Annotated in this window: 63 protein-coding genes, 1 tRNA gene, 1 other RNA gene and 6 pseudogenes (1 of these 71 running past the window's edge); 27 read left to right on the top strand and 44 right to left on the bottom strand. The window is 37.3% G+C overall.

The genetic code is table 11. The features are described 5' to 3' along the window. The 27 genes from rplR to H7T98_RS02980 all read right to left on the bottom strand — a co-directional run. A protein-coding gene (gene rplR, locus H7T98_RS03110; protein WP_002885810.1) for a 50S ribosomal protein L18 crosses the window boundary here: on the bottom strand, positions 1–82 show its start. The gene continues 275 nt to the left of window position 1, outside the view; the window shows 82 of its 357 coding nt (coding positions 1–82); the start codon lies at positions 80–82; the stop codon falls past the left edge of the window. 89 nt (positions 83–171) lie between these two features. After that, positions 172–708, bottom strand: coding sequence for a 50S ribosomal protein L6 (gene rplF, locus H7T98_RS03105; RefSeq protein WP_002887056.1), 537 nt, complete (start codon positions 706–708; stop codon positions 172–174). A gap of 126 nt (positions 709–834) precedes the next feature. Continuing rightward, on the bottom strand, positions 835–1233 hold the full coding sequence (rpsH, locus tag H7T98_RS03100) for a 30S ribosomal protein S8 (protein ID WP_002885642.1): 399 nt from the start codon (positions 1231–1233) through the stop codon (positions 835–837). Between the two features lie 122 nt (positions 1234–1355). Then, a complete protein-coding gene (locus H7T98_RS03095) occupies positions 1356–1541 on the bottom strand; it encodes a type Z 30S ribosomal protein S14 (RefSeq protein WP_001085699.1) in 186 nt (61 codons plus the stop codon). A 17-nt stretch (positions 1542–1558) separates the two neighbouring features. After that, entirely contained in the window at positions 1559–2101 is a 543-nt protein-coding gene (gene rplE / locus H7T98_RS03090) for a 50S ribosomal protein L5 (RefSeq protein WP_002887058.1), read from the bottom strand. Positions 2102–2127: 26 nt separating this feature from the next. After that, the gene (rplX, locus tag H7T98_RS03085) at positions 2128–2433 is read right to left on the bottom strand and encodes a 50S ribosomal protein L24 (protein WP_002885874.1); all 306 of its coding nucleotides are present in this window, start codon (positions 2431–2433) and stop codon (positions 2128–2130) included. An 80-nt stretch (positions 2434–2513) separates the two neighbouring features. Then, positions 2514–2882 (bottom strand): 50S ribosomal protein L14, encoded by a 369-nt coding sequence (gene rplN / locus H7T98_RS03080; RefSeq protein ID WP_002885711.1) that lies wholly within the window; start codon positions 2880–2882, stop codon positions 2514–2516. Between the two features lie 24 nt (positions 2883–2906). Next, positions 2907–3167, bottom strand: a complete 261-nt coding sequence (gene rpsQ / locus H7T98_RS03075; RefSeq protein WP_002885836.1) for a 30S ribosomal protein S17 — start codon at positions 3165–3167, stop codon at positions 2907–2909. A gap of 27 nt (positions 3168–3194) precedes the next feature. Beyond that, on the bottom strand, positions 3195–3401 hold the full coding sequence (gene rpmC, locus H7T98_RS03070) for a 50S ribosomal protein L29 (protein WP_002885754.1): 207 nt from the start codon (positions 3399–3401) through the stop codon (positions 3195–3197). A gap of 9 nt (positions 3402–3410) precedes the next feature. Further along, positions 3411–3824 (bottom strand): 50S ribosomal protein L16, encoded by a 414-nt coding sequence (rplP, locus tag H7T98_RS03065; protein WP_000960950.1) that lies wholly within the window; start codon positions 3822–3824, stop codon positions 3411–3413. A gap of 3 nt (positions 3825–3827) precedes the next feature. After that, on the bottom strand, positions 3828–4481 hold the full coding sequence (gene rpsC / locus H7T98_RS03060; RefSeq protein ID WP_002885727.1) for a 30S ribosomal protein S3: 654 nt from the start codon (positions 4479–4481) through the stop codon (positions 3828–3830). A 12-nt stretch (positions 4482–4493) separates the two neighbouring features. After that, positions 4494–4838, bottom strand: a complete 345-nt coding sequence (gene rplV / locus H7T98_RS03055; RefSeq protein WP_002887063.1) for a 50S ribosomal protein L22 — start codon at positions 4836–4838, stop codon at positions 4494–4496. A 15-nt stretch (positions 4839–4853) separates the two neighbouring features. Continuing rightward, positions 4854–5132 (bottom strand): 30S ribosomal protein S19, encoded by a 279-nt coding sequence (gene rpsS, locus H7T98_RS03050; RefSeq protein ID WP_000533765.1) that lies wholly within the window; start codon positions 5130–5132, stop codon positions 4854–4856. A 93-nt stretch (positions 5133–5225) separates the two neighbouring features. Further along, the gene (gene rplB / locus H7T98_RS03045; RefSeq protein WP_002887065.1) at positions 5226–6059 is read right to left on the bottom strand and encodes a 50S ribosomal protein L2; all 834 of its coding nucleotides are present in this window, start codon (positions 6057–6059) and stop codon (positions 5226–5228) included. A gap of 17 nt (positions 6060–6076) precedes the next feature. Then, entirely contained in the window at positions 6077–6373 is a 297-nt protein-coding gene (locus H7T98_RS03040; RefSeq protein WP_002887066.1) for a 50S ribosomal protein L23, read from the bottom strand. Continuing rightward, entirely contained in the window at positions 6373–6996 is a 624-nt protein-coding gene (gene rplD, locus H7T98_RS03035) for a 50S ribosomal protein L4 (protein ID WP_002885795.1), read from the bottom strand. The genes H7T98_RS03040 and rplD overlap by 1 nt, the downstream gene beginning before the upstream one ends. 24 nt (positions 6997–7020) lie before the next feature. Then, positions 7021–7647, bottom strand: coding sequence for a 50S ribosomal protein L3 (gene rplC / locus H7T98_RS03030; RefSeq protein ID WP_002885755.1), 627 nt, complete (start codon positions 7645–7647; stop codon positions 7021–7023). A 114-nt stretch (positions 7648–7761) separates the two neighbouring features. Beyond that, complete coding sequence (gene rpsJ / locus H7T98_RS03025) at positions 7762–8070, bottom strand: 30S ribosomal protein S10 (RefSeq protein WP_002885653.1); 309 nt, start codon at positions 8068–8070, stop codon at positions 7762–7764. Positions 8071–8313: 243 nt separating this feature from the next. Next, the gene (gene ruvB / locus H7T98_RS03020) at positions 8314–9315 is read right to left on the bottom strand and encodes a Holliday junction branch migration DNA helicase RuvB (RefSeq protein ID WP_002892095.1); all 1002 of its coding nucleotides are present in this window, start codon (positions 9313–9315) and stop codon (positions 8314–8316) included. 80 nt (positions 9316–9395) lie between these two features. Then, the gene (locus tag H7T98_RS03015; RefSeq protein WP_060973086.1) at positions 9396–11219 is read right to left on the bottom strand and encodes an acyltransferase family protein; all 1824 of its coding nucleotides are present in this window, start codon (positions 11217–11219) and stop codon (positions 9396–9398) included. Further along, the gene (locus H7T98_RS03010) at positions 11216–11626 is read right to left on the bottom strand and encodes a membrane protein (RefSeq protein WP_014635145.1); all 411 of its coding nucleotides are present in this window, start codon (positions 11624–11626) and stop codon (positions 11216–11218) included. The genes H7T98_RS03015 and H7T98_RS03010 overlap by 4 nt, the downstream gene beginning before the upstream one ends. Next, entirely contained in the window at positions 11623–12057 is a 435-nt protein-coding gene (locus H7T98_RS03005) for a low molecular weight protein-tyrosine-phosphatase (RefSeq protein WP_049545228.1), read from the bottom strand. The genes H7T98_RS03010 and H7T98_RS03005 overlap by 4 nt, the downstream gene beginning before the upstream one ends. A gap of 275 nt (positions 12058–12332) precedes the next feature. Further along, the gene (locus H7T98_RS03000; RefSeq protein WP_049545229.1) at positions 12333–13625 is read right to left on the bottom strand and encodes an adenylosuccinate synthase; all 1293 of its coding nucleotides are present in this window, start codon (positions 13623–13625) and stop codon (positions 12333–12335) included. 235 nt (positions 13626–13860) lie between these two features. Continuing rightward, a complete protein-coding gene (locus H7T98_RS02995; protein WP_155198409.1) occupies positions 13861–14367 on the bottom strand; it encodes a DNA topology modulation protein in 507 nt (168 codons plus the stop codon). Between the two features lie 621 nt (positions 14368–14988). After that, complete coding sequence (locus H7T98_RS02990) at positions 14989–15999, bottom strand: YeiH family protein (RefSeq protein WP_003009857.1); 1011 nt, start codon at positions 15997–15999, stop codon at positions 14989–14991. A gap of 579 nt (positions 16000–16578) precedes the next feature. Then, positions 16579–17094 carry a DUF308 domain-containing protein gene (locus tag H7T98_RS02985; RefSeq protein WP_037601286.1) on the bottom strand — a complete coding sequence of 172 codons (516 nt, stop codon included), beginning with the start codon at positions 17092–17094 and terminating at the stop codon, positions 16579–16581. Between the two features lie 218 nt (positions 17095–17312). Continuing rightward, positions 17313–17825, bottom strand: coding sequence for a helix-turn-helix domain-containing protein (locus H7T98_RS02980; protein WP_003013606.1), 513 nt, complete (start codon positions 17823–17825; stop codon positions 17313–17315). Positions 17826–18264: 439 nt separating this feature from the next. Between H7T98_RS02980 and H7T98_RS02975 the strand changes: the two genes are divergently transcribed. Genes H7T98_RS02975 through H7T98_RS02965 form a run of 3 tightly spaced genes read left to right on the top strand, consistent with a single transcriptional unit; the run spans position 18265 to position 20583 of the window. Continuing rightward, entirely contained in the window at positions 18265–19242 is a 978-nt protein-coding gene (locus H7T98_RS02975) for a replication initiation protein (RefSeq protein WP_048788728.1), read from the top strand. An 11-nt stretch (positions 19243–19253) separates the two neighbouring features. Further along, a complete protein-coding gene (locus H7T98_RS02970) occupies positions 19254–19442 on the top strand; it encodes a DUF3173 domain-containing protein (protein ID WP_000369785.1) in 189 nt (62 codons plus the stop codon). 1 nt (position 19443) lies between these two features. Beyond that, on the top strand, positions 19444–20583 hold the full coding sequence (locus H7T98_RS02965) for a site-specific integrase (protein WP_201061248.1): 1140 nt from the start codon (positions 19444–19446) through the stop codon (positions 20581–20583). 86 nt (positions 20584–20669) lie between these two features. Here the strand turns inward: H7T98_RS02965 and H7T98_RS02960 are convergent. The 3 genes from H7T98_RS02960 to H7T98_RS02950 all read right to left on the bottom strand — a co-directional run bounded on the left by H7T98_RS02960 (position 20670) and on the right by H7T98_RS02950 (position 22293). Further along, positions 20670–20742: transfer RNA gene (locus tag H7T98_RS02960), tRNA-Lys, on the bottom strand. After that, a non-coding RNA gene (gene ssrS, locus H7T98_RS02955) (6S RNA) lies at positions 20743–20938 on the bottom strand. It abuts the tRNA gene before it with no gap. Positions 20939–21024: 86 nt separating this feature from the next. After that, complete coding sequence (locus H7T98_RS02950; RefSeq protein ID WP_201061246.1) at positions 21025–22293, bottom strand: replication-associated recombination protein A; 1269 nt, start codon at positions 22291–22293, stop codon at positions 21025–21027. Positions 22294–22463: 170 nt separating this feature from the next. On the opposite strand from H7T98_RS02950, the gene rpmB reads away from it, so the two are divergent. The 4 genes from rpmB to H7T98_RS02930 all read left to right on the top strand — a co-directional run bounded on the left by rpmB (position 22464) and on the right by H7T98_RS02930 (position 23877). Further along, the gene (gene rpmB / locus H7T98_RS02945) at positions 22464–22652 is read left to right on the top strand and encodes a 50S ribosomal protein L28 (RefSeq protein WP_002885786.1); all 189 of its coding nucleotides are present in this window, start codon (positions 22464–22466) and stop codon (positions 22650–22652) included. Between the two features lie 126 nt (positions 22653–22778). After that, positions 22779–23045: an IreB family regulatory phosphoprotein gene (locus H7T98_RS02940; protein ID WP_002885737.1), complete on the top strand. Its 267-nt coding sequence runs from the start codon at positions 22779–22781 to the stop codon at positions 23043–23045. Beyond that, positions 23045–23464, top strand: a complete 420-nt coding sequence (gene ruvX, locus H7T98_RS02935; RefSeq protein WP_002887078.1) for a Holliday junction resolvase RuvX — start codon at positions 23045–23047, stop codon at positions 23462–23464. The genes H7T98_RS02940 and ruvX overlap by 1 nt, the downstream gene beginning before the upstream one ends. Positions 23465–23571: 107 nt before the next feature. Continuing rightward, a complete protein-coding gene (locus H7T98_RS02930) occupies positions 23572–23877 on the top strand; it encodes a DUF1292 domain-containing protein (RefSeq protein ID WP_002887079.1) in 306 nt (101 codons plus the stop codon). Between the two features lie 81 nt (positions 23878–23958). Here the strand turns inward: H7T98_RS02930 and H7T98_RS02925 are convergent. Next, positions 23959–25208: pseudogene (locus H7T98_RS02925) on the bottom strand (ISL3 family transposase). 298 nt (positions 25209–25506) lie between these two features. On the opposite strand from H7T98_RS02925, the gene H7T98_RS02920 reads away from it, so the two are divergent. The 5 genes from H7T98_RS02920 (at position 25507) to nrdG (ending at position 30789) form a co-directional block, all read left to right on the top strand. Beyond that, positions 25507–27153, top strand: a complete 1647-nt coding sequence (locus H7T98_RS02920; RefSeq protein ID WP_002892107.1) for a hypothetical protein — start codon at positions 25507–25509, stop codon at positions 27151–27153. 98 nt (positions 27154–27251) lie between these two features. After that, on the top strand, positions 27252–29456 hold the full coding sequence (nrdD, locus tag H7T98_RS02915; RefSeq protein WP_201061242.1) for an anaerobic ribonucleoside-triphosphate reductase: 2205 nt from the start codon (positions 27252–27254) through the stop codon (positions 29454–29456). 89 nt (positions 29457–29545) lie between these two features. Then, positions 29546–29677: a hypothetical protein gene (locus H7T98_RS10175; protein WP_260319151.1), complete on the top strand. Its 132-nt coding sequence runs from the start codon at positions 29546–29548 to the stop codon at positions 29675–29677. A gap of 1 nt (position 29678) precedes the next feature. After that, a complete protein-coding gene (locus tag H7T98_RS02910) occupies positions 29679–30179 on the top strand; it encodes a GNAT family N-acetyltransferase (RefSeq protein WP_201061240.1) in 501 nt (166 codons plus the stop codon). Positions 30180–30183: 4 nt separating this feature from the next. Continuing rightward, positions 30184–30789, top strand: a complete 606-nt coding sequence (nrdG, locus tag H7T98_RS02905; RefSeq protein WP_201061238.1) for an anaerobic ribonucleoside-triphosphate reductase activating protein — start codon at positions 30184–30186, stop codon at positions 30787–30789. Between the two features lie 31 nt (positions 30790–30820). On the opposite strand, the gene yaaA is transcribed toward nrdG, so the two are convergent. The 7 genes from yaaA to H7T98_RS02870 form a co-directional block, all read right to left on the bottom strand. After that, on the bottom strand, positions 30821–31552 hold the full coding sequence (gene yaaA, locus H7T98_RS02900; RefSeq protein WP_201061236.1) for a peroxide stress protein YaaA: 732 nt from the start codon (positions 31550–31552) through the stop codon (positions 30821–30823). An 86-nt stretch (positions 31553–31638) separates the two neighbouring features. Beyond that, positions 31639–32580, bottom strand: coding sequence for a YitT family protein (locus H7T98_RS02895; RefSeq protein WP_002885781.1), 942 nt, complete (start codon positions 32578–32580; stop codon positions 31639–31641). Beyond that, positions 32573–34324, bottom strand: a complete 1752-nt coding sequence (gene aspS, locus H7T98_RS02890) for an aspartate--tRNA ligase (RefSeq protein WP_084915209.1) — start codon at positions 34322–34324, stop codon at positions 32573–32575. The genes H7T98_RS02895 and aspS overlap by 8 nt, the downstream gene beginning before the upstream one ends. A gap of 109 nt (positions 34325–34433) precedes the next feature. Then, a complete protein-coding gene (locus H7T98_RS02885; protein WP_084915207.1) occupies positions 34434–34856 on the bottom strand; it encodes a hypothetical protein in 423 nt (140 codons plus the stop codon). A gap of 7 nt (positions 34857–34863) precedes the next feature. Then, complete coding sequence (gene hisS / locus H7T98_RS02880; protein ID WP_084915206.1) at positions 34864–36144, bottom strand: histidine--tRNA ligase; 1281 nt, start codon at positions 36142–36144, stop codon at positions 34864–34866. A gap of 152 nt (positions 36145–36296) precedes the next feature. Next, positions 36297–37658, bottom strand: coding sequence for a PTS transporter subunit EIIC (locus H7T98_RS02875; protein ID WP_084915204.1), 1362 nt, complete (start codon positions 37656–37658; stop codon positions 36297–36299). Between the two features lie 65 nt (positions 37659–37723). Further along, positions 37724–38836 (bottom strand): vitamin B12 independent methionine synthase, encoded by a 1113-nt coding sequence (locus tag H7T98_RS02870; protein ID WP_022496170.1) that lies wholly within the window; start codon positions 38834–38836, stop codon positions 37724–37726. Between the two features lie 230 nt (positions 38837–39066). Between H7T98_RS02870 and rpmF the strand changes: the two genes are divergently transcribed. From rpmF to H7T98_RS02855, 3 genes and pseudogenes are all read left to right on the top strand, one after another. After that, the gene (gene rpmF / locus H7T98_RS02865) at positions 39067–39249 is read left to right on the top strand and encodes a 50S ribosomal protein L32 (protein ID WP_002885630.1); all 183 of its coding nucleotides are present in this window, start codon (positions 39067–39069) and stop codon (positions 39247–39249) included. A gap of 15 nt (positions 39250–39264) precedes the next feature. Next, the gene (gene rpmG / locus H7T98_RS02860) at positions 39265–39414 is read left to right on the top strand and encodes a 50S ribosomal protein L33 (RefSeq protein ID WP_002262412.1); all 150 of its coding nucleotides are present in this window, start codon (positions 39265–39267) and stop codon (positions 39412–39414) included. Between the two features lie 372 nt (positions 39415–39786). Continuing rightward, positions 39787–41036, top strand: a pseudogene (locus H7T98_RS02855) (ISL3 family transposase). Positions 41037–41236: 200 nt separating this feature from the next. On the opposite strand, the gene H7T98_RS02850 reads toward H7T98_RS02855, so the two are convergent. From H7T98_RS02850 to H7T98_RS02825, 6 genes are read right to left on the bottom strand one after another with little or no spacing between them, the layout of a single operon-like run. After that, complete coding sequence (locus H7T98_RS02850) at positions 41237–41716, bottom strand: type II toxin-antitoxin system PemK/MazF family toxin (protein ID WP_201061234.1); 480 nt, start codon at positions 41714–41716, stop codon at positions 41237–41239. Continuing rightward, positions 41713–42525, bottom strand: a complete 813-nt coding sequence (locus tag H7T98_RS02845; protein ID WP_201061233.1) for a DUF3800 domain-containing protein — start codon at positions 42523–42525, stop codon at positions 41713–41715. Before H7T98_RS02845 ends, H7T98_RS02850 begins: the two co-directional genes overlap by 4 nt. After that, a complete protein-coding gene (locus H7T98_RS02840; protein WP_201061231.1) occupies positions 42518–43618 on the bottom strand; it encodes a restriction endonuclease subunit S in 1101 nt (366 codons plus the stop codon). The genes H7T98_RS02845 and H7T98_RS02840 overlap by 8 nt, the downstream gene beginning before the upstream one ends. Before the next feature lie 17 nt (positions 43619–43635). Continuing rightward, entirely contained in the window at positions 43636–45708 is a 2073-nt protein-coding gene (locus tag H7T98_RS02835) for a class I SAM-dependent DNA methyltransferase (RefSeq protein ID WP_201061229.1), read from the bottom strand. Continuing rightward, entirely contained in the window at positions 45689–46267 is a 579-nt protein-coding gene (locus tag H7T98_RS02830; RefSeq protein ID WP_201061227.1) for a hypothetical protein, read from the bottom strand. Before H7T98_RS02830 ends, H7T98_RS02835 begins: the two co-directional genes overlap by 20 nt. Positions 46268–46277: 10 nt before the next feature. Further along, complete coding sequence (locus H7T98_RS02825; protein WP_201061226.1) at positions 46278–47135, bottom strand: hypothetical protein; 858 nt, start codon at positions 47133–47135, stop codon at positions 46278–46280. 348 nt (positions 47136–47483) lie between these two features. On the opposite strand from H7T98_RS02825, the gene H7T98_RS02820 reads away from it, so the two are divergent. The 12 genes and pseudogenes from H7T98_RS02820 (at position 47484) to H7T98_RS02770 (ending at position 57408) form a co-directional block, all read left to right on the top strand. After that, positions 47484–47915: a hypothetical protein gene (locus H7T98_RS02820; protein WP_201061224.1), complete on the top strand. Its 432-nt coding sequence runs from the start codon at positions 47484–47486 to the stop codon at positions 47913–47915. Between the two features lie 254 nt (positions 47916–48169). Then, a complete protein-coding gene (locus H7T98_RS02815; protein ID WP_041817409.1) occupies positions 48170–48484 on the top strand; it encodes a hypothetical protein in 315 nt (104 codons plus the stop codon). Then, positions 48484–49572, top strand: coding sequence for a cell division protein FtsK (locus tag H7T98_RS02810; protein ID WP_183138298.1), 1089 nt, complete (start codon positions 48484–48486; stop codon positions 49570–49572). Before H7T98_RS02815 ends, H7T98_RS02810 begins: the two co-directional genes overlap by 1 nt. 3 nt (positions 49573–49575) lie before the next feature. After that, the gene (locus H7T98_RS02805; protein WP_013991317.1) at positions 49576–50175 is read left to right on the top strand and encodes a hypothetical protein; all 600 of its coding nucleotides are present in this window, start codon (positions 49576–49578) and stop codon (positions 50173–50175) included. Between the two features lie 212 nt (positions 50176–50387). Continuing rightward, a complete protein-coding gene (locus tag H7T98_RS02800; protein WP_021152664.1) occupies positions 50388–51002 on the top strand; it encodes a replication protein in 615 nt (204 codons plus the stop codon). Continuing rightward, positions 50989–51240: a MerR family transcriptional regulator gene (locus tag H7T98_RS02795; protein WP_155213268.1), complete on the top strand. Its 252-nt coding sequence runs from the start codon at positions 50989–50991 to the stop codon at positions 51238–51240. Before H7T98_RS02800 ends, H7T98_RS02795 begins: the two co-directional genes overlap by 14 nt. Positions 51241–51326: 86 nt before the next feature. Next, positions 51327–52592, top strand: coding sequence for a tyrosine-type recombinase/integrase (locus tag H7T98_RS02790; RefSeq protein WP_013991320.1), 1266 nt, complete (start codon positions 51327–51329; stop codon positions 52590–52592). A 425-nt stretch (positions 52593–53017) separates the two neighbouring features. Next, positions 53018–54472, top strand: a pseudogene (locus H7T98_RS02785) (IS1182 family transposase). 830 nt (positions 54473–55302) lie between these two features. Then, a pseudogene (locus H7T98_RS10170) lies at positions 55303–55730 on the top strand (UDP-N-acetylglucosamine 2-epimerase); the annotation flags it as partial. Continuing rightward, a pseudogene (locus tag H7T98_RS02780) lies at positions 55704–56086 on the top strand (UDP-N-acetylglucosamine 2-epimerase); the annotation flags it as partial. The pseudogenes H7T98_RS10170 and H7T98_RS02780, both read left to right, overlap by 27 nt. A 29-nt stretch (positions 56087–56115) precedes the next feature. Next, positions 56116–56349, top strand: a pseudogene (locus H7T98_RS02775) (PfkB family carbohydrate kinase); the annotation flags it as partial. Positions 56350–56370: 21 nt separating this feature from the next. After that, on the top strand, positions 56371–57408 hold the full coding sequence (locus tag H7T98_RS02770; RefSeq protein WP_014635176.1) for a GGDEF domain-containing protein: 1038 nt from the start codon (positions 56371–56373) through the stop codon (positions 57406–57408). Positions 57409–57671 lie beyond the last annotated feature (263 nt).

Raw genomic sequence — 57671 nt, 5'->3', positions numbered from 1 at the left:
GATCAGCAGTTCCAGAGAGTTTTCCGCGAACGCGACGGTGGCGTTTTTGGCGGAGTTTGTTTTTATCTGGTTTCGAAATCACAATTTTCACCTCTTAATTATAATGCTAGCTCATGAGAGCTTTTGGTAAAGAGACAATCCACAAAGAATTGCCATAAGGATAAAATCCTATTATTTACCAGTTTTACCTTCTTTACGACGTACGTATTCACCAACGTAACGGATACCTTTACCTTTGTAAGGTTCTGGTGAACGAAGGCTACGGATGTAAGCTGCTGTTTGACCAACAACTTCTTTGTTAATACCACTTACAACGATTGAAGTTGCAGATGGTACTTCAAAAGTAATACCTTCTGGAGCTTCAACTTCGTCTTGGTGAGATTTACCAACTGAAAGAACAAGTTTTGTTCCTTGGAGTTGCGCACGATATCCGACACCGCGCATTTCAAGTTCTTTTTTGAAACCTTCAGAAACACCAACAACCATGTTGTTCAAGTTTGCACGAGAAGTACCGTGGATTGTTTTGTTTTCTTTTGAGTCGTTTGGACGGTGAAGTGTAACTTCATTGCCTTCAACTTTGATTTCAATGTTTTTGTTAAACTCACGAGTGAGTTCGCCTTTAGGTCCTTTAACAGTAACAACGTTATCGTTGTTTGTTACTTCAACACCAGCAGGCAAAGTAATAACTTTATTACCAATACGTGACATAGTATTTAATTCTCCTGTTAGATTATCAAGCCACAAAGTGACTAGTTTTCACGGGGATGAGTTTCATAGAATATAATCAACGAAACTCGCACAAATCATTTGAGATAAGTGCTTAGTATCAACTTCTTACCAAACGTAAGCGATAACTTCTCCACCAACGTTCTTTTGACGAGCTTCTTTATCAGTCAAAAGACCTTCTGAAGTAGAGATGATCGCGATTCCAAGTCCGTTAAGAACTTTAGGAACATCTTCACGTTTAGAGTAAACACGAAGACCTGGTTTAGAAATACGTTTCAAGTTAGTGATAACACGTTCACCGTTTTGTCCGTATTTCAAGAATACGCGGATGATACCTTGTTTGTCATCTTCGATAACTTCAACATTTTTTACGAAACCTTCACGTTTAAGGATTTCAGCGATACCTTTTTTAATGTTTGATGCAGGTACTTCAAGTACTTCGTGTTTAGCTTGGTTAGCGTTACGAATACGTGTCAAGAAATCTGCAATTGGGTCAGTCATAACCATTTTATATTTTCTCCTCTTACTAGTAGTTTGAATAATTCACTTGCTAGTTAATGATTGAGCTAGGCTCAGATTGTGTTAAATACATTCAAATTAGGTAAAACTAACTTAAATGTACCATGTTTTTACCAAGAAGCTTTGGTAACACCTGGAATTTGACCTTTGTAAGCCAATTCACGGAAGCAAACACGGCAAAGTTTAAATTTGCGATAAACTGAGTGTGGACGTCCACAACGTTCGCAACGAGTGTAAGCTTGCGTAGAGAACTTCGCAGGGCGTTTGTTCTTAGCAATCATTGATTTTTTAGCCAATTTATTTACCTCCTAGATTATTTTGCAAAAGGCATTCCAAGGCCTTTAAGCAATTCACGACCTTCTTCGTCAGTGTTAGCAGTAGTTACGATAACGATATCCATACCACGTACTTTATCAACATCGTCGAAGTTGATTTCTGGGAAGATAAGTTGTTCTTTAACACCAAGTGTGTAGTTACCACGTCCATCAAATGATTTAGTTGGAACACCATGGAAGTCACGAACACGTGGAAGTGATACTGATACCAATTTATCCAAGAATTCGTACATGCGTTCACCACGAAGGGTAACTTTAGCACCGATCGCTACACCTTCACGAAGACGGAAGCCAGCGATTGATTTCTTAGCTTTAGTAATCAATGGTTTTTGACCTGAAATAAGTGCCAACTCAGCAGCAGCTTTTTCAAGAGTTTTAGCGTTGTTTACAGCTTCACCAACACCCATGTTGATAACGATTTTATCAACTTTTGGCACAGCCATAACTGAAGAATAATTGAATTTTTCAGTCAAAGCTGGAATTACTTCGTTAGTGTATTTTTCTTTAAGACGGTTAGCCATTTAATACTTTCTCCTTTCCTTCGTGATTAGTCAAGCACTTCGCCTGATTTTTTGTTGTAACGAACTTTTTTGCCGTCAACAACTTTGTAACCTACACGTCCAGCTACACCGTTCTTGTCAAGAACTTGAACGTTTGAAGCGTGGATTGGTGCTTCTTTTTCCACGATAGCACCTTGAGGGTTTTCAGCTGATGGTTTTTGGTGTTTTTTGATGATTGCAACACCTTCAACAACAACTTTGTTTACTTTTGGAAGAGCTTTAAGAACTACTGCTTCAGTTCCTTTGTCTTTACCAGCAATAACGCGAACTTTATCGCCTTTTTTTACAAACATTTGAGTATTTCTCCTATTATTTCTTACGCCCTAATGGGCACCCTGAACATTTCAGGGGACTAAGTTTGTGTTAATTCAGATTAAAGTACTTCTGGCGCCAAAGATACGATACGCATGTATCCACCTTCACGCAATTCACGTGCAACAGGGCCAAAGATACGAGTTCCACGAGGAGTTTTGTCATCGCGGATGATTACTGCAGCGTTATCATCAAACTTGATGTATGAACCGTCTGGACGGCGAGCACCAGTTTTTGTACGAACGATAACAGCTTTAACAACATCACCTTTTTTAACAGCTCCACCTGGTGTAGCTTGTTTAACAGTTGCAACGATAACGTCGCCGATGTTAGCGAATTTACGTCCTGAACCACCAAGAACTTTGATAGTCAAGATTTCACGAGCACCGCTATTATCAGCAACTTTTAAGCGACTTTCTTGTTGAATCATTTCAATTGTCTCCTTTTAGTTTTATTAGATAATAACAGCTTCTTCCACAACTTCTACAAGACGGAAGCGTTTTGTAGCTGAAAGTGGGCGAGTTTCCATGATACGAACGATATCGCCTTCTTTAGCAACGTTGTTTTCATCATGTGCTTTGTATTTTTTAGAATAGTTGATACGTTTACCATAGACTGGGTGGTTACGTTTAGTTTCAACTACAACTGTGATTGTTTTATCCATCTTGTCAGATACTACGCGTCCAACAAGGGTTTTACGTTGATTACGTTCCATTATTAGAATTGCTCCTTTCCCAATCTATTATTTGATTTCAGATTGCACCGTTTTAACACGTGCAATTTGTTTTTTCACTTCGTTCAAACGGGCAGTTTGATCAAGTTGACCTGCTGCAGCTTGGAAACGAAGGTCGAAAAGTTCTTTCTTAAGTTCGTTTTCTTTTTTAGCAAGCTCTTCTTGAGACAAGCCACGAAGCTCAGCAACAAACTTTTTGATTTCTTCAAGTTTCATGTCTTCTCCTTATTCTGCTTCACGTTTCACGAATTTACATTTAACTGGCAATTTGTGGCTAGCAAGACGAAGCGCTTCACGTGCAACTTCTTCAGAAACACCTGCGATTTCGAACATTACTTTACCACGTTTAACTGGTGCTACCCAACCTTCAGGTGCCCCTTTACCAGAACCCATACGTACACCGATAGCTTTAGCAGTGTATGATTTGTGTGGGAAGATTTTAATCCAAACCTTACCACCACGTTTCATGTAACGAGTCATGGCAATACGAGCAGCCTCGATTTGACGGTTTGTAATCCAGTGGCTAGTTGTAGCTTGAAGACCGTATTCACCGAATGATACTTCTTTACCACCTTTAGCCTCACCGCGCATTTTTCCACGGAATTCACGACGGTGTTTAACACGTTTAGGTACTAACATTTGTTATTTGCCTCCTTTAGTGTTTTTACGAGCTGGAAGAACTTCTCCACGGTAGATCCAAACTTTAACACCAAGTTTACCGTAAGTTGTGTCAGCTTCTTCCCAAGCGTAATCAATATCAGCGCGAAGTGTGTGAAGTGGAACTGTACCTTCAGAGTATCCTTCTGCACGGGCGATATCTGCACCGTTCAAACGACCTGATACTTGAGTTTTGATTCCTTTAGCTCCAGCACGCATTGCACGTTGGATAGCTTGTTTTTGTGCACGACGGAAAGCAACACGTTGCTCAAGTTGGCGAGCAATTGTTTCACCAACAAGGTGAGCGTCCAAATCAGGTTTCTTGATTTCAACGATGTTGATGTGTACTTGTTTTCCAGTCAATTTGTTAAGTTGAGCGCGAAGAGCGTCAACGTTTGATCCACCTTTACCGATAACCATACCTGGTTTTGCAGTGTGAAGTGAAACAATAACTTTGTTTACAGCACGTTCGATTTCAATAGTTGAAACTGAAGCGTCTGCAAGTTCTTTTTGAATGAATTTGCGGATTGCCAAATCTTCGTGAAGGTAATCTGCGTATTCTTTTTCAGCATACCATTTCGCATCCCAGTCACGGATGATCCCGACACGCATACCAATTGGATGTACTTTTTGACCCACGAGTTTACCTCCTTATTTTTCTGACACAACTACTGTTACGTGAGTTGTGCGTTTGTTGATTGGTGAAGCTGAACCTTTCGCACGTGGACGGAAACGTTTCATTGTTGGTCCTTCGTTTGCGAATGTTTCAGATACTACCAAGTTAGCTTTTTCCAAACCAAAGTTGTTTTCTGCGTTAGCGATAGCAGAGTTAAGAGTTTTCTCAACAATGCGAGCTGCTTTGTTTGGAGTGAATTTCAAGATTGCGATTGCATCAGCAACGTTCTTACCACGGATAAGATCAAGAACAAGACGTGTTTTACGAGGTGAAACACGCACTGTACGAGCCATTGCTTTAGCTGAAGTAATTTCTGCCATTGTGTCCTCCTCCTATTAACGACGTGTTTTCTTATCGTCAGCTGCGTGACCTTTGTAAGTACGAGTTGGTGCAAATTCACCAAGTTTGTGACCTACCATGTCTTCTTGGATGTAAACAGGAACGTGTTTACGTCCATCATAAACTGCGATAGTGTATCCGATGAAACTTGGGAAAATCGTTGAACGACGTGACCAAGTTTTAATTACTTTTTTCTTTTCGTCATTTGCTTGAGCTTCAACTTTTTTCATCAAATGCTCATCGACGAAAGGTCCTTTTTTAAGACTACGTCCCATTTTGTAGTTTTCTCCTTTAAATTGAATGTACCACAGCGGCTTGCACTAAGAAATGCTACCGAGTTGGCGGATGTTATGTGCTAAGCGACTAAATTATTTTTCGTTACGACGACGAACGATAAGTTTGTCAGATTTAGCTTTCTTGTTACGAGTTTTAAGACCAAGCGCAGGTTTACCCCATGGAGTAGATGGCGCTTTACGTCCAACTGGTGCTTTACCTTCACCACCACCGTGTGGGTGATCGTTAGGGTTCATTACAGAACCACGAACTGTTGGGCGAATACCCTTCCAGCGATTACGGCCGGCTTTACCAAGGTTGATAAGTGATTGTTGTTCGTTACCTACAGTACCGATAGTTGCACGACATGTACCAAGAACCATACGAACTTCGCCTGATTGAAGACGAACAAGTACGTATTTACCTTCTTGACCCAAAACTTGAGCAGAAGCACCAGCGGCACGGATAAGTTCAGCACCTTTACCTGGTTGAAGCTCGATGTTGTGGATAACTGTACCAACTGGGATGTTTGCAAGTGGAAGAGCGTTACCAATCTTGATATCCGCATCTGGACCTGAAACGATACGTTGACCTACTTCAAGACCTTTAGGTGCGATGATGTAAGCTTTAACCCCGTCAGTATAGTGTACAAGAGCGATGTTTGCAGTACGGTTTGGATCATACTCAATTGTTTTAACAACTGCTTCAACGCCATCTTTGTTACGTTTGAAGTCAATCAAACGGTAGTGACGTTTGTGTCCGCCACCTTGGTGACGTACTGTGATACGACCGTTGTTGTTACGACCAGCTTTGTTCTTAAGAGAAACAAGCAATGATTTTTCAGGAGTGCTTGTAGTGATTTCTGCGAAATCCAAAGAAGTCATGTTACGACGGCCATTTGTCGTTGGTTTATAAACTTTAATACCCACGTTAATTTCTCCTTTGATTATTCAGCTTCAGCTGCAAACAACTCGATTGCTTTAGAATCAGCTGTAAGAGTGATGATAGCTTTTTTAGTTTTTGAAGTGAAACCAGTGTAACGTCCAACACGTTTTTGTTTTGGTTTAACAGTTACAGTGTTCACGCTAGCAACTTTAACACCTTCAAATGCAGCTTCAACTGCTTGTTTGATCAAGAGTTTGTGTGCACGTGTATCAACTTCGAAAGTGTATTTTCCTGCTTCAAGAGCAATCATAGATTTCTCAGTGATAACAGGTTTTTTGATTACGTCATACAAATTCATTATGCAAGAACCTCCTCGATTGATGAGATAGCTTCTTTAGTAACAAGAAGTTTATCTGCGTTTACGATGTCAAGTACGCTTGCAGTTGCAGGAGTTGCAACAGTTACGTTTGCAAGGTTACGTGCTGAAAGTTCAGCGAATTTGTTTCCTTCTTCAACGATAACAAGTACTTTAGAATCGATGCTAAGAGCTGAAAGAACGTTTGCGAATTCAGCAGTTTTTGGAGCTGCAAATGAAAGAGCTTCAACTGCTACAAATTTATCTTCTGCAACTTTAGCTGAGTAAACAGATTTCAATGCAAGGCGACGAACTTTTTGTGGAAGTTTGTATCCGTAAGAACGTGGAGTTGGTCCGAAGACAACACCACCACCACGCCATTGTGGTGAGCGGATAGAACCTTGACGAGCACGTCCAGTTCCTTTTTGACGCCATGGTTTACGTCCACCACCTGATACTGCTGAACGGTTTTTAACCGCGTGAGTACCTTGGCGAAGGCTAGCACGTTGGCTGATTACGACATCAAATACTACTGATTCGTTTGGTTCGATACCGAAGATAGCGTCGTTAAGTTCAACTGTGCTAACTTCTTTACCAGTTTGGTCAAATAGTTTTACGTTTGCCATTTTTAACTGATTTCTCCTTTCTTATTATTTAGCAGCTTTAACTGCTGATTTGATAGTGATAAGAGATTTCTTAGCACCTGGTACGTTACCTTTGATAAGGATAACGTTTTTCTCTGGGATAACTTGTACAACTTCAAGATTTTGAATTGTCACACGGTTGCCACCCATACGTCCTGCCAAGTGTTTGTTTTTGAAAACACGGTTAGGCGCAACAGGTCCCATTGAACCTGGACGACGGTGATAACGAGAACCGTGAGCCATAGGTCCGCGTGATTGACCGTGGCGTTTGATAACACCTTGGAAACCTTTACCTTTTGAAGTACCAGTTACGTCAACAACATCTCCAGCTTCGAATGTGTCAACAGTGATTTCTGATCCAACTTCCAAGCCTTCAATGTTTTTGAATTCACGAATGAAGCGCTTAGGAGCTGTGTTAGCTTTCGCTACGTGGCCTTTGGCAGGTTTGTTGCTCAATACTTCGCGTTTGTCGTCAAAACCAACTTGAACTGCTTCGTAACCGTCTGTTTCAACAGTTTTAACTTGAAGCACAACGTTTGGAGTAGCTTCGATGACAGTAACAGGGATAAATTCACCTGCTTCAGTGAAGATTTGAGTCATTCCCACTTTTTTCCCTAAGATTCCTTTTGTCATGAGAAAATATTTCCTTTACTTTATTGTTTTTTCAAAAAGTTTTTTATGAGCGTTTTTTATGCTCAAAAAAGTTTTTAACGAGCGTTTTTTATGCTCATTGAATCAAACTTTAAATTAAAGTTTGATTTCTACGTTCACACCACTTGGAAGATCAAGTTTCATCAAAGCGTCAACTGTTTTTTGAGTTGGGTTGATGATGTCGATAAGACGTTTATGTGTACGCATTTCAAATTGTTCGCGAGAATCTTTATATTTGTGAGTCGCACGAATAATTGTGTAGAGACTACGTTCAGTTGGAAGTGGAACTGGTCCAGCAACTGTCGCACCTGTGCGAGTTGCAGTTTCTACGATTTTTTCAGCCGCTGTATCAAGCGTACGGTGTTCGTAAGCTTTCAAACGGATACGAATTTTTTTGTTTGCCATTTTTTCTCCTCTTTCGTCTATTTAAGATAATAGGCTAGCTCCTCAAGAAAACCAACACGGATTGCGTGGCAGTGCAACCAGGCGTGTCGCAACCTCTTGTATCATAGCTAAGCGCTGTATTTACAGCACCATAATATAATAACAAAAGAACCCACTCATTGCAAGGGATTTTTTAAGTTTTTTTCTTTTTTCTTTATTTTCTTTTTGACTAAACAAAAAAATCCACCTTCGATGGATTTTTTATCAACTTTCTTTAGTGTAGTCGTACCCCATGTGTTCATAGGCTTTAACCGTTGCAACACGTCCTGTTCGTGTTCGCATAATAAATCCTTTTTGAATTAGATAGGGTTCATACATATCTTCTACCGTTTCTCGCTCTTCAGCAATATTAACTGACAAGGTCCCTAGACCAACCGGTCCACCACCATACATCTCAATCATGGTTCGGAGAATTTTTTGGTCGACATAATCTAGTCCTTCATGGTCCACATCCAACATAGTCAACGCCTTGTCTGCAATCTTATCATCAATGATGCCATCACCCATAATTTGTGCATAGTCTCTCACACGCTTAAGTAGGCGGTTAGCAATACGTGGCGTTCCACGACTACGACGTGCTAACTCTAGGGCAGCCTCAGGTGTTATAGTCATATCAAAGATTTCTGAAGTGCGTTCTATAATTTCCTTCAAATCTGGTAACTCATAATATTCCATATGACCATTAATCCCAAAACGAGCCCTCAATGGATTTGACAACATACCTGCTCGTGTGGTTGCACCCACTAAAGTGAACGGTGGTAACTCTAGGTGAACACTACGACTTGTTTCACCTGCACCAATCATGATATCGATGTAGTAATCTTCCATAGCACTATAAAGTACTTCTTCCACTGCCATAGGCATTCGATGAATCTCATCAATAAATAAGATATCACCCGGCTCCAAGTCATTTAGTATGGCAACCAGATCTCCAGCCTTCTCAATTGCTGGCCCAGACGTCTGCTTTAAATTGACGCCCATCTCATTAGCTATCACAAAAGCCATGGTCGTTTTCCCTAAACCTGGAGGACCAAACAAAAGAGTATGATCCAATGCTTCATCACGAAGTTTAGCTGCCTCTATAAAAATCTTTAATTGGTCCTTAACCTTATCTTGACCAATATATTCCTTAAAGTACTGAGGACGAAGGGTACGCTCAACATACTCTTCATCTCCTAGTAAATCATTATCTAATATTCTTGCCATAGGCTTATTTTAGCACAAAACAAAAAATGCAGTCAAAATTTGTCCATAAAAAAGAAGACAAGACTTGCCTTCTCTTTTGATTATTTCTTACCACCCTTAACTGGTGCCTTATCAGCTTTCTCTATAGCTTCTTTAATTGTCTTAGTATAGAGTTTAGCACCACGGTTAATAGAGTCGCTATCAGATCCAAAGTGAACCCCATCTGTACCATTCCAGATAGAAATATTTTCTTTAGCCACTTGATACCAGTCAGCAACCGTCACAAAGTCGTATTTCTTAGCCATCTCTAACTCATACTTACGTAACTGAATCAAAGATTGGGCCTCATTACCAGATTTACTACCATTATATGGTGTCACAAAGATAATATGGTGACCCTTAGGTAAATTCTTGATGATTTTATTAATAACGCCTTTATAGTCGTCAATCTCATTAACACCACCAGCAATGACAACATCCTTAGCAAGAGCATTACTATCCGCGTAATCTTTAAGCAAATCATTGATTGTTGATAGGTTACGACTGACAACTGCATCTATAGCGACATTATCAATACTTGATTCCAGCTGATCTTTTGATCTAAGAGCTACGGAGTCCCCTAAAACTGTCACTCCCTTATTCACACCAAATGAAGTAGCCTGACTGTTTTCCGCATTGGTACGCGTTAATTTCATCTTAGTCTGAGCTTGCGACAAACCATTAGCTTCTAAATCTTTCTCGAAGTTTCCTACAGCTGGCGCAAAGAGAGAAATAAGCACTGTAATTAAAGTAAGACCACTAAAAACATAAAGCACAATATGTCGGTACGGCGTCAAGTCTAAATCTATTCCAAAGAGACTGGCCTTTCTTCCTGCAATAAATGGCTCTATTATATAGTAGGAAAGTGTTGCGAAAACAATTGACAGAATCGTTGTCAGAATGACTGCAATAATATTATTGGTCAATTGACTAAAGATAATATATAGTGGCCAGTGAAAAAGATAGACACTATAGCTAATCTCTGCCAAATAACTAATAAGAGCAGGCTCTGATTTTCCAGGCAATTTCTCATGGAGGACACGGGCAGAGTAAATCATAACAGCCGTGAACAAACTAGCTAAAACAAAACCAAATAGATAGGTAATGCGTTCCTCAAAATGGAGAACTAGGCCCAACAATACGAGCAAGGCAAAACTTCCTACCATATAAAGGACCGTCTTTTTCAGAGTCCAAAGGCGTATATTTTTCTTGAACCTAGCGGTCGTTTCATACACACCTGAAAGTGTCGCAAAGAGCGAACCTAGGAAAAACGGATAGGCATGCGTAATTGACGAGAAATATAAGCGAGAAAAACTATCAACAAAGAAAGCACTAATAAACATTGATAGGAAACTCACCATAAAGCAGGCAAGAGATACCATAAAGACTAGGCTTCTAAATTTATTTTGATGTTTAACACGCTTAGCTAGGAACCAAAGCAAGGCACCCCAAAGAATATAATAGTGAACCTCAATAGCCAGACTCCATGTATGGAGGTAAATATGCTGGTTAAATTGGTTCTCATAATTTCCCCCGGTCAAAATCTCATAATAGTTAGTTACAAAACCGATAACAGAGGTGATTTGACGTCCAATACCTGCAATAAAATCATTTCGAACCAAGAGCGCCAAAGGGGTACAGATAAGAACCATCAACACAAGTGGTGGTACTATCCGGTAAAAGCGTCGTCGCATAAAACCAAGGTAATCAATGCGATGCGTCCTAGATACCTCATCAATCAAAAGTGCTGTAATCAAATACCCTGAGAAGGTAAAGAAGACATCAACACCGATGAAGCCCCCAGGAAGAATACTTGGGAAGAAATGATAGATCAGAACCAAAAGAAGTCCTGTCACACGAATATAAGAAAACCAGTTAATTCTCATCCTTTAAAAATCCCCTGTTTAAATTTTCCTTTGTAGGTAACCTTATTTTCAGTAGTCAATTTTCCTTGACCATCGGCTTGACCAGACTTGAACTCTCCTTGATAAATCCAACCCTCATGAGATTTGAAGGTTCCTTGACCATTAAAGGAACCATTCTTAAATTCTCCCGTATAGGTATCACCATTATCATAGGTCAAAGTTCCTTGACCATTCAAACGATGGTTCTGCATCTGACCTTTATAGGCAATCTTAGTCCCATCAATCTTGATAGAATGTTGCGTTTTTATAGTCACCAAAAACAAGGACAGGGCGCATAAAATAATAACCCCTACTGTAATACGCTCAAATTGATTTCGGTCAATATCAATATTTTTAAAATCAAAATCCTTTAGTTGTTTAAAATTCATTGTCTATCCTTAATCCACTGTAACCAGTCTCGACAACCTGCAGTTACTAATTTATATGTTTCTTCAAAGTCACCTGTATACCATGGGTCCGGAACTCCACCAGGTCTGAAAAGCTTGATTTTATCGTCATAACGCCCTGCAGATATCTGTAGAAGATCCTCAACATTTGACTCATCCATTCCCACAACTAAATCAAAGAACTCAAAATCGGCCTGACTAATCTGTTGTGAGCCCTTGGAAGAGTCAAAAGAAATAGCATATTTCCTTAAAATCTTTTGGGTTCCTTGATGAACTGAATTTCCATGCTCCCATGAAGATGTCGCGCGACTTTCGATATGCAAAGACTTTTCTTGGTCCAGCTCTTTCATCACAAATTCTGCCATTGGGCTACGACAAATATTCCCCAGACAAACAAATACAATCTTATTCATTATTCACCTCTTGCCCAAAACTATTAAGAGATATGCTCACTTATTTTCTTCGTCAAAATTATGAACACACTTTTAAATCATGAAAGTAGGTTCTCATTAACTTTCATTTAATCAATCCATATTATACCGAAAAACTAATCAAATAGAAAGGTTTCTTTCCTAATCATATCGAAAAATTAGCAACCTTTTTTAACAGTTGCAATATTCATATTAATCTATATGTTTAAGGCGTGAGAAAAGAGAACCTAGTTTCCTAGATTCTCCTTTTGTTAGCTTTAGATATTTGACCAAACACTTTCAAGGATGTTTGTTTGTTCACGTCCTGGTCCTACAGAGAAAGTAGAGATACGTACACCTACCAATTCACCAACACGACGAACATAATTACGAGCATTTTCAGGAAGCTCATCTAAACTACGGCAACCTGTGATGTCTTCTTCCCAACCTGGCAATTCTTCATAGATTGGTTTACAACGTTTCAGTTGCTCAAGACTAGCTGGGTAGTAATCAATACGCTCACCATCAAGGTCATAAGCTACACAAATTTTTACAGTGTCAAGACCTGAGAGAACATCGATACAGTTCAAGCTGAGGTTTGTGATACCTGATACACGACGACTATGGCGCATCACCACTGAGTCAAACCATCCTACACGACGTGGACGTCCAGTTGTTGTTCCATATTCATGACCAACTTCACGGATGCGTTCACCCACTTCATCAAATAACTCAGTTGGGAAAGGACCATCACCAACACGACTCGTATAGGCCTTACATACACCAACTACCTTATTAATTTTAGATGGACCAACACCAGAACCGATTGTAACACCACCCGCAACTGGGTTTGATGACGTTACAAATGGGTAAGTACCTTGGTCAATATCAAGCATAACCCCTTGAGCTCCTTCAAAGAGGACACGTTTACCTGCATCAAGAGCGTCATTCAAGATAACGGATGTATCTGTGACATATTGCTTAATTTGTTGTCCGTAAGCGTAGTATTCTTCAAAAATCTCATTGAATGATAATTCTTCAGCTTCATACATCTTACTGAAAAGACGGTTTTTCTCAGCTAAGTTCGTTTTCAAACGATCAGCAAAGATTTCTTTGTCCAAAAGGTCTGCAATACGGATACCTACACGCGCAGCCTTATCCATATAGGCAGGACCAATACCTTTGTTAGTTGTACCAATCTTATTGTCACCTTTGGCGGCTTCTTGCAGTTGATCAAGTTTAATATGGTACGGCAAAATAACGTGTGCGCGGTCAGAAATACGAAGGCTCTCTGTTGACACACCTTCTGCATGAAGATATTCCAACTCTTTGACAAGTGATTTAGGATTGACCACTACACCGTTCCCGATAACAGAGATTTTCTCTGGGAAGAAAATACCTGATGGAATCAAGTGCAATTTAAATTTCTTACCATCGATAACAATCGTGTGACCTGCATTGTCTCCACCTTGATAACGTGCGATCACTTCGGCGTCTTGACTTAGGAAATCTGTAATTTTTCCTTTACCTTCATCACCCCACTGGGTACCCACAACAACTACTGATGTCATATTATTTTGATAACGGACAGCTCCACCTTTACGAGGCTGTCCCCACCTTTCTTGAAAAACTTCACGGTGGGAATTTCACCCACAAGTTTTGCGTTACAGTTTATTATAGCAGAAAAAAGTCTATTTGTTCAACGTTGAAAGCGCTTCTTACAAAATATTCTGACAGTTATAGCTAAGATTGCAACTAGTTATTTACTATATCTTTTTAACCTTGCTTCTTATGTATAACTATCAGCTATTTAACCTGCTTCATATAATCATTTAACTGCCTTTGATTCTTTAAAATAATTGTCTTGTCAGAATAATTTTTAACAACTGCATTATATCGCTCTACATATTTTTTAGAACGTCCGTCTAATAAAATCCATTTCACAAATGCAAAATCAAATTTTTCATTACAGCCTTCTGCCATGCTAGGACGTGTCTTTCCCCTATATGTTAAATAACGCCTAAATGCCCGATAGAGGCAATTAACTCTGTTAAAGTTGAAATAGACAATACAGTCAGCTTCTCTCATACGTTCTTCATAAAGACAGGCCGAGTAATTCCCTTCAATAATCCAATCACTTTGTAGCATAAATGTTGATATATCGCCAGTCATTTCATCAACTGTTCGCTCTTGCCAATTTGATGTGAAATGAATTTTATCTAAATGAAGTACCTCACAATCGTAGTGTTGACCTAAAAAATTTGCCAAAGTCGACTTTCCAGAACCACTATAGCCAATGATTGCAATTTTCAACTCATGTCTCCTTTTTCAATTCTGTTTCTCGACTATTATCATAACACAAAGCATATATTTAGAAGAAATTATCATTGGGAACAACTCTCGTTTAGACAAATAAACACGTAAATTTCTGTTTAAAGTGAGTTCTTTCTTAGAAAAATAAAAAAGAGACTTATAAGCAAGTCTCTTTCCGATATTAAGATGCCCCCTACATGGATTTGGAAAGGATTTTCATATTGAGAGTAATTAAAAATATTGAAATATAAGTGATTTTAGGGAAGTACTTTTAGGTATTTCCAATGTCATGATTTAAAAATGGGGCAAAAGTGGGGCAAAAACGAATGACTCTCATTTGGTTTGAAAACCTATAATATCTAATGATTATGCTATACTAGAAATATAGTGTTGTTATCAATAAATATCAGTGCGAGACTAATCGGAGGATAAAATGGAAAAACAAATTAATGAAAAAATTATCGAAATGGATAGGGAATATCCCTTTTTATTTTGCTTTAAATCAGATTTTTGGATGGAATAGTAGATGATAAGACAAAATATCTTTGAAGATACAAAAAGACAAACGCCAAAAATGACGTTTGCCTACGTTCTGAGGTAGCCTTTAGGCTCCCTTTTTTCTTAGAAAATACCGATGAGTAATTGCATGCCAAGACTAGTCAGGATGATAGCGATCCAGCAAAGGGCTCCAAGAAGAATGGATTTTCCACTGGATTTGATCATAGCAACGAGGTTAGTTTTGAGACCAATAGCACTCATAGCCATGATGATGAGGAATTTGGAGAGCTGTTTGAGAGGTGAAAAGAAGCTATTGCTAACACCAAAAGAAGTAAGGACGGTGGTTAGCAGAGAAGCTAGGATGAAGTAGAGAATGAAAACGGGGAAGATTTTTTTAAGCTTTACTCCTTGGTTGTTGTCTTGTTGACGGCTTTGCCAATAGGAGAGGAAGAGAGTAATAGGGATAATAGCTAAGGTACGAGTCAGTTTGACAATGGTTGCAGATTCTAGAGTATTGGTATGATACAGACTATCCCAGGCGCTAGCTGTGGCTGTTACAGAGGAAGTATCGTTGACCGCAGTACCCGCAAAGAGAGCAAAACCTTCGTTGGAGAGATGGAGCCAAGAACCTAGAGTTGGAAAGATAAGAGCTGCCAAGACATTGAAGAAAAAGATAACAGAAATGGCTTGGGCTACTTCTTTTTCCTTGGCGTGAATAACAGGAGCAGTCGCTGCAATGGCAGAACCGCCACAGATAGAAGAGCCTACCCCAATCAAGGTAGCTAGCTTTGTATCCATGTTAAAAAATCGTTGGAAAAAGAAAGCAATAATTAAAGCGATAGAAATAGTCGAAAGGATGACAGGAAGGGAAGATTTTCCAACTGCGAAAACTTGAGAGATATTGAGTCCAAAACCAAGTAAGATAACAGCATACTGAAGCAATTTTTTGGAGCTATAAGTCAAACCAGCATCCAGTTGTTTATAGGGAGTGAGAAAGGGGTAGAGAATCATTCCGATAAAAATGGCGAAAACAGGTGCTCCCACAACAGGCAGAAAGCCTCCTAAAACCCAAGAGATGATAGAAATGATCAGACAGACTAACAGTCCTGCCCAATTTTTTGATAGAAATGACATAAAAACCTCCGAAAATAAATACTCCTTATTATAATCTTATCTGTCAGAAAAGTAAAATAAACAGTAGGAATAAGGTTGTAAATTAACGGAATTTTGCGGTCAGAGAGCTTTTGTAGTTTAATAGATATATGTTCTTTGATCAATAAGGATGCAAATGTGGCATATGTTATTGAAAAAAATGAATTTGATGAGCCTGGATATGTGAAGTAATTATGTGAGATAAGAAAATAAATAAGAGAGTTGAAAATGTACTGCACCCCAAAAGTTAGACAGAAAAAATCTAACTTTTGGGATCAGTACAAACAGTGCTTTTTTTGTTGAAATCGCAAAGAATCTAAGCTTTCTTTTTGCAGATAACATTCGCTCTTTTATTTTCGGTATGATTGAGTCGATGCCCCGTTCTCGACCGGTTATTATTGCAACTTATCGAATGCTAGAGCACTATGCCATCACTTTTTGGAAGAATACTTGGAGCAATTCTACGCAGAATGGAATGCGAAAAAGTGATAATTAAAGAGACAAAAAAGCTGAGAATATGATTTCCCAGCTTTTTTGAATGCGATAGAAATAGCAACTAGACTATTTACGAAAGGCCTCAATAATGTAGGTGAAGCCAGTAACTAAAAATGAAAAGGCAATGACATAAACGACAAAGACACCTGTAGCCACTGGATTGAACAGAATCACTAGACCTAGTAAAAATACAAGCAAGGCTACCCACGTGATATTGCTACCAATAATAGGGAAAATCAATCCTAGACGATTGCCTTTAAAGAAAGCAATAATGGCTTCTACAATTAACCAAATTCCTACAATGGTCGGAATGACGACCGGCAGGGTCACAAAGCCATAAGCAACGAGGTAAAGAGCTAAGAGAAGACTAACAAACCCTTGGAAAAGATAAACAGGTGAGCGAAGCTCTTTTGGTGCAGAGAAATAGCCTAAAATAGCTGCTATAGAAGAAACCAGTAAACCAAATGAAATCCACCAGCTGTAAGCAACAAGATTAGCTACTGGGTTTGTAAATAGGAAAAGTCCTAAAAGGACAAAAACAACTCCTGCAAGGAATAGCAGTAAACGATTAGAAAATTTCATTTCAATACCCCCTATATAGTATAGTCTGATAATTAAACTATTATACTTATTTTTATAGAAAATGTCAATAAAATAAATAAACAATTTGGAAGTTTCAGTCTGACTTACAAAAAGAAAAGGAGTTTCCACTCCTTTTCACAGATTAAAGACAAAGTCCTTATAAAAGTGTCTTCTAAAGATTTTAACTTCAATCTGAAGCGAGGTTATCCTCGCTTTTTCTATTTATCAAACAATTCCTTATTTTCAATTAAGAGTTCTAGTGGAGATTTATCCCTTGCTTCAATAAAACCAGGTTCATATTGGTTATGAAGTGTTCTTTTCTGAGAAGTTGGATCAATATACAACTCATCTCCATCTTCTGTGTATAGTTGGTTGCCTCTTGTTAAGTAAAGTAAATCCTCTAAGTACTGTCCATCAGTTTCTAGAAAATCTTCGATGTATTTGACAGCTTTTAAAATCTCACTTACTTTATCAGAGTATTCATTAGATTCAAGAACACTCTTTTCTAACTCAATCTCTTTACTAGTTCCAAATAGTTGGGTTGGAGTTGCATTAAAATATTCTGCTATCTTATCCAAATTTGCAAAGGTAGGATAGCTTTTTTGTTTTTCGTAATCAGAGATGGACTGTTTACCAATTCCTAAATCTTCAGCTAGTTGAGTTTGACTTACTCCTTTTTCTATGCGTAGGCGTGCCAAATTGGGTCCAAAATTTTGAATAATAAAGGTCATGGAAAACTCCTATTCTTTTATTTTTAACTTATTTTATCACCTATAAACTTACAAATCAAGTTTTTAGTTGACTATTTAAAATATTTTTTATAAAATATATTTATAACTTATAAATAAGTTATAAATAATACAAAAAAATAGCTCGTAAGTTTAGGATTGGTGAGTGGGGAAGAAGTTGAGGACAAGACGATGACTTATGACTATTCGAAGCCTTAGAGCTAGAAATTGTGTGGACAAGGACAAGGGCGAGCCTGACGGGAAGTCAGGCGAAGTCCCGAAGACTGCCGTCCAGACAATTTCTAGCCAAGCAAAAGCTGGCTATTCTAACAGCCAGCAAAAAGGGACACTTAGGGCAACGCCCAAAGAACGACGGAACGAGCAATCGTTGATTTGACGGTGTTTCTGAAACCTAAAAAATCTAAAAGAAGGGGGGACAATTTTGTTGGTTTCTATACAAGATTTAAGAAGTATTCAAGAACGATGTGATGTAGGAGAATTAGTACAGCGGTTAGATGTCAGTATTGATAGATTAACGGTTATCTGGGATACAGACATTGGTTCCCTAAGACAAATTTTTAAAAATCTGAAACAGGCAATAAGTACAAGAGTTGATTCATTTGAAATACATGATAACGTACGAGATGATGTCTTTACTTTAGCTAAAGTTTTTAATGAGTATGATTCGATCAATATTATATTTTTTCAATTATCCACTTATGGAGGTGAACAATTGATTCGAATTGATTTCAATCCTAATACTTTAAAAGAATTTGATGGAAGGAAAGTATGGAGGCAATTAATGTACTTTGCTAGATTGAATTCATTGACAGTACGTTTGTCACGTTTTGATTTGGCATTTGACATTTTCAACAATCCTGAAATCGTTAATTTGCAACATATTAAAGGTGGTGTTACCCATAAGGCCTTCTATGGTAGAGGGGGCGAATTAGAGACGAAATATTGGGGTTCTAGCGGTAGTAATGTACAAGTTAGGTTATATGATAAGAATAAAGAAATCATTGTTCACAAGCGCGAAGAGAAGCTAGATTTGGATGTAAATCCGTTTTGGTGGAGATTAGAGTTCCAACTCAGAACCAAAGCGATTGGTGAGGAGATGGTCCAAGATGTTATGAATCGACTTGATAATTTCGGATTTTATAAGCTAGAACATATTCGAGTGGAGCAAAGAGCATTTACAATTATCTTTCTCAACAATCCTGAACTGTTATCATTGGCTTTTCCAAATTTAAAATCAGACAGCATCAAAAAGAAAAAAACAAGAGTCCGCAAACTATTGAGAGAAGAAACGAATCAATTTGCGGAAGAACTAAAAGAAGTATTAATACAGAATCTCCCTAAATTAAATGCAGAATTACAACTACTTGTAGGCGAGTTTCTGAATTTAGAAAATAAATAAGGAGGATAACTATGGACAATAATTTAATTAGTAACAAAGAATTAATTGAAATGGGCTATCGCCCTCATACAGCAAATGATATCATTCATCAGGCAAGAGAATTACTTGTCTCACGAGGCTATACATTTTATAATCGCAAACGTTTGATGGTTGTTCCAAAAAGTGTTGTAAATGAGATTCTAGGAACTGAGGTGGCGTAATATGGCAAGTGTTCGTTATCGAAAGCGAGGAGATAGTAATTTATGGACCTATGAAATTCGTAGCGAAGGGAAAACAGTTGTTCATAATAGCGGTTTTAAAACAAAAAAACTTGCAGAGTCAGAAGCTGAACCGATTCTGCAAGAACTTCGTTTAGGAAAAAGAATTTCTAGAGATATTTCTCTTGTAGATCTGTATCAAGAATGGCTTGAACTAAAAATTCTACCGAGTAGTAGGTCGGAAGAGACAAAGAAAAAATATCTTCTCCGTAAAAACACAATTGAAAGATTATTTGGAAATAAAAAAGTCACTCAAATTCGTGCGAGTGAATACCAAAGAATTATGAATAAGTATGGACAAACAGTTGGTAGAAATTTTCTTGGTAGATTGAATACTGGGATTCATCAGAGCATCCAAATGGCAATTGCAGACAAAGTTCTAATAGATGATTTTACACAACATGTCGAGTTATTTTCATCCAAAGAACAACAGATGACAGAAGAGAAATATTTACATACAGAAAAGGACTATCTTGATTTACTTTTAGCAGTAAAGAGAAAATTTGATTACCAACGTTCAATTGTTCCTTATATCGTCTATTTTCTATTAAAAACAGGCATGAGGTTTGGAGAGTTAATAGCGTTAACTTGGAATGAAGTTGATTTTGACAGAGGACTGCTAAAAACATATAGGAGGTTTAATACCCTTTCTCATAAATTTGTCCCTCCAAAAAATAAAACGTCTATTCGGATGGTACCGATAGACGAAGAATGTATTAAGATATTACAAATCCTAAAAATTGAACAAGAGAAAGCTAATAAAGAGCTAGGAATCAAGAATAGGTATAAAATGATTTTTCAGCATTATGGCTATATTCACTTGGTACCAGACATTGCAAGTGTCAATAAAGCTTTGAGTGTTCTTTTAAATGAATTAGATATTTATCCAATTATCACGACAAAAGGAGCACGTCATACCTATGGAAGCTACCTCTGGCACAAAGGTTTTGACCTTGGAGTTATTGCAAAAATTCTAGGGCATAGAGATATTTCAATGTTAGTAGAAGTATATGGACACACTTTAGAGGAAAAAATTTTTGACGAATTTAATCAAATCAGAGATGTTTGGAAAGATTGCTCATAAAAAAATGTGGGGCAAATGATGGGGCAAATCAGTTATAGACAAGCAAAAAAGCCTTGTAAATTAAGGCTTTTTCCTGTTGATTTAGATGCCCCCTACAGGGCTCGAACCTGTGACCCATGGATTAAGAGTCCACTGCTCTACCAACTGAGCTAAGGAGGCTGGATGCTGTATTGGTACCGATGATCCACGGTTTGTATTGAACCCGCGACGTAAAAAAGCAGGTGGGCGACTCGCTACTAACTTCAGTTGCTTCTGGGTGAGCCAGCCTGCACACTGTTAATAGACCTCTGTCTCCCGATAATACAAAAATTAGTCGGTCAACACTTATATGTGGATTCGTATACCACAGCAATTTCTATGTTTTTATAATACCACTTTTGAAAATTATTGCAAGAGGAAAAATCAATTTTTTTGCAATCGTTTTCGTTGATTCCTCTCGCATTATCTAGATAACTTATCGATTCGGTCTTTATTAGCTCCAAGAGCTCTTTCATATTTCCCGGTTTCATTGGGGCGGAAATAATTCACACCTCTTAATTTATCCGGAAGGTATTGTTGCTTGACCCACTTTTCGGGATAAGCATGGGGATACTTGTAATCTTGTGCATTGCCTAGTTCCTTGCTTCCAGCATAGTGTCCATCTCTCAAATGACGAGGAATCGGTAAATTTCCTGATTTTCTAAGGTCTGCCAAGGCAGCATCCATAGCCATATAAGCAGAATTCGACTTAGGAGATAAAGCTAAGTCAACAACTACATTGGCTATCAAAATACGCGCCTCTGGGAAACCTACTTTCTGTGCAGCTTCCAAAGCTGTAACCGTGTGAACTTGCGCATCAGGATTAGCTAAACCAATATCCTCGTATGCAATCACAGTCAAGCGTCGCGCTAGACTAGGGAGATCTCCTGCTTCAACCAAACGCGCTGCATAATGAAGACTGGCATTAACATCAGAGCCTCGAATAGATTTTTGCAAAGCAGAGAGCACATCATAGTGTCCATCACCGTCTTTATCCATGGTGATGTAGCTACGTTGTAAACTATTTTCCACTGTATTTAAAGTAATATGGCGAAGCCCATCTTCTGAAGCTGGCGTCGACATGACAGCTAGATCTAACGAATTATAAGCCGAACGTAAATCACCATTAGTAGCCGTAGCAATAAAATCTAGAGCATCATCATCTAACTGGACATCAAAGTCAAAACCATGCTCCTTATCCTCTAAAACACCTAGGATAGCTTCCTTAATATCCTCGTTAGAGAGTGGTTCCAACTCAAATATTTGTACACGACTACGGATGGCTGGTGTTACAGAAAAAAACGGATTCTCCGTTGTAGCCCCAATCATGATAATATTACCATTCTCTAAGAGTGGTAATAAAAAGTCTTGTTTAGCTTTATCTAAACGATGAATCTCATCTAGGAGCAGAACTAAGCCACCTGAAAATTTAGCCTCTTCCGCAATTTCCTGCAGGCGTTTCTTGCTATCAACTGTAGCATTAAAGGTTCTAAAAGCAAATTTTGTTGTTCCTGCAATAGCACTAGCTATTGAGGTCTTCCCGATTCCTGGTGGACCGTAGAGAATCATTGACGATAGCATATTAGCTTCTACCATACGGCGAATAATTTTACCTTCACCAACCAGATGCTTCTGACCAATCACCTCTGAAATTGTACGTGGACGCATGCGTAGAGCAAGATTATCTGGCATCTTCTCTCCTTTTTTAAACTGATTTTTTCTTATTATAATAAGCATATACTATTTTGTTACAAAAAGAAATTATAAATAGTTCTTGTCAAACCTAAATTCTTATGATAGAATGTTTTGGTATGTGGTGCTAGCACATCCGTAATAAATTCTACCTAGGAGGAAAACACGAAATGGCTAAAGTATGTTACTTTACAGGACGTAAAACTGTTTCTGGAAACAACCGTTCACACGCTATGAACAAAACTAAACGTGCCGTTAAACCTAACCTTCAAAAAGTTACTATCCTTGTTGATGGTAAACCTAAAAAAGTTTGGGCTTCAGCTCGTGCGCTTAAATCTGGTAAAGTTGAACGCGTTTAATCTTATTGGATATTAAGAGAGATGACTTTAGTCGTCTCTTTTTTTATTTATCATCTTTCCCTTTTGGGTATACTTATGTTATAATAAAGAACTAACAGATAATTCTTATAGAAAGAAGGTGTCAGTATGGGATTTACAGATGAAACTGTTCGTTTCAACCTAGACGACGGTAGCAAAGATGAAATCAGTAATACTTTGACAAATGTCTACCGTTCGTTGGCTGAGAAAGGTTATAATCCTATCAACCAAATCGTCGGTTATGTTCTGAGCGGTGACCCTGCTTATGTTCCGCGTTATAATGACGCCCGTAACCAGATTCGTAAATACGAACGTGATGAAATCGTTGAAGAACTCGTTCGCTATTATCTTAAAGGAAATGGAATTGACCTCTAATGCGAGTAATGGGACTTGATGTTGGCTCAAAAACAGTAGGAGTTGCGATTAGTGACCCCCTCGGTTTTACAGCCCAAGGCGTTGAAATTATCAAAATTGACGAGGAGGCTGAAGAGTTTGGTTTCGACCGACTAGGCGAGCTCGTTAAAGAATATAAGGTAGAAAAATTTGTTGTTGGTCTTCCTAAAAACATGAATAACACTGAAGGACCACGTGTTGAGGCAAGCAAAGCCTATGGTGACAAAATCAAGGAAATCTTTGGAATTCCTGTAGATTACCAAGACGAGCGCTTGACAACTGTTCAAGCCGAGCGTATGTTAGTTGAACAAGCAGATGTCAGCCGTGGAAAACGTAAAAAAGTTATTGATAAATTAGCTGCCCAACTTATTCTACAAAACTACCTCGATCGAATGTTTTAAGAAAGTGTAATAGAGACCTAATAGTCAAGTGACAATCTAGTAAACTGACAAGCAAATATACTAGATTTTCCTCACTATTCAGCGCTCTCTTCAAAAAGGAGAACAATATGTCACACAATCACGACCACAACCATGATCATGAAGTCATCACTTTAGTAGACGAACAAGGAAATGAAACACTTTTTGAAATCTTGTTGACTATTGATGGACGCGAAGAATTTGGTAAAAACTATGTTCTTTTAGTACCAGCTGGTGCTGAAGAAGATGCTAATGGAGAAATCGAAATACAAGCATACTCATTCACTGAAAATGAAGACGGTACTGAAGGCGACCTTCAACCAATCCCTGAAGATTCAGATGCTGAATGGGATATGATCGAAGAAGTTTTCAATAGCTTTATCGACGAAAACTAAAAATATTCAATGCCATAGGCAAAGAAATGGCTTGTTAAAAAGGCTCTTTGTCAACTGTAGTGGGTGACGAAAAGCTAACATCTAGAGAGAACCTGATAGGTTTTCTCTTTTTGTATGTTCAGAGTGATGAAAACACGCTTCCTAAAGTTAATAAAGTTTCTAAAACCGAAGCCCAGACGTTTGATGTCTTTGATAAGCTTATTGGTCCCCTCCAATTTTGCATTTGAGTAATGTGTTTCTAGTGCGTTTTTGATGTATGGTTTGTGTCTAAGGAAGGTCCTAAAGACAGTTTTGAAGTAATGATTGACCTTGCTTATATTCTCCTCTATGAGCTCAAAAAACTCATCTACCCTCTTCTCTTGAAAGTGAAACAGCAACAGCTGATAGAGGTTATAATAATTAGCGAGTTCTTCTGAAAAGTCTAGTGTCTTCCTAACGACTTCATGTGGACTTAAGGTTTGACCAAAGGTCTTCGAGTGAAATGATTTACAAGATAACTTACGGCTGTCCTTTTGGAAGAGTCGCCAGTGATTTTTCAAGGTTCGGTAGGGGAGTGATTTCTTATCAAACTGGTTCATAATGGCAATTCTTGTCTTTAAAAAGGCACGTCCAAGGTGCTGGATGATGTGGAAACGATCAATAATGATTTCGGCATTTGGAAAAAGTCTTCGAGCTAGTAGCATATAGGCTCCTGACATGTCCATCGTGATAAACCGTACCTTTTGTCGTACTTTCAATGGATACTTCAAAAAGTAGTTTCGAATAGTGGTTTGACGGCGATTATCAAGGATGGTTATGAGTTTGTTGGTCTCATAGTTTTGAGCCACAAAAGCGAGTTCACCTTTCTTGAACCCAAACTCATCCCAGGACATAACAGCTGGGAGTTTGTCATAATGTTCCTTGAAAGTAAACTGGTCAAGTTTACGATAGACAGTGGACGTCGATACACGAAGTCTTCTGGCAATATCCGTTAGTGATACCTTCTCAGTTAGAAGTTGTGCAACCTTTTGTTGGACAAGGTTGGAGATTTGGTGGTTTTTCTCAACGATTGAGGTTTCAGCCACCGTTACTCTCTTACACACTTTACACTGGAAGCGACGTTTCTTCAGACGTAGTAGTGTTGGAGTTCCAGCTTGTTCGAGAAGAGGGATTTTAGAAGATTTTTGAAAGTCATATTTGATCATTATTCCTTGACAATGAGGGCATGGTGGTGCAGAATAATCAAGTTTTGCATGAATCTCGATATGAGTATCTTTTTCAAAAACAAGAGAAATAATGATGTTAGGGTCTTTAATTCCGATTAATTCTGTGGTATTCTTAATAAGTCTCATGAGTTCTTCCTAATGATGGTTTGGTCGCTTTTCATTATAGTTCTTATGGGACTTTTTGTGTACATTGAAAAAGCTCCATAATCTCTACAGTGGTTTTACCCACTACAGAAATTATAGAGCCGTTAAAAAGAGATTGGGATATTGTATCTCAGTCTCTTTTTTAGATATTTTTTATTAAATGTAAGAAATTAGAGGAAAATTGACTAAATGGTATTATCTGATATACTTTAAATAAGACAATTAGGAGGCAAGACCCTTCTATTTATAACTTTCCAAATGTCAACAAAGGAGTTTAATTGTGAGTCCATACAACGAAGACAATACTGTAGATTCAAGTGGCTACCAAGGTTATCATCGAAGCCACCATCGATCTCATACACAAGATAGTCAATCCGAAAAGATTGAAGTGACAATTCAAGGACATAACGAAGAATCAGATTCTTCTCAAATAGAGAAAAAAACTAAGATCTCACTTCCATGGAAGCATAAAGGTCATATCCTGATTTTCAGTTTGATCTTAAGTATTTTTAGTATATCAGTTCCCTGCTTTACAGACTTTGCCAATAATATACAGTCTCAAAACCTTTATATTGCAAAAATGTTTGCCAATGGTAGCTTACCTTACTCTGACTTTTTTGCGACAGGTGGATTCTTTTATTACCTCCTGGTTTCTCTGGCTTTCCGTTTAGGATCAACGCTTTGGCTAATTCCTATACAATTCCTCGCCTACTATCTTTCTGGTAGTTACCTTTACAAGACTGTCATGCACATGACAAGTAAGAAGGAAATTGCCACTCTAATTAGTATTATTTTCTATGTCACTAATGGAACACTTGGTTTTGGTGGGCTTTACCCTATCCAATTTGCTATGCCTTTTGTCCTAGGTGCAATCTTCTTCTTAACTCGTTACTTTGCGGGTCATAGTCGTGACGAAGCCTTTATTCTTTACGGCTTTGCTGGTACTGCGGGAGCTCTTTTTGAAGCTCGAACTCTTATTTTCTGGATATTGTCACTTGTGACAATCTTCGTTTACAACCTTGTCAACAAGCACTTTGCTCGTGGTTTTTATCAAGTTCTTTGTATTGTTTTTGGTAATATTCTAGTATTGTATCTATGTCTTTACTTTATCCTTAATTTACAAATTACATCGGACTACATTAACCAAGTTTTGGTTTACAACTTTACACAACTCGCTGTAGAAAAAAATGACTTTCTACTTACATTAGCCTATCAAAGCTTTGCTGTTTTAGGCTCTGGGTTACTTATTGGTGCACTTACTACAAGCAACCACCTTCTTGGTGAGGCTAAAGATAAGAGCATCAAGTGGGTACTGCTCCTTAGTTTTATCTTTACAGTGGTTTACAGCTTATTCTCTCAAAGCTTTGGACTTTACAGTATGCTCAATATCGTACCTTATGGTCTAGTCTTAACAGCACTTTCTTTAGATGATGCTATTAAAAAGAGAGCAGAGCGAACTTCTCACCGACGTCGTAATGGTAACCAGATTCACACACTTAAAGTTTTTGGTATCTTCCTTAGTCGTAATTACTTCTTACCTATTGCAGTCTTTGCATTCGCTTTTGCGATGCCAATCATTATGTTCCTATTTAATTTAGGAAATAATACTGAACGTAGTACTGTTGCAAATTACCTCGCTAAAAATACCAAAAAAGATGAAACTATCTACGTTTACGATTCCTCAGCAAAAATTTATTTGGAAAGCGGTCGTAAAGCAGCCTCACAATTTGTTCTTCCAGAACTTAACACAGCTAAATCTAGTCATCAGAAAGCTCTCTCAGATACTATTATCCAAGATTCAGCACAATATATCGTTGTCCAACAGGATACACAACTACCTTCTGATGTTAAATCTACACTTTCAAAAAACTATAAAAAAGCCCCTGTAAAAGGCGTTGAACGATACACTGTTTACGTCCTAAAATAGGTCAAAAAATCAATATATAGTGGTTGAGACAAAAATATACCACAATATATTGATTTTTTTTTGCCTAGTGCTATAATTAGTAACGAGGTGATTTTTAGATGATTACATTAGAAAAAGAAAAGGTTACAATCAACCCTGATATCAAAGTCATCAAACGTGATGGTCGTATGGTTGTCTTTGATTCAAGTAAAATATATGAAGCTATTCTCAAAGCGAGTGAAGCTATTACACCTATCACACCCTTAATTGAAGCAAAATTGGAGGGAATTGCCAACCGTATTGTTGCTGAAATTAATGACCGCTTCACTCAAAATATCAAAATATATGAAATCCAAAGCATTGTAGAGCATGAGTTACTCGAAGCTAACGAATATGCTATCGCTCAAGAATATATTAACTATCGTACCAAACGTGATTTTGAGCGTTCTCAGGCTACTGACATCAATTTCACCATCAGTAAACTTGTTAATAAAGATCAAGCTGTTGTTCATGAAAATGCTAATAAAGATAGCGACCTTTACAATACACAACGTGATTTAACCGCAGGAATTGTCGGAAAATCTGTAGGACTTAAGATGCTTCCTCCACACGTGGCAAATGCTCATCAAAAGGGAGATATCCATTTCCACGATTTAGACTACAGCCCTTACACACCTATGACCAACTGTTGTTTGATTGACTTCAAAGGCATGTTGGCAAATGGTTTTAAAATTGGTAACGCTGAAGTTGAAAGTCCTAAATCCATTCAAACTGCAACAGCACAAATTTCACAAATCATCGCAAATGTTGCCTCTAGTCAATATGGTGGCTGTACTGCTGACCGTATCGATGAGTTTTTAGCTCCTTACGCAAAACTTAACTACAAAAAACACTTAGCTGATGCTAAAGAGTGGGTAGCTGAAGAAAAACGTGAAGATTATGCACGCGCCAAAACGCGTAAAGATATCTACGATGCTATGCAATCTCTTGAATATGAGATTAATACGCTTTTCACTTCAAATGGACAGACTCCCTTTACCTCTCTAGGTTTCGGCTTGGGAATAAGCTGGTTTGAGCGTGAAATCCAAAAGGCTATCCTACAAGTTCGTATTTTAGGACTTGGCTCCGAACACCGTACAGCTATTTTCCCTAAACTGATTTTTACCTTAAAACGTGGACTTAACTTAGAGCCTAGCTCACCTAACTACGATATTAAGCAACTAGCTCTTGAATGTGCAACAAAGCGTATGTACCCGGATGTCCTATCATATGACAAAGTCATTGAATTGACGGGTTCCTTCAAGGCTCCTATGGGATGTCGTTCCTTCCTACAGGGGTGGAAGGATGAAAATGGTGTTGAAGTTAATTCTGGACGAATGAATCTGGGGGTTGTAACCCTTAATCTTCCTCGAATTGCCCTAGAATCTAAGGGAGACCAAGATAAATTTTGGGAAGTTTTTGAAGAAAGAATGGGAATTGCCAAAGATGCACTCGTCTATCGAGTTGAACGTGTCAAAGAAGCTACACCTGCTAATGCGCCTATACTTTATCAGTATGGGGCCTTTGGCCAACGTCTAGGTAAATTCGACAATGTAGATCAACTCTTCAAACATCGCCGTGCAACCGTATCACTTGGTTATATTGGGCTTTATGAAGTAGCATCTGTTTTTTATGGTAGTGACTGGGAGACAAATCTTGAAGCCAAGGCATTTACTTTAAATATCGTAAAAGCTATGAAAAATGCTTGTGAAGGTTGGTCTGACGAATATGATTATCATTTCTCTGTTTATTCAACACCATCAGAAAGTTTGACTGATCGCTTCTGTCGTTTGGATACTGAAAAATTCGGTGTCGTGACTGATATCACAGATAAAGAATATTACACCAACTCTTTCCACTACGATGTTCGTAAAAATCCAACACCATTTGAAAAATTAGAATTCGAAAAAGCTTACCCAGAAGCTGGCGCAACTGGTGGATTCATCCATTATTGTGAATATCCAGTCCTCCAGCAAAACCCTAAAGCACTCGAAGCTGTCTGGGACTTTGCTTATGACCGTGTCGGTTATCTTGGAACGAATACTCCAATAGATAAATGCTACAAGTGTGACTTTGAAGGGGACTTCACCCCAACAGAACGTGGATTCATGTGTCCTAACTGTGGCAACACAGATCCTAAAACAGTTGATGTTGTCAAACGTACTTGCGGTTATCTAGGAAATCCACAGGCACGCCCAATGGTTAAAGGACGCCACAAAGAAATCTCAGCTCGAGTCAAACACATGAACGGTTCAACCATAAAATATGAAGGTAAACACCTTTAATAAGACCTAGAATACATTATAATAAACTAGAAGCAGCTGGATGATACCTTCCAACTGCTTTGCTTATTTCATTTTTAGAAAGGAATATTATGGGAAAATATCAATTAGATTATAAAGGTATGCAACAAATGGAACGTTACCACGAAAAAAATGCAACCGTCAAAAATGATAAAAAAGCACGTGTCCAAGCCCTTTTGAAAAAAGCTGGAAAGAAGAAGTAATATGATTTTACGCCGTCCAAGTCAAACAGATAAAGAAGCTATCTTAGAGATGATGGCTGAATTTGAAAGGGAGCAAGCTGCTCATGATGGTGGATTTTGGAACGCCTACAATTTTGTTTATGAAGAGTGGCTAGAAGAAAATCTTCAAGCGGAAGCGGGACTCAATATTCCTGAAAACTGGGTTCCTGCTATCCAGCTGGTTAGTTTTGACGAAGCAGGCCAGGCTCTTGGCTTTCTCAACCTTCGTCTCCGATTAAATGACTACTTACTAGAAAAAGGGGGCCATATCGGCTACTCTATCCGTCCATCCGAACGAGGAAAGGGTTATGCGAAAGAATCTCTCCGTCAAGGCTTACAAATAGCTAAAGAAAAGAATATTCATCGTGTTCTGGTCACTTGTAGTATCAAGAATCTTGCTAGCCAAGCTGTTATATTAGCCAACGGTGGTCAGTTGGAGGACATTCGCCATGAAACTGAGCGCTATTGGATAGGTTTGGAGTAGAATCATGACATGGAATACACCAAAACCACAAGAATGGAAGTCTGAAGAACTTAGCCAAGGACGCATTATTGACTACAAAGCTTTTAACTTCGTTGATGGTGAAGGCGTACGTAATTCGCTTTACGTCTCTGGTTGCATGTTTCATTGCAAGGGATGCTATAATGCTGCCACCTGGTCATTTAAGGCAGGAATTCCCTATACCAAAGAACTTGAAGAACAAATCATGCTTGACCTAGCTCAACCTTACGTACAAGGTCTCACGCTACTTGGTGGTGAACCCTTCCTAAACACAGGAATTCTCATTCCCCTAGTCAAACGCATTCGTAAGGAACTCCCGGAAAAAGATATCTGGTCTTGGACTGGGTATACTTGGGAGGAGTTGATGCTTGAAACCCCTGATAAACTAGAACTTCTTCAACTCGTTGATATTCTCGTTGACGGCCGCTTTGACATCACTAAAAAGAATCTTATGCTCCAGTTTCGAGGATCATCTAATCAACGTATTATTGATGTCAAAAAATCTCTTGATCAAGGAGCAGTCATTATTTGGAACAAGCTAAATGACGGTCAGACAAACTATGAACAAGTCGATCGTAAAGATATGCTATAAGAAAAAGTCTGAGTTGGTAACTCAGACTTTTTTAAACGATTTTAACAAAAACTAGCCCATTGTTAGAGGATAAATCCTCACGATAGTTAAAATCATCAAAAGACAATTTTCGTAAAGCATTAATCATTTGACAATTCTCCTCCATAACAGCTGTCAAAAAAGCCCCTCTTGCCTTTTTGGATATCGTAGAATGAGTCTTAAGAACTCCATTGCGGTCTTCCATAAAACTAACCGTGAATAACTGCTTACGAAGAGTTGGACTAAAAACATCCTCAAATTCACTTGAAAGTAAAGAAACAACTGGAGCTTGACTCTCCTCTAGAAATTGGTCATATTCAGCACGCCAATAGTTTTTTAAGGACTGACCATTAACCTTGATCTTCGTATGAAAATCATGACGATGTTCTTGAATCGGATAAAAAGCGGGAATAATCCCATAAAAGGAAGATGTGATGAATACTTGTTGGCCTAAGAAATCTTTTTCACATGTGGATAAGTCACTACGTTTGATGTGACGATACATCAGTCCATTAAAAAGCTCGACAGCTGGATAGTTCTTCGCTTCTCCAGACAAAATCGCAGCCCAGCGCTGCTTTTCTTTCTCAGCCTGCTCAGGCTTTATTTTATAAGCTGTGGATAATTCATCTGTGGACAATTTTGCCATTTCAGTTAGGATAGCCGCACTCTTTTCGGATAATTTTTGAGACGAAACTTCCTTACTGGCCTTCATTTCTTTTGCGGTTGGAATTAAAAATCTAATCATACTGATATTGTAAAGTCAAGCAGGCATTTCGTCAAGAATTCTCTCCAACAAAAAAGAAGCTAACGTTCGTCAACTTCCTTTTTTTGTTAGTCATCTAAATCAACAAAACGACCTAGAATATGTACATTTTCTGCGATGGAGACAAAGGCTTTGGGATCTGCCTTTCTCATATAATGCTTGAAGTCAGTATACTCTTCACGCGTAATAATCGCCAGTAATACTGCTTTCTTTTCGTGATTATAAGTCCCTTCCGCATCATTAATCAGCGTTACTCCACGGTGGAGTTTCTTCTGAATCATCCTTACAACTGGGTCAGGATTACTTGTGACAATCATAGCCTGCATTTTCTTTTGTTTTGTGAAAATCGCATCTGTAACTCGACTAGAAACAAAAATAGTCACCATTGAATAAAGAGCATATTTCCAACCAAAAAGAATGCCCGCAAAAACCATGATAATTCCATTGACAATCAAGGAGATATTACCAACATCACGACCTGTTTTCTTACGAATAGTGAGGCTAACGATATCCGTCCCCCCACTAGAGATACGTGATTTTAAACCGAAACCAATCCCCGTACCCATGACCAAACCACCAAAGATAGCATTGATCAAAGGATCCTCTGTCAAGGTTACATGTGGCATCACCTGAATAAAAAGGGAGCTCATCGTTACTGTAATGAAGGTAAAGATTGTAAATTTATGGCCAATCTTGTACCAAGCCATAATCAAGAGAGGGATATTAATCGCATAGAAAGTCAATGATACTGGTATCTCAAAGCCCAAAGTTCTAACACTCAATGCCGATAAAACCTGTGCCAAACCTGTTGCTCCACTGGAGTAAACATGTCCAGGTTGAAAAAAGAAATTAACGGCGATTGACGATAAGAGACCATAAAGTAAAGAAGCTGAGACTTTTTCAGTATATTTTTCACGGGAAATACTACGTACAGCCTGCAAAACGCCCATTTTCTTCGCAGACTTTTTCGCTACAAATTTAACATGTTTATGAAGAGGTGCTTTATTCATTTTCTAAATCTACATGAAGGGCAAGTTCTTCCAACTGTTTATCAGCCACAAGACTTGGGGCCTGAGTCATAGGATCTGATGCCTTATTATTTTTAGGGAAGGCAATCACTTCACGGATATTATCTTTACCTGCAAGAAGCATAACAAAACGGTCAAGACCGATAGCCAAACCACCATGTGGTGGGAAACCATAGTCCATAGCTTCAAGAAGGAATCCAAATTGCTCATAGGCTGATTCTTCAGAGAAACCAAGGGCTTTCAACATACGTTCCTGTAGGTCTTTATGATTGATACGTAGACTTCCTCCACCAAGCTCATAACCATTCAAGACAATATCATAAGCTACAGCACGTACCTTGGAAAGATCTCCTTCAAGCTCTGCTGCAGAATCTTCTGTTGGCAAAGTAAATGGGTGGTGAGCAGACATATAGCGTCCTTCTTCTTCAGACCACTCAAACATTGGCCAATCGACAACCCAAAGGAAGTTGAACTTAGTGTTGTCAATCATGTCAAGTTCTTTAGCAATTTGATTACGCAAAGCACCAAGTGTGTTATTAGCGATTTCAAGTGTATCTGCTACAAAAAGAACTAGATCATTCTCTTCAAGGTGTAAAGCATCTGTCAACTTATCTTCAATACTTGTCAAGAATTTAGCAACTGGACCTGCTAGAGCTCCGTCAGTCATCTTAACCCAAGCAAGACCTTTAGCGCCAAATTGTTTGGCAAACTCTGTCAACTTGTCAATACTTTTACGTGAGTATTTGTCTGCATTTCCTTTGACAACAATTGCCTTAACAGCTGGTGCCTCAGCAAATACTTTGAAGTCTACACCCTTGACAACTTCTGTCAAGTCTTGTAAAAGCATGTCAAAGCGTGTATCTGGCTTGTCAGAACCATAGTTATTCATGGCATCATCATAAGACATGCGGGGGAATGGTAATGTAACTTCAATCCCTTTAGTTTCTTTCATAACCTTAGCAATCAATCCCTCTGTAATATCTTGGATTTCTTGCTCATTAAGGAATGACGTTTCCAAGTCAACTTGTGTAAACTCAGGTTGACGGTCTCCACGCAAATCTTCATCACGGAAACACTTAACAATTTGATAATAACGGTCAAAACCAGCATTCATCAATAATTGTTTAGTGATTTGAGGACTTTGCGGAAGAGCATAAAAGTGACCTTGGCTAACACGGCTTGGAACCAAGTAATCACGAGCACCTTCTGGTGTAGATTTTGTCAACATTGGTGTTTCAACATCGATAAATTCCAAGTCATCAAGATAATTTCGGATGGCGTGAGTTACCTTTGCACGGAGCTTAAAGTTTTCCAACATCTCTGGACGACGAAGATCCAAGTAGCGGTAACGCATACGTGTATCATCACTAGCCTCAACACCATCTTTAATTTCAAATGGCGTTGTTTTGGCAGTATTAAGAACTTTAAGATTTTCAACTTTAAGTTCGACAGCACCTGTAGACAAGTTATCATTAGCTTGTTCACGCGCTTCAACAGTTCCTGTTACTTCAATAACAAATTCGCTACGCAAGCTTTCAGCTGTTTCAACAACATTAGCATCCGCATTTTCAGGGTTAACAACCAACTGCATCAAACCTTCACGGTCACGAAGATCGATGAAAATCAAACCTCCGAGGTTACGACGGCGAGATACCCAACCTTTCAAAGTAATAGTAGTTCCGATGTGTTCACTACGAACACGTCCGGCATACATAGAACGTTCCATAAATACACTTCTTTCGTTAATTTTTTAGTCTTAACTATTATAGCAAAAAGCCCATCAAAACCCCACCCATTTCAGGTTAGAATTTTAATAGACTTTCTTTTTTATAAAACTATTTGCCAAATTGTTTCAACAAATCACTAGTATCCACGTAATCTTCAGCAAACTCTTCAAAATCTTCAAAACGATAATCGGCTGTTTCTAAGTCAAGTAAACTATTCCAACGGAATCCGTAAACATCTTCAATGATAACACTAAGTTCATCAGTTTCCTCGTCTACCTGCCATCCCAAATAACGTTCCTGTGTTTCAAAACTCAAGACCACATCTTGACAATCTTGACGCCAAACTTGACCAAGTAATTGCTGACACATCGCATGATCACTTGCAGGCTCATCATTGAACCAAGTAATGTCATGTTTATCAATAAAGGCAATCAATTGCCAAAACTGTTGTTGGAAACGAATGGGCATACTACGATCAAAAGCCAAACTGAACTTTTCACTCCGTTTGAGCATATCAACTATACTAACCATATGCCCCCTACTTTTCTAACTGTTCGAGGACTACAGCAAAGTTTTTAGTTAGCTCTTCGAAACTTACAGTAACTTCCTCACGAGTAGCATTATTTTTGACATTGACCTGACCTGACTCCACTTCACTCTCACCTAATGTGATAACCGTCTTAGCCTTGAAGGTATCTGCTGACTTAAATTGTGCCTTAATCTTACGTCCAAGGTAATCACGTTCAGCCTTAAATCCTTGATAGCGGATAGCTTGAACTAACTCAAGAGCTTTGCCATTGGCACCTGAACCAAGTACTGCAATGTAAACATCCAGACTTTCTTCCACAGGAAGTTCGATACCTTGTTTATCAAGAACCAAAAGCAAGCGTTCTAAACCAAGTCCAAAACCAAAACCAGCTGTTTCTGGACCACCGAAGTATTCAACCAAACTATCATAACGACCACCTGCACAGATTGTCAATTCAGACTTATCAATAGTGGTAATAAATTCAAAAATCGTGTGATTATAGTAATCAAGACCACGTACCATATTAGTATCAATCACGTAAGGAATGTTAAGACTATCGAGCATGGTACGTACTTCGTCAAAGTGCGCTTGACTTTCTTCATCTAAATAATCAAGGATAGAGGGAGCATTTTCAACTGCAACCTTATCTTCTTTTTCTTTTGAATCGAGTACTCGCAAAGGATTTTCATCCAAACGGCGTTGACTATCTTTTGACAAACTTTCACGCATTGGTGTCAAGTAGTCAATCAAGTCCTGACGATAAGCCAGACGACTCTCAGTATTTCCAAGGCTATTCAAATGAAGGGTAACATCCTTAATGCCAAGCGTATTAAAGAGTTGGTAGGCCATAGCAATGGTTTCAACATCTGTTGCAGGATTTTTTGATCCAAAGCACTCTACACCTAGTTGGTGGAACTCGCGCAAGCGTCCTGCTTGAGGACGTTCATAACGGAACATTGATCCAATATAATAAACTTTAACAGGTTTTTGGACCTCTGGCGCAAAGAGTTTGTTTTCTACATAAGAGCGTACAACCGGTGCTGTTCCTTCTGGACGAAGTGTAATATGACGGTCTCCCTTATCATGAAAATCATACATTTCCTTAGTAACGATGTCAGTTGTATCACCTACTGAACGTGAAATGACCTCGTAATGTTCAAACATAGGTGTACGAATTTCACCATAATTGTATTTCTTAAATGTTTCACGTGCAACATTTTCTACGTACTGCCATTTGGCACTATCCGCAGGTAAAATATCCTGCGTTCCCTTAGGTTTTTGAAGTTTCATAATGATGATACAGGCCTCAGATAGACCTGCCCTCCTTTTCCGTTATTACAGATATAATCACTCTATTCTATCATAATTTATATGGCTTTTGGGAAATGGTGGAGGATTTTTCAACGTCAGAAAGAAACAGACCTCTCGGCCTGCCACAATCATTAATCTTCCTTATAAAGAATGAAGGTCACAATGAAAGAGACCACAACAGAAATTACAAGACCTGCAATAGCTGTGTAAAAATATTTAAGTGTATCTTCACCGATATACGCTGCAATCGTCAAGAGACCTGGGGAACCACCCGCAAAATTTCTCGCACCTAAAATACCAAGGAAGAAGCCACCTACTCCCCCTGCAACAATAGATCCTATAAGGGCTGCTTTATTTTGCAAAGTTACCCCATAAAGAGCCGGTTCCGTAATCCCACAAATCGCAGTAATCCCAGCAGATGAAGCTAGAGCTTTTTTATTGGTATCCTTAGTTTTTAAAGCAATAGCAAGAGCTGCTCCACCCTGAGCCACATTTGAAGCCAAAGCACCTGGCTGTGCAATCGTATCATAACCAATAGTCATACGGTTATTGATTCCAATGGATACTAAGCCATAGTGAGTTCCTGTTGTAACCATTAACGGGAAGGTTGCTCCTACAATTGTCGGAACAACCCATGGGCCAAAGTTTTCCAACCACTTAAAGAAGTCACCCAACCAGTTACCAATGACAGCACCAATTGGACCTAAAATCAAAAGTGTTACGATTGCAGTAATTAAGGTCGTAATCATAGGAACCAAGAAAAACTTCACAGCTTTTGGTGAAATTTTAATCGCAAAGCGCTCCACGTAACTCATAAACCAAACTGCCAAAATAACAGGGATAACCGTTGATGAGTAAGAAGTTAATGTAAGAGGAATACTAAAGAAAGAGACGCCATGACCTGATTCCTTGGCAGTTGTCACAATCTGAGTAAAAGTTGGGTGTAATAAAATAGCACCAATCAACATCCCCAATTGAGCATTCGTCTTAAACTGTCGAGCTGCTGAGGCACCTAAAAATACAGGTAAGAAATAAAATCCAGCATCGCCAATAAAATTAAGAACTTGATAGTTAACATCATCTACAGCTACTACCTTAAAGACAACCAAAAGGGACAAAACGGCCTTGATCATCCCTGCTGCTGTAATTACTGGTAAGATTGGGGTGAAAATCCCAGAAATAAGAGCTAAAAAGCTTTGAAGAGGAGTTCTATCTTGTTTTTCCGATGATTCCTTAGATACTTCATCCAGATCCAATAAACCTTCTAAAGCGCGGTATACATTTGGTACATCACTCCCAACAACAACTTGATACTGGCCACCACTCTTAGCCAAACTCACCACACCATCGATAGCTTTAACAGCCTCATCATCAGCTTTAGAATCATCTGCTAAGGTAAAACGTAAACGTGTAGCACAGTGTGTTAGATTCTGAACGTTCTCCTTTCCTCCTACAGCTTCTAAAATCTTCTGACCTGTCTCTTTATAATTCATGACACTTCCTTTCTATATTCATAAAAAGAGAGAACAGGCTGAGCCCGTCCTCTGCATTTTTTCTATTATGACCAAACTTTATCAGTAATTGTTTTAATCAATTTCAATTTATTCCACTCATCTTGCTCAGTCAAGATATTACCTTCTTCAGTTGAGGCAAAACCACATTGAGTTGAGATACCAAGGTTCTTAAGTGGTACAAGTTCAGCCGCTTCATGGATACGAGCAATAACAGCATCTACATCTTCCAAAGCTGGATCCTTAGAAGTAATCACACCAAGTACCAATTCAACATGATCACGGTTATTCCAAATCGTTGGAAGTGGTGCGAAGCTACCTGAACGCGCATCATCGTATTCCAAGAAGAAGATATCATAGTTCAATTGACCAAGATATTTAGCGACTGAATCATAGCCACCTTCAAAAAGATAAGTTGACTTAAAGTTCCCACGACAAATGTGAGTAGCCAAAGTCAAATCTTCTGGAAGACCTTCCAAAGCTTTATTGATAGTATATACATCATCCTCAGCAATTTTTGCCAACTCAGCTGTTTTCTCAGGATTATTTTTTTCATTCTCAAACTGTTGAATCAAATAACCCCAAGTCGTATCATCCAATTGTACATAACGTGCACCCAAATCGTAGAAATGTTGGATGGTATCATGGTAAGCTTTAGCCAAATCATCAAGGAAATCTGTCCATGAATCATAGTAATCAGCATAAAGATCACTACGGTGGTCACGGTTAATGATGAGTGATGGACTTGGAATAGTTACTTTTGGAGTAATTCCTTCAGGAGTCACTGATTTAAGATATTCAAAGTCACGATAGAAAGGATGATTAGGATTTTCAGCAATTTTACCATTGATACGAACGTTAGTTGTACGTGTCTTAGCTCCATGGAATTTATATGAATCCTCTTGTTGGTAAGCTTCAAAACCAGTTAGGTTCCATAGGAAGTCAAGGTGCCACCAAGAACGACCAAATTCACCATCAGAAACGACTTGAAGGCCATTTTCTACCTCATGATGAACCAATTCCTTAACCAATTCATCTTGTACTTTCAACAATTCCTCTTGCGAAATCTCACCATTGGCAAATTTTTCACGTGCTTCTTTTAAAGCTTGTGGACGAAGGTAAGAACCAACATGATCAAAATGATAATGAACTTTACTCATAGTTATTTACTCCTTTTTATTCTTTCATTTAATGTAATAATAAGCCTATTCTAGCACTTGCTGTTATAGCTGTGAAATATGTATTTACTATCAAATTGTATAGTTTTTAACTATATGTTTTCTTGAGAAGTTTTTTGTCAAGTAACTTTACTTTACAAAAAAGATATGTTATTCTGTTATAGTTGATTTAAAATCAAGAACATAAATATTAATTCGGAGGAAATAAAGAAATGGCAGTACCTGCACGTCACACTTCAAAAGCGAAGAAAAACAAACGTCGTACACACTACAAATTGACTGCTCCATCAGTACAATTTGACGAAACAACTGGAGATTACTCACGTTCACACCGTGTATCACTTAAAGGATACTACAAAGGACGTAAAATCGCTAAAGCTAACGCAGCTAAATAATAGAAGGGAGATACCATGCGCGTAAATATTACACTTGAACACAAAGAATCTGGTGAACGCTTGTACCTTACTTCAAAAAACAAACGTAACACTCCAGACCGTCTTCAATTGAAAAAATACTCACCAAAATTGCGTAAACACGTAATCTTTACTGAGGTGAAATAGGGATTCGCTACATGTCACTAGACGGTAGGAACCTTGATTTAAAGCGATTCTTGATTTTCTAAATTTCACTACATCGCAATATAAATCAACCGAATCACTACCTTTTTCACTACCTTTTTTTGAAATAAGAATACTGATTCGGACAATCAAATGTACGAGGAGCTTCATAACGAAGCTCCTCTTTTTATATCCCTACCCCTTAAATATTTTCGAAAGAGCATAGCTCATTCAAAGATTTGCGAAATTAAAAAGGCTCTATAATTTCTGTAGTGGGTAAAACCACTGTAGAGATTATAGAGCTTTTTAAGTGTACACAAAAAGTCCCATAAGAACTATAATGAAAAGCGACGAAACTACCATTAGGAAGAACTTATGAGACCTATTAAGAATACCACAGAATTAATCGGAATTAAAGACCAAAATATCAAGATTTCACTTGTTTTTGAAACTGACACTCATATCGAGATTCAAGCAAAACTTGATTACCCTGCACCATCATGTCCTCACTGCCAAGGAAAGATGATCAATTATGACTTTCAAAAGCCTTCTAAAATTCCTCTTCTCGAACAAGCTGGAACGCCTACACTGCTACGTCTGAAGAAACGCCGTTTCCAGTGTAAAAGTTGTAAGAGAGTCACGGTAGCTAAGACATCTATCGTTGAGAAAAACTGCCAAATCTCAAATCTAGTCCGTCAAAAAGTTGCACAACTCCTAACTGAGAAGATGTCACTAACAGATATTGCCAGAAGACTTCGTGTGTCGACCTCTACCGTCTATCGTAAGCTTGATCAGTTTACTTTCAAGGAACATTTTGACAAACTCCCAAGGGTCATGTCCTGGGATGAGTTTGGTTTCAAGAAAGGGGAATTGGCTTTTGTGGCTCAGAACTATGAGACAAACAAACTCATAACCATCCTTGATAATCGCTGCCAAACCTCTATACGAAACTACTTTTTGAAGTATCCATTAAAAGCTCGCCAAAAGGTGCAGTTTATCACGATGGATATGTCTGGAGCCTACATCCCACTAGCCCGCAGACTCTTTCCAAACGCAAAAATCGTTCTTGATCGTTTCCACATCATCCAGCACCTTAGTCGAGCCTTTTTAAAGACAAGAATTGCAATTATGAACCAATTCGATAAGAAGTCACTACCCTATCGAGCCTTGAAAAATCACTGGCGACTCTTCCAAAAGGACAGCTGTAAGTTATCTCTCAACTCTTTCTATTCAAAGACTTTCCGTCAAACTTTAGCACCACATGAAGTCGTTGCGAAGACACTAGACTTTTCAGAAGAGCTTACCGACTACTATACACTTTATCAGCTCTTGCTTTTTCACTTTCAGGAGAAGAGAGTAGATGAGTTCTTTGGGCTGATAGAGGAAAATAGGAGCAAGATCAATCACTACTTTCAAACTGTCTTTAGGACTTTTCTTAGACATAAGCAATACATCCAAAACGCACTAGAAACAGACTATTCAAACGCAAAACTGGAAGCTACTAACAAGTTGATTAAAGACATCAAACGGTTGGGCTTCGGTTTTAGAAACTTCATCAACTTTAAGAAACGTGTCTTCATCACTCTGAACATAAAAAAAGAGAAGACCTATCAGGTCCTCTCTAGATGTTAGCTTTTCGTCACCCACTACAGTTGACAAGGAGCCATTAAAAAGCACAGGTTCAAACTAACCTGTGCTTTATCGAGTAATAAAAAAGGGGGACTTGCCCCCACCAAAATTCCCTTTTTCGTTTGAGATAACCTCGAACCTAGGGTACATTTAGGGGACTTGCCCCTTCCGTACTTTAATTCTAAACAAAATCTTTTTAAAAGTCAATTATTTTTTTCAATTTTTTATAAATTTTTCTCATAGTATCATCGTCAACAACTCCCATTTTTTTTGCGGATAATCTATTTTTCGATACCGTCCTCAGCTGGTCTAACTTAACAGTTGCATCTTTTTTTAGAAAAGGAAAATAATCTTGTTTCAACACAAAATCAAATGGAAACTTTAATCCGTCTTGCTTTCCATTTTTATACTTGTATTTTATTCTTGACGTAAGAGGAGCTACAATAACTGTAGATTGTTTTACATTGTACTTAGTCGAAGATATAATTAATACTGGTCTTTTTTTATTTATCTCGTTACCAATATTTTCACCTAACTCGCAAAAATAGATTTCACCTGTATTATACTCCCACCCCAGCATATCTGATTTATAGTTAAAAAAATCCAAGCTTATGTTTGATTTTTCATATGCCCAGTCAGCTAGATTAATTAGTTTTTCTTCTGTTTCTTCACTCATAATTGATTATCTTCTCCAAATTTTTTCAATCCATATCCCTCTATATTAGGATAATTATAAATTTTTGATTTAACTTTTCTATATAAAATTGATTCAATATCTTTGCAAATTTTATTATGTAATTCATAGCCAATCATATCTGCCAGTTCTAAGTATGGGTATGATTGTTTTTTATCTGCTGTTCTTTTGTTATTAAAGTATACACCTTTAATTCTTGAACATGTACTACCACTAACGTAATTAGTTCCAGATTTTATTTTAGGTACAATATTTCGTAACAAATTTAGGTCTTCTTTTCTACCTCTTGCTTCAAGTACAATTATACCCGTCTTCCCACGCTCTTCTAAATAAAAAGCATAACGCTCAATGAGGAACACTAGAGAAAACCAATAAACTGGGTATGGGTGACTGTATCTTTTTGTCAAAAAATCCTTATTAATTCCTGATGAAAAAATAGTAATGTTGGCACGCTCTATAAATTGTAACAATTCCGTACTCATATTTGGATAATTAATTATTTTAGGATTAAATGCACCAATTTTTTTACGATAATCTCTCGAATGAAATACTACTCTCTGTTCATTAAACATTGCATTTTTCCAATACTTATGCTTAATAGCCATAATATCAGAGATGATATTTTCACCTTCCTCACCTGCAATTAAAACACCTGTCATCGAAAACCAACGATTGTTTTGATTATAGTTTTTCAATGTCGGCACCCCTGTTTCATCAATGAAAAGCATATAATCAGTCTTACCATCAAATTGTTCAAAACTGGTAGGGCTATATTTCCAATAATTAGACATTATTTTTCTCCTTTTTTGATATCTCTAACCGTTTATCAGACCATTGCACAACGTCTTTGATTACCATTTTTTCAATCGCTCTACCAATACGGTTCATAAAATTATAATCAATTTCTCCATCTTCAACCGGTAAAAGAATATTCAATTCATCAGCATCTTTGGCATAAAAATTTCTTGAATAACTGAATTTACCAGAATTGGCTACATTATGAATGCAAGTTGTCAAAAATAGATTTGACCATTTTGAAAGTTTCTCTGTATGTACAACAGCAACATGGTCATCTGCACCATACTTATAGTTTCTATATTTTGCAGAACCAAACATATCAATCGTAATGGTGTTCTCGGAAAAGATTATAGTATCATTACCAACAAATGCTGAGATACCCATATCAGTTTCTCCAGCAGTAACAAAAGGTAGAGTACCATATATTCTATCTGAGCTTTTAAGTCGTCTTCCTCTTGTCGCTTTGCCAAATAGTTTTTCAAGATTAAAGAGCTTCCATTCATAAGAACCATACTGACTTAGAGCGCTCTCTTCGTCCTCAGTTAATTTATAATCTTTTAAATTTGTTACCGATAGATACACCTCTAGCGTCTCGATACGTTCTGTCTCAATCAAATTCATGTAAGAGTGCATATATTTAATGGCTATTTTATTATCAATGGTTGGAAGTATTATCTCAGTTTGTTTTAATATCTTTTCATTGAATGAACTACTTCCCCAAGTAAAATTACTAAATGATTTTTTCATTGCCGTAATAATAAATTGAGCAACACTTGAAGATAATTCACCATGTAAAAAAGAAAAGACTTTAATTTTATCGCCTGTAAAATACGCATTTTTTTGATAAAACATTGTTGCTGTATCTTGACCAAAACTAATTGTTTTGGCAGGATTCAAATATTGGCTATCCTCAGTTATATATCCTCTAACTCCATTGTTCTTATCTCCCCTAGCAACATAAGGGTATATTCCATCGAAAGTAAGCGTATTAGCATTAAATTTTTTCTTAGGTGTAGAGATAGTAAATATTTCTTCAATTCTATATATCTTCCAGACGCCCCCACTGTCTTCAAATTCTTTATTCAACTTTTGAAGCTGAGGGCTTACAATTTTTTTAAGCTGTCATCTCCTCTATTCTGCATTAATTGTGACACTTCCCACACCAGATAATCAGATACAGTTTTTCTGAAATCATCTATTGTGGGGATGGTATTCATTTGGATATGATGGTCAAAATTCCAGTCTTCACCATGCTTTTCACCAGATAGAGCAATAACATCTTCAATGTACTCTTTTTCCGTGAAAATGTTCAACTCATCTTTACCAAATTTGACAAGATTAACAACTTCTTCATAGCGACCTATAGCATTATCAATATCTTTTAAGTTAGAACTTGCTTTAGCTTTTTTTCGATTAGCTCGTTTATAGCCATCATTTCGAAGGTCAATAAATTTCACTCGTTGTTTAGATTCGTGTTTTTCTCCAACCTTAAAAACATATATCGATGTTTGAACGCTTGACTTACCAATAAATAAATCTACTGGCATTTTAATAGACGCTAAAAGCGTATTGTTTTCTAAAATCTTCTGATTGATTTCTTTTGCTTTTCCTGCACCTGCTGAGTCTTGGATAATAATAGAAGCATAACCACTTTTCATCATAGATAAGGCACGCTTGACAAAATTCATACCATTTCCCGTTTCAGAGTATGGAGGATTTAAAAGGAACACATTAGCTGGGAAATGTTCGTTATCTTTTCCGTAACCATATTTCCCATCAAATTTCTTCAAACTATCATCTTGCAAGATATTACTTGAACCATCTCCCATAAGAATCATGTTCAATACAGCTAACATATAGATTTCTGGAAGAATTTCAATCCCAAGAATTTGTTCCGCCTTGATTTTCTCTTCCTTTTCTCTGAGTTCATCAGGACTTGTAATTTCCTTTTTAGCGTCATCTAACATCAGATTCATGGCAGCCACCAAAAGACCACCGGAACCAGTTGCAAAGTCCCAAACATACGAATCTTTATTTACTCGTGCTAGTCTTGCCATAAGAAGTGCTACATACCGAGGAGTTAACACCACGTCATTTTGGTCATCACCTGCAAAGCTCAACCATCTAAACATGATATTAAAGAGCTTACCTGTAAAGTCCGTATCCACTCCGATTTTGTAAAAATAACCTAAGTCGTCAATCACTTCTGTAAAGATTTCTTTGAGAAGAGACACCCCATTCCTTGGGTCTGAAAAGCTAGATTCAAGAATCGTAGGCTCTAGGTGACGTAAGATTTGTTTCTGTTTGGCTTGTGGTAAGTTCTTTTCTTTCAGAAACGCCTTGATTTTACGGATTAAAATATCTCCATCTGTATCACCTTCTTCGTTAGAAGATTTTAAATCTGCTGGTTCTAAGGGCTTTACCTTACCTGCAACTCCTAAGTTTGCCATGATACTAGCAGCCACTAAGTGTATACGTGCCAAGGCACTGATATTTTTCTGCTTGTTGAAAAGACTTTCGTTTATCTTTGTTAGGGCATCTTCAATCCTATCTTCACGCTTTTGGTGAATCAAACGTAGTTCAACTTCTGACAGTTGTAGTTCTTTTACCTTTTCCGTAAACTCATCAAAGTTTTCAGGCTTTAAGAAAGATAAATCGGAATACTCACCAACTTTTTGACCGATACCGTAGTTAGACTTGGAGACATAGTAAACACCAAAACGTGTTTCAAGATTGCCTGCCTCGTCCTCATCTCCTGTAATTCCAATCGCAATGACATTTGTATAACTAGAATATTGCAGAATAGCATTGGCATAGTGAACCGCCCCATTTACCGCATAGCCATTAATATTGGTATAGTTGGGTTCACCCTTTTCTTTACCGCTTGTTTTCGTATTAGCGACATGGTCTTCTTTGTCTAGTTTTACAAGTTTATTACTGCCCCACTTCAATTCAATCATGATAGGGTAGTAGTCTAGCTTACTATCTTTCAATAATAGCTTAACATCAACTAGATTCGCACCCTCACCACCTGTTTTAGAAGGTGCTTTTGACAAGGCTTTGTCAATTTCAGGATTGACACTTTCGTTTTGTGTCACAAACTCCATATCATAGGAAGTCAGCCACTTTTCAACTTCACGTTGGATTTTTACTTCTTTACTCTGCTTCGTTGCCATTGGTTAAACCTTCTAATACACTCATTAAGTTCGCTCGCTTAATAGCCCAATGAGTATTCTCCAACTCAAATGAGTCAATCATAAGTTCATCTTTATGTATGTTCACCCAATCTATAGGTACACTTTTCGCCGTTTCAAAATAAAATACTGGGTCCCCCCCATATTTAGGTATGTTTATTTCTCTCAACCGACCCAAGTATCCAAATGGAATCTCCTTGTTATTCTTATATTCGGGAAGAAACAGAGCTGGAAGACTAACTATTTCCTCAACATCATCAAATGAAAACCTAGAGAACTTGGTTCTAATATGCTCTGGTGTCCCATTAAGCATCCTATCTCTTGGTATTGTAAAACAAGTCTCTTTATATTCCTCATCATATTTTACAAATAGATTGTAAAAGCCATCTGTGAGTAGCATTGTTCGAGAAGGAACATAATTTACTACATTATTAACATTATTAGCTTGCTCAATATTATAAATCTTTTCTGCAGTTTGTTGTAGTGTTGATTGGAAAAATTCTGTCGGTAAATTTTCCTGACTTTTAAGTTGGTTTGTCAATGTCCTCTCCTTAATTTAAATTTTCTACATGTCCTATATTATAAATATTATTAGCATGCTGATTTATAAATTTGGAATTATTAAACACCTGTTTTGTTATTGTGTCATCACTTTCAACATTAGAATTAAATTCTTCTTCAATCTCAACATCTGATTCTTCAACATGCTCTTGTTCCTCAAACTCTTCCACACTTGGATTATATCGAGTTATTTCTAAGTCATTCATATGTTGCCCAAATTCTTTATTAGTGAGTTTCCAAGGAGCCTGTACTCCGCTTTGAGAATACCATGCTTCAAATGTTGGCTTACCAAGAGTATTATCTATTTTGTTGACAAAAATATATCTCATTACATCTAATAAGAATGACTCAATCTCGATTACTTCAACTTCTAATAATTCTTGCTTAAATTTCGATTCATTTGGGGAAATTCTAAAATTCTCTGAATCGTCGATTGTTTCATCATCACAAATAGTTTCAATAACAGCAGAAACAAGCCATTTTAGTTTTTGTTCCGAAAGCTTATCATTGATAAAAACAGACATACGTTCAAGTGTGTCTGTTTTATTTTGTTCGACAGAATCATTAAATGAATTAATAAACCTTGAGTCTTCAAAGGGTAAGTACTCTGATTTAGATATAATACATTTTTTATAAGAAGTTACATTTTTTTTAAAGGTCCCCACATAAGGCGCTTGTTGAACTTCTCCTGTAAAAATATCAATAAGAGATTTCATAATATCAATATCAGATAATTTATCGGTTTCCTTTTTCAAATATGAACTTCGAGCCTTATTCTTTATTTTTTTAGCTTCAAGAATGAGCCCAAATAGTATCCCACCTGTTAAATATGGAATTTTAGCAGACATTTTTACTCCTCCTAATGCATTTAGTAACCTTATCCACCTTAAGAACACTCCCCACTATTGCAAGAAACACTATCTACTTCATAATAAAGGGTGAAGATAAGGCAACAGGGAAACTAATACCTATTATATCAAATTTCCCCTCTTCCTTATAAAAAATTTAATAGTCCTAACTGATGCGCATCAAACGGACGGATTGAAACGAATATGATAACTCAGGCGATAAAGGTCGAGTTTTACATATATCTGTTTATCCGTTTATTTGGTGTGTCTTTTTTGCACCTATCGGTATTCAGTACAGTTCATATTAGTTTCTTTCTGTCCAAACACAGGACTCAGAAAGGAATTCTTATGGCAATTAAAAAATTTAATGACCGTCTTACTCCAGAGGAGAAAAAGGAACTCGAACGCTGGGATAAATTTCTACGTAATGACAATAAAACATTTGCAAATGCAAATCGTCGTGACCGATATCACAATCTCGGAAGTCTTGATAAAAACATTTCCATTGATGGACGTAATACTGACCTATATGAGTTAATAGCTGATACCTCTCCCAACAGTGAAGAAGTTTGCTTACAAAATGAAATGTTAGGACTCATAGCCAATTTCATTGAAACTTTAAATTCAAGTGACAAAATCATCATGCAAGGCAAACTAGCCGATAAGCCTATGTCATCAACTAAATTGGCCAAGCTTACTGATCTTAGCGATAAAACCGTAACAGCTCACTTTAAAAAACATCAAGAAGCATTGCAAAATCTTTTAAAAGATTATGTCTAACACCTAAAACTGATAATCAGATAGATTATCAGTTTTTTTGTGAAATGCTCCGAATTTAGACAACCGAATCTCCTTAAAGATAGGAAGAAAATAAAAAAATATTTTCAAAAAACTCCGAAATTCATCTCCTGAATCTCCTATAAGATAGAAAGGAAAAATTAACAAGTCCAGCTTCATGACCTTAAACCGAGCATGTCAACTTTACTTTAAAACAAAACACAAAATAGAATACACGAGGTATTTAAACTATGAAAATGAAACCACAGTACCGCAAAGGTGGATACTCAAAACAAACAGCAGAACAATACGTTAACCTTCAAGCTCCTATCTACCTGCTTAGTGACGAGCTTGAACCGCAACAAAAATTTGAAGATGGTAAACCAACTGGTGAAATTATCGCTTACAAAACATGGTTTGGTCAAAAAGGACTCCCACCATTTCAAGTGAAATTTCTTGAAATGCCTACACTTCCTGACTACCTTTCTCTCGTTAGTTTTGATAACTTACAAGCATGTGAAGTCAACTATAATGTTTACTTCAAAGCCGATGCATTGAGAGAGGTGAAATAATGGTTCAATCTCTTACAAAAAGAGAGTTGGAACAATACCTGTTACAGAGCCTAAATATGGCTTTAGGCTCTTTGCTACAGGGTGAAACGTCTTATACCAACTCATTTGATATTGCAGTTAAAGAAGATGGCTTTATCTTTATTCCTCGTCTTCCTTCCGGATTCATCATTGATGATGACCTATATCAAAAGATTTTCTTAATCGCTAATGCATCACTCTATCCACAATACACATTATTAAAACAAAATTCTGCTTACTTTGTCGCACTGAAAACAGATGACATTCATGTTCAGCGTGGGCTGTACTTTCCTTGGAAAAAAGGGATTTCTGAACGTCTAGTAATTTCCAACCTTGAGCAATTCACCTCATCTCTAAAAAGTAATGATATTCCTGTCATGAAAAATCTAGTCATTAACTATGATAAAGTAACTTCCGTTGCTATTGCTGGAAACTCGGGAAGTGGGAAAAGCTATACTCTGACTTATCTATTAAGTGTCCTTAAAAATATCTCTGACCTGATTATCGTTGACCCCAAATTCGACACTCCTTCACGCTGGGCAAAGCAGAATCAAATTGCTGTTATTCACCCTAAAGAAAATCGTTCAAAATCTGACTTTGTATCAGAAATTAATGAAAGTTTAAGTCAATGCCTATCTATTATTCATAAGCGTCAAGGGATTCTCTTTGAAAATCCACATCATGAATTTAAACATCTAACTATTGTTATTGATGAGGTACTTGCCTTATCAGAAGGTGTCAATAAAAATATCAAAGATTCCTTCTTCTCCTTACTATCGCAAATTGCTTTATTAGGACGAGCAACAAAGGTCCATCTGCTCCTTGTCAGTCAGCGATTTGATCACAATACAATTCCTGTATCAGTACGAGAACAACTCAACGTGCTCATTCAAATAGGTAACATCAATAAGAAAACTACTCAATTCTTGTTTCCAGACCTTGACCCTGAAGGCATTGTTATTCCAATCGGCAAAGGCACAGGACTTATTCAAATTATTGATAATGAACATCCATATCAAGTATTACCCTTACTTTGTCCAACATACTACACACAGAAAGGTATTTTATAGCTTATGCAAACAACATATTTCCAAAAATTTTTCAATCTATCTGCTTTACTATTTCTTACAGCTACCCTAAGTGCATTCTGCACAATCTTCTTTGGAATTAGTATGAATTCCTTAAAAGAAATCACCTATTTAATCTTTATTTATCACTTTACAAATATAGTGTTCTGGATTAGCCTATCAATTTCACTTATCAGTTCTCTTATTTTCATTTTGCTCATTAGTCGTGAAATTAATAGACGACAAGAGGAAGACAACCTATCAAATCTATGTAAATCCATTAAACAAACCTTGTCAATCCGTATTTTTCTACATCAAAGCGAACTCTCCGAAGCAGTAACTACAACTGAACAAGCAAAAGTAACACACTACAATCCTGTAAACAAATACTTTAACCAAGCAGTTCGAAAAGCAATTGTAGACATTCGAGAGAATAAAGTTACTCTGTTGATTCATATTCCTAAAACTCAACAAGCAACAAAAATTCTAAAAGATGTGGAAATGCTTATAAGCGAAGAAATTGCCAACCGTAACCCTAGCTATTACTTTTCACACCCTGAGCGGAAAGGGAAATGGCTGTACTTTATCGGAACTAAACGAAAATAGATAAAAGGAACGGCGCTGTGGCTCACGTAGTGAAAGCCAAACAGCGCCGTTTTTACCGTGAAATTTAGGATTAAGTGGGGTTACTACGACCCCCACTTAATCCAATAATCAATAATCAAAAAATCAAAATTTTTCTCAAAAGACTCCGATTTGTACCTTCCCAATCTCCTAATAGATAGAAATAAAAAAATTGAAAGCGAGGAATTTTTCCTATGGCAAAAGAACAACGTTCCAATAAATGGACTTTCCTATTTTATAAGGAAAGTGCACCAGACAACTACTTAGAAACCCTAGAGGAGATTCATGTTCCATTTGTACTGTCGCCGTGGCATGACAAGGATGTAAACAAAGAAACAGGAGAATTTAAAAAGGCACACAAGCATGGAGCATTCTTTTTTGATTCTCTCAAAAGTTACTCTCAGGTGTCGAAACTTATCAAAAATAAACTTAATGGTCCTGCCCACGTTGAACCTGTAATGTCACCCAAAGGGTTATACGACTATTTTATTCATGCGGAGAACCCTGATAAAACTCCTTACGAAATTGAAGATATCGAAAGTGGATGTGGGTTTGAACTGGATAAATTTCTAGTACAACAAAATACTGATGATTTTACAACCAAGGTCATTGATACGATTGAACGAAAGGACTTCACAGAGTTTGAAGAACTGGTATGGTACGCCCGAGATAATAATACCGCTCTACTGGAACTAATCATTGAACGAACCTACTTTTTCGCTCGTTATCTTGATTCACGTCGGCATAATCCGAAACGTCTAGAAAAAGTAATTAAAGAACAGAAAGGAACAGCTGATGGACATTATTAAACTAAACCAAATTGAAGAATTACTGAACACACTTATTGCCATCATTCAGAAAGGACTTAAAAAAAATAGTTTCTACGGAATCGTCACACAAAAAGAACTTTTGAAAATTTTACAGATTTCTCCAAATACTTTGAAATCATGGGAAAGCAAAGGTTTGAAACGGCTTGAACCACCAATTGAAGGAACACGTACCATTTATTACAAAATGGAAGATGTTATTGACTTTTTAACTATTTAACTTCAAAATGTGCTAGAATGAAATTATCAAACAAAGAATGTGAGGGTTCTATTCTAGCCTTTTGATTGTCCGAAGAAAGAGGCTCTATGAGTAAAGAAATCATTCAACACAATAATAAAAAGATAACAAAAATCACCAAACAAAATGGTGATATCAGCTATTCACTCAAAGGTGTTTATATTGGAACTGATGTAAAGACAGGTAAACGAATCACCAAAACTATTACTGCTAAGACATTGAAATCTTTAGATAGAAAAATTGTTGAAGCTAAAATTGATTTTGAAAAAGCTGGCTCTACTATTAAAGAAACTATCCAAATTGATAATTTTGAAAGTCTAGCTGAAATATGGTTTAGCAACTTCAAAACTTGGGTATCATCTCAAAACACCATTAACCGAGTTAGAGGCTATCTTGATACCTATATCATTCCACAATTTGGAGAATACAAACCTGAACAGATTGAACCTGCTGATATCCAACTTTGGGTAAACAAATTAGCTGAAAAAGCAAAGAAGTACGTTGATTCCGGGGTGAAACGTGCCCCAAAAGGGAATGCTAGAGATTTTGGGGCAATAGCTCACAAGGTTAGTGATATTTTTGACTTCGGTATTACAAATTGTGGACTAACTACTAATCCTGCTAAAACAATTAAAATTCCTCCAAAACCAAAATCTAACAAAGAGCGTGTCATGGTACTTCATGATGACGACCTGAAACACTGGTTGTCTTACCTTGAAAGCTTGCCAAATACAAGAGCAAATAGACGCTTTAAGGTCATTTGTAACACACTATTAGCATCTGCATTACGAATTAGCGAGTTACTAGCGTTAGAAATTACTGACCTTGACTTTGAAACCAATGAAATTCTTGTCAGTAAAACTCTGATGTGGAAAACCGCAAATAAGAAACTAGGTAGCAAAGGGGAAATGATTTGTAAAAAATCTCCCAAAACAGATTCTGGAAATCGTAGAGTTGCTGTTCCACTTTCAGTCATAGAAAGCCTCAAAGATTTTCATGAAGAAATGACTATCTATTTTGAAAAACACGGTCTACCGAAGTCCAAGCTCATCTTTCCAACAATTTATGGTAACTATATGTGCGATAGAAATGAAAGAGCAACCCTTAAAAAGCGATTGTCCGCTTTAGGACTACCCGATTATGGTTTTCATTTATTCCGCCATACACACGCTTCTATGATGTTAAATGCAGGTATGAACTGGAAAGAGTTGCAACATAGAATGGGACACAAGTCAATCAAAACAACTATGGACACATACGCTGAACTAGCACCTAAAAAGAAATTTGAGGCAGTGAATATTTTCTTAAATAAAATGGAAGAACTAGCAAATTAATTTCATCACTACCTTTAACACTACCTTTTTACTTCAAAAGCCCATAATCCTTGATATGACAAGGTTTATAGCTTAATCATTTAACCCTTACTGAGGTAAAATAAGGATTCAATACGAATCAATACAAAAGAAAAACGCTGATTTCAAGCGTTTTTTCTTTTTGTCAATTGCAGTTTATTGCACTGTATTTCAATTCAAACTCTACCTTTTTCTCTACCTTTTTATCGTAAAATCTGATTGGACACGGTTTGTGTCCAAGTTATTTATAAATAGCTTTATATCAACCTTTAGCAAGGTTGTACAACTTATTCATAAAAAATAAATAGATCTGATTGAAGACAAAGTCCTCAGAAGTTATACTTCTGGGGACTTTTCTTGCTTCGAAGGAGTATAATAAAAGAAAAGGTATTTGATGAGGTACTCCTATGTTTCACAAAGATAATCCTGAATATAATCGTCGTCAAATAGGTTTCTATACACTTGATGAACTTGTGCCTAAAGACCATTTTCTAAGAAAAGTTGAAGAAACGATTGATTTTTCTTTTATTTATGATGTTGTTGAGGATAGTTATTCTTCAGATAATGGTCGCCCTAGTCTAGCCCCTGTTTTGTTAGTTAAGATTCCTTTGATTCAATGTTTTTATGGCATTCGTTCTATGCACCAAACCATCAAGAATATCGAGGTGAATACGGCTTATCGTTGGTTTCTTGGCTTATCTCTGGATGATAAGGTACCACATTTTACAACTTACGGTAAGAACTATAGCTGACGCTTTCAAAATAAAGAATTGTTAGCACACATTTTTAGTCATGTGCTTCATCACGTTTTGGAGGCGGGGCTCATTGATCCCTCAGAAATCTTCATCGATGGGACACATATCAAGGCAGCTGCTAATAATCATAAGTACAAAAATGTTGTTGTTGATCAAAAAGCTAAATTCATGAGTGAACAACTGGATGTTGAGATTAATTTAGACAGGAAGAAGCATGCAAAAAAGTTCTTAAAGCCCGCCAAAAAAGGCGAAGCTAAATCTAAGAAACAATCAACGACTGATCCAGATAGTGGTTGGTTTCACAAGGGAGAACACAAGGAAGTCTTCGCTTATAATGCTCAGGTAGCTTGTGATAAACATGGTTGGGCCTTGGCTTATACAGTTGAAGCAGGTAACATCCATGATAGTCAGGCCTTTCCTGTTCTTTTCGCCAAGTTAGAACCCTTCTCCCCTGAATTCATTATTGCGGATTCAGGCTACAAAACACCTAGTATTGCCAAGTTTCTTTTAGAAAAAGAGATTACGCCAGTATTCCCTTACACTAGGCCAAGAGTAAGAGAGGCTTTCTACGTCCTAAAGACTTTGTCTATGACGAGCATTTTGACTGCTATCTTTGTCCAGAGAACCAGGTATTAACTTACCGTACAACGACACGTGAAGGTTATAGAGAATATAAAAGTAATCCCGAAATTTGTAAGACCTGTCCCTTGTTAGCGATTTGTACTGAAAGTCGCCAGCACCAAAAAGTTGTTGTGCGTCATATTTGGAAAGATGCCTTAGAAATCTGTGAAGATATCCGTCATCAAAGTGGGATGAAGGAACGGTACCAACACCGGAAAGAAACGATAGAACGTTTATTCGGAACAGCTAAAGAATATCATAACTTGCGTTATACCAGAGAAAAAGGAAAGTCCAAAATGGAAGATAAGGTTGGGCTTACTTTGGCATGTCTAAATATCAAAAAATTGGTAAAAATGATGGTAGGGAAGACCTGTTATTTTATCCAAATACCTCAATATTATTGGATTATGGGAGAATTAAGTGTGAATATAAAAAAAGACAAACATCAAAAACGATGTTTGTCTTCATTCTGAATCAGAATTTTAATAGGAATTCTGATTTTTTTATGCAAATCCATTTAAAAGCCAAAGGGTGTTTAATTATTATTTATTAAAATATAGATAAATATCATTTGATTAGTATTTGTTAAGTAGGAGTGCTTAATTCAAACGACCTCATTATAATGCTTATCACATACATTAAAATAATAAAAAATTGAAAGAAGGTTGAAAAATAAAAATAACATGCTATAATTATAGCGTCTATATGAATAGGGAACATGGGTAGTAGTAACTCGAAGCCAACCTGTTTGTAATATTTTGACTCTTTTGGGGAGAGTTGAATGATTACTTGTTGGTACTTGGTGCTGTGTGATATGGTATTGGGATAGGGTTATCATACCGATGTTTTGATTTGTAAGATGGGGATAGAGCGTAAGTAAAGGGGACGCTCTTTAAAATGGGGAGAAGTTTTTATGAAATATATGTAAATTAGCAATACTGCTGGATTCAAAAACACTTTTATTAGCAAAGCGTTTTTTCTCCTGCAGTTTTTTTTATTTATTAAATAGTGTATTTTTAAATTCGGGGGAGAAGACTAGAAAATCTCAAAACAATTGATATCCTTGGATGATATGACTTAGTTTTCTTGTCTTACTTCTTGAATTTTATACGTAATGATAGTCTTTTTATTGAGACCTTTTTCTTTATCTACTTTACATCATTTGCAAAACAAGACCAATAGCGAGGGCATTCCCTTTAATGCTTTTGGAGAAAGGATAACTCATTTTCCTTTTTATTGGGGATAATAAAGTGATAATGTAGAGTCTTATTTGTCAATATTATATTGATTTCGTATAGGTCATAGGGGGGGATCTTATGGGAAAATTAAATATTATGGTTGTCTTTGGGACAAGACCAGAGGCAATTAAGATGGCGCCGTTAATTCTTGAGTTGAAAAAAACATCAAGAAACCATTAATACTATTACAGTAGTCACAGCTCAACACCGTCAAATGCTTGACCAGGTTTTGGAGACTTTTGAAATAGTTCCTGATTATGATTTGGATATCATGGGAAAAAAATCAATCACTTCAGGAAATTACTTCTAAAATTTTGGCTAATTTTGATCCAGTTGTTAAGAAAGAACAACCTGATTTGGTTTTAGTTCATAGTGATACTACAACAACTTTTGCTGCTGGATTGGTTGCATTTTACAATAAAGTAAGTATTGGTCACGTTGAGGCTGGGCTTAGAACTTATGACAAATATTCACCATATCCAGAGGAAATGAATCGTCAGGTGACGGTTGTGACTAATTCTATCCATCATGCTGTTAAGCTGGTAGATCTCGGTATTAGTACTAGGATTATTGGTGGTAAGGTTAAACATTCAACAGATGCCTCTATTGGAAGTACAGCTCTGGAACAAATCAGACAACTGAATTTTGATTGTGCTTTCATTGGTGCTAATGGAGTTGATGCCAATTATTTCACAACGCCAGATATGGAAGAGGCGGTCATTAAACGAACAGTGATAGCTAATGCGCAAAAAGCCTATGTTCTAGCTGATGCTTCTAAACTTTCTCAACCTATGCTAAGGTAGCCGAGGTTGAGAAAGTAACCATAATCACAAATGCTTCGGAAGAAGGGCTCCTTAAATAATTAAAAGAGAAAACGAGGGTTATTGAAGTATGATTTATACTGTGACGCTAAACCCATCAATCGACTTCATTGTTCGTATCGACAAGGTAGAGATTGGTGAAGTTAACCGTATAGAGAGTGATGATAAATTCGCTGGCGGTAAGGGTATTAATGTCAGCCGTATTCTACAACGTTTAGGAATTGACAATACTGCTACGGGCTTCATCGGTGGTTTTACAGGACGTTTTGTTACAGACAGTTTGGATGCTGAAGGTATTAAAACTACTTAGAATGGTGAGACTGTAATGGTATTAGGAAAAGTAAGTGATTTTTTAATCAAGCATCAAAGATTGTTAACATACTTAAGTATTTTTGCTGCGTTAATGTTATTAATGCGCTTAGTGTATGATGATGTTTTGATTGACCATGATAATCCCATCGTTTTAGCAATCTTTATAGGAATACTAGTTCTTTGGACCCTAGCATCTTACCTTAATCGAAGACAGCATATGCTATCCCACTTTATCTTACAGAGTTCGAAACTTATTAACGTCTATGCTGTAGACTTAGATTATCGTTTTATTGCGGTTAATAAGAATGATATTCGGCTCATGGAAGAAATCTTTTATTTCACTCCCAAAATTGGTGACTTTCCAATGAATTATCTTAATAGTGAAGATGCTGCGCGTTTAAAAGCAAATGTTGATCGTGCGAAAAAGGGTGAAACATTTATATTTATGGATACTATTAAGACAGGCGACAAAACGCTTTACTGGCAAAATATGTATTCTCCCATTTATAACAATCGCCAAAAAGTGATTGGTGTTTTTTGTTTTGTTCTTGATGTTACAGAGCAGAGACTTCATGAACTTGAAATACAGAGGATGGCATACGAAGATGTTTTAACACGGGTTCATAATCGACGATATATTGAGCTTGCTTTTGAGGAATGTCTGACACGTAAAGAAGAACAAATTACGGTTATTATATCTGATTTGGATAAATTCAAGGAAGCAAATGATACCTTTGGACATGCTACGGGAGATAAGATTCTAATTGAATTTGGTGATATTTTAACGAAGATAATGCCTGAAAGTGCTGTAATAGCAAGGTTAGGTGGAGATGAATTTGCGGTTTTACTCCCTGGAGTTTCTGAAAATCAAGCTGAATTTTTAATAAAACTTGTTCAAGCAGAAATGACTCTCAAAGATATGGGGATTACAGCATCTTTAGGTGCTTATACGGACTCTTATCAATCACATAAAAACTTCGTTGATTTTTTTGCAATAGCTGATAAGAAAATGTACGAAAATAAAAGTCAGAAAGGAAAATCAAATGTTTGACATTATTCTAGTCGATGACGGTAGTGGAGCTGATTTTGCACCGTTATTTGCAATAGCTGATAAGAAAATGTACGAAAATAAAAGTCAGAAAGGAGAACGTCGATGATGTTTCAAGATGTTGTTATTGTCATTCCTGCCTATGAACCTGATGACCGTTTGTTGGAACTTTTGAAAAATATTCGGGATAAGGAAAATCAAATGTTTGACATTATTCTAGTCGATGACGGTAGTGGAGCTGATTTTGCACCGTTATTTGCAATAGC

The sequence above is a fragment of the Streptococcus sp. 23.2 genome, from assembly GCF_016648665.1.
Taxonomy (GTDB): Bacteria; Bacillota; Bacilli; order Lactobacillales; family Streptococcaceae; genus Streptococcus; species Streptococcus salivarius_E.
Note: the sequence above shows the minus strand (reverse complement) of the source record. Positions and strands in the feature narration are given on the sequence as shown.

Excerpts from the sequence above, each read along its gene's own strand:
- rplN (WP_002885711.1), bottom strand. The coding sequence starts at position 2,882 with ATGATTCAACAAGAAAGTCGCTTAAAAGTTGCTGATAATAGCGGTGCT.
- H7T98_RS02770 (WP_014635176.1), top strand. The coding sequence starts at position 56,371 with ATGGTATTAGGAAAAGTAAGTGATTTTTTAATCAAGCATCAAAGATTG.
- H7T98_RS02885 (WP_084915207.1), bottom strand. The coding sequence starts at position 34,856 with ATGGTTAGTATAGTTGATATGCTCAAACGGAGTGAAAAGTTCAGTTTG.
- rpsJ (WP_002885653.1), bottom strand. The coding sequence starts at position 8,070 with ATGGCAAACAAAAAAATTCGTATCCGTTTGAAAGCTTACGAACACCGT.
- H7T98_RS02810 (WP_183138298.1), top strand. The coding sequence starts at position 48,484 with ATGGTTCAATCTCTTACAAAAAGAGAGTTGGAACAATACCTGTTACAG.
- rpsQ (WP_002885836.1), bottom strand. The coding sequence starts at position 3,167 with ATGGAACGTAATCAACGTAAAACCCTTGTTGGACGCGTAGTATCTGAC.
- rpmC (WP_002885754.1), bottom strand. The coding sequence starts at position 3,401 with ATGAAACTTGAAGAAATCAAAAAGTTTGTTGCTGAGCTTCGTGGCTTG.
- nrdD (WP_201061242.1), top strand. The coding sequence starts at position 27,252 with ATGATTACATTAGAAAAAGAAAAGGTTACAATCAACCCTGATATCAAA.
- rplC (WP_002885755.1), bottom strand. The coding sequence starts at position 7,647 with ATGACAAAAGGAATCTTAGGGAAAAAAGTGGGAATGACTCAAATCTTC.
- H7T98_RS03010 (WP_014635145.1), bottom strand. The coding sequence starts at position 11,626 with ATGAATTTTAAACAACTAAAGGATTTTGATTTTAAAAATATTGATATT.
- H7T98_RS02930 (WP_002887079.1), top strand. The coding sequence starts at position 23,572 with ATGTCACACAATCACGACCACAACCATGATCATGAAGTCATCACTTTA.
- rpsS (WP_000533765.1), bottom strand. The coding sequence starts at position 5,132 with ATGGGACGTAGTCTTAAAAAAGGACCTTTCGTCGATGAGCATTTGATG.
- H7T98_RS02950 (WP_201061246.1), bottom strand. The coding sequence starts at position 22,293 with ATGCCAGATAATCTTGCTCTACGCATGCGTCCACGTACAATTTCAGAG.
- H7T98_RS02800 (WP_021152664.1), top strand. The coding sequence starts at position 50,388 with ATGGCAAAAGAACAACGTTCCAATAAATGGACTTTCCTATTTTATAAG.
- H7T98_RS10175 (WP_260319151.1), top strand. The coding sequence starts at position 29,546 with ATGGGAAAATATCAATTAGATTATAAAGGTATGCAACAAATGGAACGT.
- H7T98_RS02835 (WP_201061229.1), bottom strand. The coding sequence starts at position 45,708 with ATGGCAACGAAGCAGAGTAAAGAAGTAAAAATCCAACGTGAAGTTGAA.
- aspS (WP_084915209.1), bottom strand. The coding sequence starts at position 34,324 with ATGGAACGTTCTATGTATGCCGGACGTGTTCGTAGTGAACACATCGGA.
- H7T98_RS02965 (WP_201061248.1), top strand. The coding sequence starts at position 19,444 with ATGGCAAGTGTTCGTTATCGAAAGCGAGGAGATAGTAATTTATGGACC.
- rpmB (WP_002885786.1), top strand. The coding sequence starts at position 22,464 with ATGGCTAAAGTATGTTACTTTACAGGACGTAAAACTGTTTCTGGAAAC.
- H7T98_RS02790 (WP_013991320.1), top strand. The coding sequence starts at position 51,327 with ATGAGTAAAGAAATCATTCAACACAATAATAAAAAGATAACAAAAATC.
- ruvB (WP_002892095.1), bottom strand. The coding sequence starts at position 9,315 with ATGGCAAGAATATTAGATAATGATTTACTAGGAGATGAAGAGTATGTT.
- rplE (WP_002887058.1), bottom strand. The coding sequence starts at position 2,101 with ATGGCTAACCGTCTTAAAGAAAAATACACTAACGAAGTAATTCCAGCT.
- H7T98_RS03015 (WP_060973086.1), bottom strand. The coding sequence starts at position 11,219 with ATGAGAATTAACTGGTTTTCTTATATTCGTGTGACAGGACTTCTTTTG.
- H7T98_RS02910 (WP_201061240.1), top strand. The coding sequence starts at position 29,679 with ATGATTTTACGCCGTCCAAGTCAAACAGATAAAGAAGCTATCTTAGAG.
- H7T98_RS03000 (WP_049545229.1), bottom strand. The coding sequence starts at position 13,625 with ATGACATCAGTAGTTGTTGTGGGTACCCAGTGGGGTGATGAAGGTAAA.
- H7T98_RS02990 (WP_003009857.1), bottom strand. The coding sequence starts at position 15,999 with ATGTCATTTCTATCAAAAAATTGGGCAGGACTGTTAGTCTGTCTGATC.
- H7T98_RS02980 (WP_003013606.1), bottom strand. The coding sequence starts at position 17,825 with ATGACCTTTATTATTCAAAATTTTGGACCCAATTTGGCACGCCTACGC.
- H7T98_RS02985 (WP_037601286.1), bottom strand. The coding sequence starts at position 17,094 with ATGAAATTTTCTAATCGTTTACTGCTATTCCTTGCAGGAGTTGTTTTT.
- H7T98_RS02850 (WP_201061234.1), bottom strand. The coding sequence starts at position 41,716 with ATGAGTGAAGAAACAGAAGAAAAACTAATTAATCTAGCTGACTGGGCA.
- H7T98_RS02870 (WP_022496170.1), bottom strand. The coding sequence starts at position 38,836 with ATGAGTAAAGTTCATTATCATTTTGATCATGTTGGTTCTTACCTTCGT.
- rpmG (WP_002262412.1), top strand. The coding sequence starts at position 39,265 with ATGCGCGTAAATATTACACTTGAACACAAAGAATCTGGTGAACGCTTG.
- rpmF (WP_002885630.1), top strand. The coding sequence starts at position 39,067 with ATGGCAGTACCTGCACGTCACACTTCAAAAGCGAAGAAAAACAAACGT.
- rplX (WP_002885874.1), bottom strand. The coding sequence starts at position 2,433 with ATGTTTGTAAAAAAAGGCGATAAAGTTCGCGTTATTGCTGGTAAAGAC.
- H7T98_RS03005 (WP_049545228.1), bottom strand. The coding sequence starts at position 12,057 with ATGAATAAGATTGTATTTGTTTGTCTGGGGAATATTTGTCGTAGCCCA.
- H7T98_RS02825 (WP_201061226.1), bottom strand. The coding sequence starts at position 47,135 with ATGTCTGCTAAAATTCCATATTTAACAGGTGGGATACTATTTGGGCTC.
- hisS (WP_084915206.1), bottom strand. The coding sequence starts at position 36,144 with ATGAAACTTCAAAAACCTAAGGGAACGCAGGATATTTTACCTGCGGAT.
- H7T98_RS02845 (WP_201061233.1), bottom strand. The coding sequence starts at position 42,525 with ATGTCTAATTATTGGAAATATAGCCCTACCAGTTTTGAACAATTTGAT.
- H7T98_RS03040 (WP_002887066.1), bottom strand. The coding sequence starts at position 6,373 with ATGAATTTGTATGACGTAATCAAAAAACCTGTTATCACTGAGAAATCT.
- H7T98_RS02875 (WP_084915204.1), bottom strand. The coding sequence starts at position 37,658 with ATGAATTATAAAGAGACAGGTCAGAAGATTTTAGAAGCTGTAGGAGGA.
- H7T98_RS02820 (WP_201061224.1), top strand. The coding sequence starts at position 47,484 with ATGGCAATTAAAAAATTTAATGACCGTCTTACTCCAGAGGAGAAAAAG.
- rplV (WP_002887063.1), bottom strand. The coding sequence starts at position 4,838 with ATGGCAGAAATTACTTCAGCTAAAGCAATGGCTCGTACAGTGCGTGTT.
- rplD (WP_002885795.1), bottom strand. The coding sequence starts at position 6,996 with ATGGCAAACGTAAAACTATTTGACCAAACTGGTAAAGAAGTTAGCACA.
- H7T98_RS02815 (WP_041817409.1), top strand. The coding sequence starts at position 48,170 with ATGAAACCACAGTACCGCAAAGGTGGATACTCAAAACAAACAGCAGAA.
- H7T98_RS02805 (WP_013991317.1), top strand. The coding sequence starts at position 49,576 with ATGCAAACAACATATTTCCAAAAATTTTTCAATCTATCTGCTTTACTA.
- H7T98_RS02895 (WP_002885781.1), bottom strand. The coding sequence starts at position 32,580 with ATGAATAAAGCACCTCTTCATAAACATGTTAAATTTGTAGCGAAAAAG.
- rpsH (WP_002885642.1), bottom strand. The coding sequence starts at position 1,233 with ATGGTTATGACTGACCCAATTGCAGATTTCTTGACACGTATTCGTAAC.
- H7T98_RS02940 (WP_002885737.1), top strand. The coding sequence starts at position 22,779 with ATGGGATTTACAGATGAAACTGTTCGTTTCAACCTAGACGACGGTAGC.
- H7T98_RS02970 (WP_000369785.1), top strand. The coding sequence starts at position 19,254 with ATGGACAATAATTTAATTAGTAACAAAGAATTAATTGAAATGGGCTAT.
- H7T98_RS02795 (WP_155213268.1), top strand. The coding sequence starts at position 50,989 with ATGGACATTATTAAACTAAACCAAATTGAAGAATTACTGAACACACTT.
- ruvX (WP_002887078.1), top strand. The coding sequence starts at position 23,045 with ATGCGAGTAATGGGACTTGATGTTGGCTCAAAAACAGTAGGAGTTGCG.
- rplP (WP_000960950.1), bottom strand. The coding sequence starts at position 3,824 with ATGTTAGTACCTAAACGTGTTAAACACCGTCGTGAATTCCGTGGAAAA.
- rplF (WP_002887056.1), bottom strand. The coding sequence starts at position 708 with ATGTCACGTATTGGTAATAAAGTTATTACTTTGCCTGCTGGTGTTGAA.
- nrdG (WP_201061238.1), top strand. The coding sequence starts at position 30,184 with ATGACATGGAATACACCAAAACCACAAGAATGGAAGTCTGAAGAACTT.
- yaaA (WP_201061236.1), bottom strand. The coding sequence starts at position 31,552 with ATGATTAGATTTTTAATTCCAACCGCAAAAGAAATGAAGGCCAGTAAG.